Annotated in this window: 54 protein-coding genes and 1 pseudogene (1 of these 55 running past the window's edge); 30 read left to right on the top strand and 25 right to left on the bottom strand. The window is 60.6% G+C overall.

What is annotated here, in order from left to right:
- Window positions 1–1,042: pseudogene (locus FGE05_RS17885) on the top strand (DEAD/DEAH box helicase); it begins 666 nt to the left of the window's first position.
- A 197-nt stretch (window positions 1,043–1,239) separates the two neighbouring features.
- Here the strand turns inward: FGE05_RS17885 and FGE05_RS17880 are convergent.
- Window positions 1,240–2,007, bottom strand: coding sequence for a class III extradiol ring-cleavage dioxygenase (locus FGE05_RS17880; RefSeq protein ID WP_139647005.1), 768 nt, complete (start codon window positions 2,005–2,007; stop codon window positions 1,240–1,242).
- A 103-nt stretch (window positions 2,008–2,110) separates the two neighbouring features.
- Between FGE05_RS17880 and FGE05_RS17875 the strand changes: the two genes are divergently transcribed.
- Window positions 2,111–2,764 (top strand): thiopurine S-methyltransferase, encoded by a 654-nt coding sequence (locus tag FGE05_RS17875; protein ID WP_139647003.1) that lies wholly within the window; start codon window positions 2,111–2,113, stop codon window positions 2,762–2,764.
- A gap of 157 nt (window positions 2,765–2,921) precedes the next feature.
- Here the strand turns inward: FGE05_RS17875 and htpX are convergent, their stop codons facing one another.
- Both htpX and FGE05_RS17865 read right to left on the bottom strand, forming a co-directional pair.
- Window positions 2,922–3,809, bottom strand: coding sequence for a protease HtpX (gene htpX, locus FGE05_RS17870; RefSeq protein WP_139647001.1), 888 nt, complete (start codon window positions 3,807–3,809; stop codon window positions 2,922–2,924).
- Window positions 3,810–4,108: 299 nt separating this feature from the next.
- Complete coding sequence (locus tag FGE05_RS17865; protein ID WP_053155200.1) at window positions 4,109–5,320, bottom strand: pyridoxal phosphate-dependent aminotransferase; 1,212 nt, start codon at window positions 5,318–5,320, stop codon at window positions 4,109–4,111.
- A gap of 218 nt (window positions 5,321–5,538) precedes the next feature.
- On the opposite strand from FGE05_RS17865, the gene msrB reads away from it, so the two are divergent.
- The 3 genes from msrB (at window position 5,539) to FGE05_RS17850 (ending at window position 7,125) form a co-directional block, all read left to right on the top strand.
- Entirely contained in the window at window positions 5,539–5,934 is a 396-nt protein-coding gene (msrB, locus tag FGE05_RS17860; protein WP_047701530.1) for a peptide-methionine (R)-S-oxide reductase MsrB, read from the top strand.
- A 247-nt stretch (window positions 5,935–6,181) separates the two neighbouring features.
- The gene (locus FGE05_RS17855; protein WP_139646999.1) at window positions 6,182–6,667 is read left to right on the top strand and encodes a glutathione peroxidase; all 486 of its coding nucleotides are present in this window, start codon (window positions 6,182–6,184) and stop codon (window positions 6,665–6,667) included.
- Window positions 6,664–7,125: a MarR family winged helix-turn-helix transcriptional regulator gene (locus tag FGE05_RS17850; protein ID WP_139646998.1), complete on the top strand. Its 462-nt coding sequence runs from the start codon at window positions 6,664–6,666 to the stop codon at window positions 7,123–7,125. Before FGE05_RS17855 ends, FGE05_RS17850 begins: the two co-directional genes overlap by 4 nt.
- Here the strand turns inward: FGE05_RS17850 and FGE05_RS17845 are convergent.
- Entirely contained in the window at window positions 7,109–9,430 is a 2,322-nt protein-coding gene (locus FGE05_RS17845; RefSeq protein WP_139646996.1) for a response regulator, read from the bottom strand. The genes FGE05_RS17850 and FGE05_RS17845 overlap by 17 nt on opposite strands.
- A gap of 163 nt (window positions 9,431–9,593) precedes the next feature.
- Here FGE05_RS17845 and FGE05_RS17840 point away from each other — a divergent pair, with 163 nt between their 5' ends.
- Window positions 9,594–10,484 (top strand): ATP-binding protein, encoded by an 891-nt coding sequence (locus tag FGE05_RS17840; RefSeq protein ID WP_139646994.1) that lies wholly within the window; start codon window positions 9,594–9,596, stop codon window positions 10,482–10,484.
- The gene (locus FGE05_RS17835; RefSeq protein ID WP_139646992.1) at window positions 10,481–10,963 is read left to right on the top strand and encodes a GAF domain-containing protein; all 483 of its coding nucleotides are present in this window, start codon (window positions 10,481–10,483) and stop codon (window positions 10,961–10,963) included. The genes FGE05_RS17840 and FGE05_RS17835 overlap by 4 nt, the downstream gene beginning before the upstream one ends.
- A gap of 119 nt (window positions 10,964–11,082) precedes the next feature.
- Here FGE05_RS17835 and FGE05_RS17830 read toward each other — a convergent pair whose 3' ends face one another.
- The 7 genes from FGE05_RS17830 to FGE05_RS17800 form a co-directional block, all read right to left on the bottom strand.
- Window positions 11,083–14,034, bottom strand: coding sequence for an HD domain-containing phosphohydrolase (locus tag FGE05_RS17830; protein WP_139646990.1), 2,952 nt, complete (start codon window positions 14,032–14,034; stop codon window positions 11,083–11,085).
- 141 nt (window positions 14,035–14,175) lie between these two features.
- Window positions 14,176–17,784, bottom strand: a complete 3,609-nt coding sequence (locus FGE05_RS17825) for a transporter substrate-binding domain-containing protein (RefSeq protein WP_373682509.1) — start codon at window positions 17,782–17,784, stop codon at window positions 14,176–14,178.
- A gap of 23 nt (window positions 17,785–17,807) precedes the next feature.
- Entirely contained in the window at window positions 17,808–18,434 is a 627-nt protein-coding gene (locus FGE05_RS17820) for a response regulator transcription factor (protein ID WP_041020693.1), read from the bottom strand.
- Window positions 18,435–18,823: 389 nt separating this feature from the next.
- The gene (locus FGE05_RS17815) at window positions 18,824–20,152 is read right to left on the bottom strand and encodes a deoxyguanosinetriphosphate triphosphohydrolase (RefSeq protein WP_139646986.1); all 1,329 of its coding nucleotides are present in this window, start codon (window positions 20,150–20,152) and stop codon (window positions 18,824–18,826) included.
- Window positions 20,153–20,218: 66 nt separating this feature from the next.
- On the bottom strand, window positions 20,219–20,554 hold the full coding sequence (locus tag FGE05_RS17810; protein WP_139646984.1) for a hypothetical protein: 336 nt from the start codon (window positions 20,552–20,554) through the stop codon (window positions 20,219–20,221).
- On the bottom strand, window positions 20,551–20,940 hold the full coding sequence (locus FGE05_RS17805; RefSeq protein ID WP_139646982.1) for a phage holin family protein: 390 nt from the start codon (window positions 20,938–20,940) through the stop codon (window positions 20,551–20,553). The genes FGE05_RS17810 and FGE05_RS17805 overlap by 4 nt, the downstream gene beginning before the upstream one ends.
- 1 nt (window position 20,941) lies before the next feature.
- The gene (locus tag FGE05_RS17800; protein WP_041020697.1) at window positions 20,942–21,256 is read right to left on the bottom strand and encodes a YqjD family protein; all 315 of its coding nucleotides are present in this window, start codon (window positions 21,254–21,256) and stop codon (window positions 20,942–20,944) included.
- Window positions 21,257–21,604: 348 nt separating this feature from the next.
- Between FGE05_RS17800 and FGE05_RS17795 the strand changes: the two genes are divergently transcribed.
- The gene (locus tag FGE05_RS17795) at window positions 21,605–22,813 is read left to right on the top strand and encodes an ammonium transporter (RefSeq protein WP_139646980.1); all 1,209 of its coding nucleotides are present in this window, start codon (window positions 21,605–21,607) and stop codon (window positions 22,811–22,813) included.
- A gap of 4 nt (window positions 22,814–22,817) precedes the next feature.
- Here FGE05_RS17795 and FGE05_RS17790 read toward each other — a convergent pair whose 3' ends face one another.
- A complete protein-coding gene (locus tag FGE05_RS17790; protein ID WP_139646978.1) occupies window positions 22,818–24,530 on the bottom strand; it encodes a monovalent cation:proton antiporter-2 (CPA2) family protein in 1,713 nt (570 codons plus the stop codon).
- 178 nt (window positions 24,531–24,708) lie between these two features.
- Between FGE05_RS17790 and FGE05_RS17785 the strand changes: the two genes are divergently transcribed.
- From FGE05_RS17785 to FGE05_RS17775, 3 genes are all read left to right on the top strand, one after another.
- Entirely contained in the window at window positions 24,709–24,954 is a 246-nt protein-coding gene (locus tag FGE05_RS17785; protein WP_041020700.1) for a glutaredoxin family protein, read from the top strand.
- Between the two features lie 92 nt (window positions 24,955–25,046).
- Entirely contained in the window at window positions 25,047–25,364 is a 318-nt protein-coding gene (locus FGE05_RS17780; protein ID WP_041020701.1) for a transcriptional regulator, read from the top strand.
- A 71-nt stretch (window positions 25,365–25,435) separates the two neighbouring features.
- On the top strand, window positions 25,436–26,326 hold the full coding sequence (locus FGE05_RS17775) for a pseudouridine synthase (RefSeq protein WP_139646976.1): 891 nt from the start codon (window positions 25,436–25,438) through the stop codon (window positions 26,324–26,326).
- A gap of 79 nt (window positions 26,327–26,405) precedes the next feature.
- Here FGE05_RS17775 and FGE05_RS17770 read toward each other — a convergent pair whose 3' ends face one another.
- Together FGE05_RS17770 and mobA are read right to left on the bottom strand one after the other, a co-directional pair.
- Window positions 26,406–26,627: a YgdI/YgdR family lipoprotein gene (locus FGE05_RS17770; protein ID WP_041020703.1), complete on the bottom strand. Its 222-nt coding sequence runs from the start codon at window positions 26,625–26,627 to the stop codon at window positions 26,406–26,408.
- Window positions 26,628–26,858: 231 nt separating this feature from the next.
- Window positions 26,859–27,455, bottom strand: a complete 597-nt coding sequence (gene mobA / locus FGE05_RS17765) for a molybdenum cofactor guanylyltransferase MobA (RefSeq protein ID WP_139646974.1) — start codon at window positions 27,453–27,455, stop codon at window positions 26,859–26,861.
- 78 nt (window positions 27,456–27,533) lie between these two features.
- Between mobA and moaB the strand changes: the two genes are divergently transcribed.
- Together moaB and glp are read left to right on the top strand one after the other, a co-directional pair.
- The gene (moaB, locus tag FGE05_RS17760) at window positions 27,534–28,073 is read left to right on the top strand and encodes a molybdenum cofactor biosynthesis protein B (RefSeq protein ID WP_047701515.1); all 540 of its coding nucleotides are present in this window, start codon (window positions 27,534–27,536) and stop codon (window positions 28,071–28,073) included.
- A gap of 22 nt (window positions 28,074–28,095) precedes the next feature.
- Complete coding sequence (gene glp, locus FGE05_RS17755; RefSeq protein WP_176563022.1) at window positions 28,096–29,283, top strand: gephyrin-like molybdotransferase Glp; 1,188 nt, start codon at window positions 28,096–28,098, stop codon at window positions 29,281–29,283.
- Between the two features lie 151 nt (window positions 29,284–29,434).
- On the opposite strand, the gene FGE05_RS30130 is transcribed toward glp, so the two are convergent.
- Complete coding sequence (locus tag FGE05_RS30130; RefSeq protein ID WP_231983244.1) at window positions 29,435–29,743, bottom strand: hypothetical protein; 309 nt, start codon at window positions 29,741–29,743, stop codon at window positions 29,435–29,437.
- Window positions 29,744–30,091: 348 nt separating this feature from the next.
- On the opposite strand from FGE05_RS30130, the gene yegS reads away from it, so the two are divergent.
- Window positions 30,092–31,009, top strand: coding sequence for a lipid kinase YegS (gene yegS / locus FGE05_RS17745; RefSeq protein WP_139646970.1), 918 nt, complete (start codon window positions 30,092–30,094; stop codon window positions 31,007–31,009).
- Here yegS and FGE05_RS17740 read toward each other — a convergent pair.
- From FGE05_RS17740 to FGE05_RS17730, 3 genes are all read right to left on the bottom strand, one after another.
- On the bottom strand, window positions 30,993–31,655 hold the full coding sequence (locus FGE05_RS17740; RefSeq protein WP_139646968.1) for a response regulator transcription factor: 663 nt from the start codon (window positions 31,653–31,655) through the stop codon (window positions 30,993–30,995). The genes yegS and FGE05_RS17740 overlap by 17 nt on opposite strands.
- Complete coding sequence (locus tag FGE05_RS17735; RefSeq protein WP_139647308.1) at window positions 31,652–32,545, bottom strand: sensor histidine kinase; 894 nt, start codon at window positions 32,543–32,545, stop codon at window positions 31,652–31,654. Before FGE05_RS17735 ends, FGE05_RS17740 begins: the two co-directional genes overlap by 4 nt.
- A gap of 235 nt (window positions 32,546–32,780) precedes the next feature.
- Window positions 32,781–33,251 carry a hypothetical protein gene (locus FGE05_RS17730; protein WP_139646966.1) on the bottom strand — a complete coding sequence of 157 codons (471 nt, stop codon included), beginning with the start codon at window positions 33,249–33,251 and terminating at the stop codon, window positions 32,781–32,783.
- 482 nt (window positions 33,252–33,733) lie between these two features.
- Between FGE05_RS17730 and FGE05_RS17725 the strand changes: the two genes are divergently transcribed.
- Together FGE05_RS17725 and FGE05_RS17720 are read left to right on the top strand one after the other, a co-directional pair.
- Window positions 33,734–34,657: a chemotaxis protein CheV gene (locus tag FGE05_RS17725; RefSeq protein ID WP_139646964.1), complete on the top strand. Its 924-nt coding sequence runs from the start codon at window positions 33,734–33,736 to the stop codon at window positions 34,655–34,657.
- A gap of 70 nt (window positions 34,658–34,727) precedes the next feature.
- On the top strand, window positions 34,728–35,537 hold the full coding sequence (locus FGE05_RS17720; protein ID WP_139646962.1) for an MOSC domain-containing protein: 810 nt from the start codon (window positions 34,728–34,730) through the stop codon (window positions 35,535–35,537).
- Window positions 35,538–35,653: 116 nt separating this feature from the next.
- Here FGE05_RS17720 and FGE05_RS17715 read toward each other — a convergent pair whose 3' ends face one another.
- The gene (locus FGE05_RS17715) at window positions 35,654–35,938 is read right to left on the bottom strand and encodes a pyrimidine/purine nucleoside phosphorylase (RefSeq protein ID WP_139646959.1); all 285 of its coding nucleotides are present in this window, start codon (window positions 35,936–35,938) and stop codon (window positions 35,654–35,656) included.
- 82 nt (window positions 35,939–36,020) lie between these two features.
- The gene (locus tag FGE05_RS17710) at window positions 36,021–36,563 is read right to left on the bottom strand and encodes an exonuclease domain-containing protein (RefSeq protein WP_139646957.1); all 543 of its coding nucleotides are present in this window, start codon (window positions 36,561–36,563) and stop codon (window positions 36,021–36,023) included.
- Window positions 36,564–36,732: 169 nt separating this feature from the next.
- Between FGE05_RS17710 and FGE05_RS17705 the strand changes: the two genes are divergently transcribed.
- Both FGE05_RS17705 and FGE05_RS17700 read left to right on the top strand, forming a co-directional pair.
- Window positions 36,733–37,359, top strand: a complete 627-nt coding sequence (locus tag FGE05_RS17705; RefSeq protein WP_139646955.1) for a TetR/AcrR family transcriptional regulator — start codon at window positions 36,733–36,735, stop codon at window positions 37,357–37,359.
- A gap of 114 nt (window positions 37,360–37,473) precedes the next feature.
- On the top strand, window positions 37,474–38,250 hold the full coding sequence (locus FGE05_RS17700; protein WP_139646953.1) for an ABC transporter substrate-binding protein: 777 nt from the start codon (window positions 37,474–37,476) through the stop codon (window positions 38,248–38,250).
- 41 nt (window positions 38,251–38,291) lie between these two features.
- On the opposite strand, the gene FGE05_RS17695 is transcribed toward FGE05_RS17700, so the two are convergent.
- Window positions 38,292–38,576, bottom strand: a complete 285-nt coding sequence (locus tag FGE05_RS17695) for a hypothetical protein (protein ID WP_139646951.1) — start codon at window positions 38,574–38,576, stop codon at window positions 38,292–38,294.
- Between the two features lie 175 nt (window positions 38,577–38,751).
- Here FGE05_RS17695 and FGE05_RS17690 point away from each other — a divergent pair, with 175 nt between their 5' ends.
- The gene (locus FGE05_RS17690; RefSeq protein ID WP_139646949.1) at window positions 38,752–39,558 is read left to right on the top strand and encodes an alpha/beta fold hydrolase; all 807 of its coding nucleotides are present in this window, start codon (window positions 38,752–38,754) and stop codon (window positions 39,556–39,558) included.
- A 99-nt stretch (window positions 39,559–39,657) separates the two neighbouring features.
- Here FGE05_RS17690 and dsbG read toward each other — a convergent pair whose 3' ends face one another.
- From dsbG to dsbD, 3 genes are read right to left on the bottom strand one after another with little or no spacing between them, the layout of a single operon-like run.
- Entirely contained in the window at window positions 39,658–40,425 is a 768-nt protein-coding gene (dsbG, locus tag FGE05_RS17685; protein WP_139646947.1) for a thiol:disulfide interchange protein DsbG, read from the bottom strand.
- Window positions 40,401–41,270, bottom strand: a complete 870-nt coding sequence (locus tag FGE05_RS17680) for a TlpA disulfide reductase family protein (protein ID WP_139646945.1) — start codon at window positions 41,268–41,270, stop codon at window positions 40,401–40,403. Before FGE05_RS17680 ends, dsbG begins: the two co-directional genes overlap by 25 nt.
- Entirely contained in the window at window positions 41,270–42,997 is a 1,728-nt protein-coding gene (gene dsbD, locus FGE05_RS17675) for a protein-disulfide reductase DsbD (RefSeq protein WP_139646943.1), read from the bottom strand. The genes FGE05_RS17680 and dsbD overlap by 1 nt, the downstream gene beginning before the upstream one ends.
- A gap of 174 nt (window positions 42,998–43,171) precedes the next feature.
- Between dsbD and FGE05_RS17670 the strand changes: the two genes are divergently transcribed.
- From FGE05_RS17670 to FGE05_RS17660, 3 genes are all read left to right on the top strand, one after another.
- A complete protein-coding gene (locus FGE05_RS17670; protein WP_047701500.1) occupies window positions 43,172–43,852 on the top strand; it encodes a response regulator in 681 nt (226 codons plus the stop codon).
- Window positions 43,849–45,174: a sensor histidine kinase gene (locus tag FGE05_RS17665; protein ID WP_139646941.1), complete on the top strand. Its 1,326-nt coding sequence runs from the start codon at window positions 43,849–43,851 to the stop codon at window positions 45,172–45,174. The genes FGE05_RS17670 and FGE05_RS17665 overlap by 4 nt, the downstream gene beginning before the upstream one ends.
- A 117-nt stretch (window positions 45,175–45,291) precedes the next feature.
- A complete protein-coding gene (locus FGE05_RS17660) occupies window positions 45,292–45,768 on the top strand; it encodes a GNAT family N-acetyltransferase (protein WP_139646939.1) in 477 nt (158 codons plus the stop codon).
- A 172-nt stretch (window positions 45,769–45,940) separates the two neighbouring features.
- Here the strand turns inward: FGE05_RS17660 and FGE05_RS17655 are convergent, their stop codons facing one another.
- Window positions 45,941–46,759 (bottom strand): pyruvate, water dikinase regulatory protein, encoded by an 819-nt coding sequence (locus FGE05_RS17655; protein WP_024776743.1) that lies wholly within the window; start codon window positions 46,757–46,759, stop codon window positions 45,941–45,943.
- A 176-nt stretch (window positions 46,760–46,935) separates the two neighbouring features.
- On the opposite strand from FGE05_RS17655, the gene ppsA reads away from it, so the two are divergent.
- From ppsA to FGE05_RS17615, 8 genes are all read left to right on the top strand, one after another.
- On the top strand, window positions 46,936–49,311 hold the full coding sequence (ppsA, locus tag FGE05_RS17650; protein ID WP_139646937.1) for a phosphoenolpyruvate synthase: 2,376 nt from the start codon (window positions 46,936–46,938) through the stop codon (window positions 49,309–49,311).
- 215 nt (window positions 49,312–49,526) lie between these two features.
- Entirely contained in the window at window positions 49,527–50,516 is a 990-nt protein-coding gene (locus FGE05_RS17645; RefSeq protein ID WP_139646935.1) for an alpha/beta fold hydrolase, read from the top strand.
- Between the two features lie 115 nt (window positions 50,517–50,631).
- Window positions 50,632–51,123, top strand: a complete 492-nt coding sequence (gene rraA, locus FGE05_RS17640) for a ribonuclease E activity regulator RraA (protein WP_139646933.1) — start codon at window positions 50,632–50,634, stop codon at window positions 51,121–51,123.
- A gap of 25 nt (window positions 51,124–51,148) precedes the next feature.
- Window positions 51,149–52,144: a zinc transporter ZntB gene (locus FGE05_RS17635; RefSeq protein WP_024776747.1), complete on the top strand. Its 996-nt coding sequence runs from the start codon at window positions 51,149–51,151 to the stop codon at window positions 52,142–52,144.
- Window positions 52,145–52,206: 62 nt separating this feature from the next.
- Window positions 52,207–52,452 (top strand): hypothetical protein, encoded by a 246-nt coding sequence (locus tag FGE05_RS17630; RefSeq protein ID WP_014337331.1) that lies wholly within the window; start codon window positions 52,207–52,209, stop codon window positions 52,450–52,452.
- Between the two features lie 2 nt (window positions 52,453–52,454).
- Window positions 52,455–53,279, top strand: a complete 825-nt coding sequence (locus tag FGE05_RS17625; protein WP_139646931.1) for a mechanosensitive ion channel domain-containing protein — start codon at window positions 52,455–52,457, stop codon at window positions 53,277–53,279.
- A gap of 91 nt (window positions 53,280–53,370) precedes the next feature.
- Window positions 53,371–53,961, top strand: a complete 591-nt coding sequence (gene sigX, locus FGE05_RS17620) for an RNA polymerase sigma factor SigX (RefSeq protein ID WP_025212681.1) — start codon at window positions 53,371–53,373, stop codon at window positions 53,959–53,961.
- A 107-nt stretch (window positions 53,962–54,068) separates the two neighbouring features.
- On the top strand, window positions 54,069–55,103 hold the full coding sequence (locus FGE05_RS17615; RefSeq protein ID WP_139646929.1) for an OmpA family protein: 1,035 nt from the start codon (window positions 54,069–54,071) through the stop codon (window positions 55,101–55,103).
- Window positions 55,104–55,424: the final 321 nt, after the last annotated feature.

Here is a 55,424-nt window from a genome sequence, read left to right as displayed (position 1 = left end):
GAGCAAGACCCAGACCGTCACCGCGATCGAACAGGCCCACCTGTTGGTTCACGCCGACCAGAAGACCTCCGCAGTCCTCAGCTTGCTGGAAGTGGAAGACTTCGACGCCCTGATCATGTTCGTGCGCACCAAGCAAGCGACCCTGGACCTGGCCAGCGCCCTGGAAGCCAAAGGCTACAAAGCCGCTGCGCTGAACGGTGACATTGCCCAGAACCAGCGTGAGCGCGTGATCGACTCCCTCAAGGATGGCCGCCTGGACATCGTTGTGGCGACCGACGTGGCTGCCCGTGGCCTGGACGTTCCGCGCATCACCCACGTGTTCAACGTGGACATGCCGTACGATCCTGAATCCTACGTTCACCGTATCGGCCGTACCGGTCGTGCTGGTCGCGAAGGTCGTGCGCTGCTGCTGGTGACTCCGCGTGAGCGCCGCATGCTGCAGGTCATCGAGCGTGTTACCGGGCAGAAGGTGGCTGAAGTTCGCCTGCCGGACGCCCAGGCCGTTCTCGATGCTCGCATCAAGAAGCTGACCAACAGCCTGTCGCCGCTGGTGGCTGACGCCGAATCGACCCACGGTGATCTGCTCGATCGCCTGACTGCCGACATCGGTTGCAGCCCACGTGCCCTGGCCGCCGCCCTGTTGCGCAAGGCCACCAATGGTCAGGCACTAAACCTGGCTGCAATCGAGAAGGAACGTCCTTTGGTGCCGAACAGCGCACCACGTGGCGATCGTCCCGAGCGTAGCGGGGACCGTCCGGACCGTGGCGACCGTGAGCGTCGTGCACCGATCCCGCTGGCCGAAGGCCGTGCCCGTTGCCGTACCGCCCTGGGTGCCCGTGACGGCATCGCCGCCAAGAACCTGCTGGGCGCGATCCTCAATGAAGGTGGCCTGGCCCGTGAAGCCATCGGTCGCATCCAGGTGCGTGACAGCTTCAGCCTGGTGGAACTGCCGGAAGATGGTCTGGAGAAGTTGCTGACCAAGCTCAAGGACACTCGCGTAGCCGGCAAGCAACTCAAGCTGCGTCGTTATCGCGAAGACTGATCGACCCTTGGGTTGATTGATCGAGCATGAAAAATCCCCGACTGGTTCGGGGATTTTTTATGCCTGTCGTTTAGTGTTCCGTCGGTTGATAATGTTGCCCCTTTCGCGAGCAGGCTCGCTCCCACATGGGATCTCTGCCGCCATCCCAAACCCTGTGGGAGCGGGCTTGCTCGCGAAGGAGCGACCCGGTTCGCCTGTCAATCGAACCGGTAGATGTCCATCCCCAGTGTTCCCATCGTGAATCCCTCATGGACCAGGCTGAATCTTGCGCCAGCACCTCGGGCGAAATACAGCGGCAACAGGTGCTCGTCGCTGGGGTGGCTGCGCACGGCATTGGGGGCTTGGCGGCGGTAATCATGCAGGGCGGCCTCGTCGCCGGCTGCCAGCTTCTCCACGATCCAGTCGCGAAAGTCCTTTGCCCAGGGCTCGACGCTCTCGGGGCCGGCGTTCCAGTCCAGGTCACGCAGGTTGTGGGTGATACTGCCGGAGCCAATCAACAGGATGCCCTGCTGACGCAGGCTCGCAAGCGCCTGGCCGACCCGGGTCTGCAGCACAGGCCCCTGGTCGCTGGGCAGGGAGACTTGCACCACCGGGATGTCGGCCTGGGGGTACATCAAGGACAACGGTACCCAGACACCGTGGTCGGACGGCCGCTGGGCATCGAGACGTGCCGGCAGGTGCGCGGCGTTGAGCAGGTCCGCTACCCGGGCTGCCAGTTCTGGCTCTCCCGGCGCGGGGTACTGCACCTGGTACAGGGCCGGCGGGAAGCCGCCGAAGTCGTGCCAGGTGCGCGGTTGTGGATTGGCGCTGACCAGCAATTCGCTGCTTTCCCAATGGGCGGACACAATGACGATGGCCGTAGGCCTGGGCAGTTGCGCCGCCAGGCGAGCCAGCGCCGGGCCGCTGTCGCCGGGCTCGAGGGCGAGCATCGGTGAGCCGTGGGAGATAAACAGGCTGGGCAGCATGGACGAGCTCCTGAGCGTTAAGATGCGATTATCTTCTGCCAGGTCAATGATCTAAATCTAATATAAGTTTTAACCTGTTTTGATCGAATTTTTGGAGCGAATCATGGATCCCGAGTTTTGGCATAAGCGTTGGTCAACGAATCAGATCGGTTTTCATTCGTTGGAGGTGAACTCCTACCTGCAACGTTTCTGGCCGCCAATGGGTTTGGAGCAGGGCAGTCGGGTGCTGGTGCCATTGTGTGGCAAGACCCTGGATTTGCTGTGGCTTGCCGATCAAGGGCATTCGGTATTGGGGGTGGAGTTGTCGGAAAAAGCCATCACCGATTTCTTCGATGAGCATCAGTTGACGCCGAGCGTGAGCGAGGAGGGAGCTTTCAAGGTGTTCCGTGCCGGGCGCATCGAGATCCGCTGCGGTGATTTTTTTGCCTTGAGCCCGGAAGATCTGGTCGGTTGCGCCGCGCTTTACGATCGCGCGGCGTTGATAGCCTTGCCTGCGCAAATGCGTGAGCGGTACACGGCGCACCTGCAAAGTCTGCTGCCTGGCTGCGCCGGATTGCTGATCACCCTTGAATACAACCAGGCTGAAATGCCCGGGCCGCCATTTTCCGTGAGTGATGATGAAGTGCAGCGGCTGCTGGGGAACCGCTGGCAGCTGGAGATCTTGCAGGAACAGGATGTGTTGGAGGAAAGCTGGAAGTTCATTCAGGCTGGGGTGACCAGGCTGGATGAACGGGTTTATCGGATTTCCAATCGCTGAGTAGCGGGTGATCGTTCCCATGCTCTGCGTGGGAATGCAGCCTGGGACGCTCTGCGTTCCTAAAGGCCGAACGCGGAGCGTCCGTTGAGGCGTTCCCACGCAGAGCGTGGGAACGATCATCGTATCGTTGCGGGCTTCCTCTTTGCGCTCGAACCGATCAGCCGCGGCGACGCAGTGCGTCGATACGCTCTTCCAGTGGCGGGTGGCTCATGAACAGGCGAGCCAGGCCCTGCTTGACGCCACCGTTGATACCAAAGGCATTCAGGGTGTCGGGCATGTGTACTGGCAAACCTTGCTCGGCACGCAGGCGTTGCAGGGCGCCGATCATGGCGCTGGTGCCGGCCAGGCGTGCGCCGGCATCGTCGGCGCGGAATTCGCGTTTGCGCGAGAACCACATGACGATAGCGCTGGCGAGGATGCCCAGTACCAGTTCGGCGAAGATGGTCGCCACGTAGTAGGCGATGCCTTGGCCTTCTTCGTTCTTGAAGATCACCTTGTCGACGAAGTTGCCGATGATGCGGGCAAAGAACATCACGAAGGTGTTCACCACGCCCTGGATCAAGGCCAGGGTCACCATGTCGCCGTTGGCAACGTGGCCGATCTCGTGGGCCAGCACCGCCTTGACTTCATCGGGGGAAAACCGTTCGAGCAGGCCCTGGCTGACAGCAACCAGTGCGTCGTTCTTGTTCCAACCCGTGGCGAAGGCGTTGGCCTCATAGGCCGGGAAAATCCCGACTTCCGGCATCTTGATGCCGGCTTCGCGGGACAGCTGCTCGACGGTTTGCAGCAGCCATTGCTCGTGACGAGTGCGCGGCTGGCTGATGATCTGCGTGCTGGTGCTCATCTTCGCCATCCACTTGGAGATGAACAGCGAGAACAGGGAACCGGCGAAGCCGAACACCGCACAGAAGATCAGCAGCTGATTGAGGTTGAGGTCAACCCCGTTGGCCGCCATGAACCCGTTGAAGCCGAAAAGGCTCAGGGTGATGCTGGCAATCAGCACGACCGCCAGGTTAGTGGCCAAGAACAGCAGGATGCGCATCATGGTGGTAGCAATCTCCTCATGCTAAAGATGTAGCGTTATGCGGGGTATATAAGGTGCCGCCGCAGGCTATTCAACTCAGCGACTATTTCAAACTGTGTCCTACAGACGTCCTAAATCAATGAAAGACTTTTCTGAAAGTCACTGAGGAAAAGCCGGATGCCGCCCTTGCCCCGTGAACGTTGGGCCGCGTCGCCCGTCCGCTGCTGAGGATTCAGTGTAGAAGCCCTGCCGGGGCCAGCGGAACGGATATGTTGCTGAATCAAACAGCGCGCGAGGCGGGGTGCCTCGCGCGCTACGGCTTACTGTCGGTAGGACTTGAGGAAATTGCCGATCCGGCCGATGGCTTGCTCCAGATCGTCGACCCGTGGCAGGGTCACGACGCGGAAATGGTCCGGCCACGGCCAGTTGAACGCCGTACCCTGGACGATCAGCAGTTTTTCCGACAGCAGCAGGTCGAGCACGAATTTTTCATCGTTGTGGATCGGGCAGACCTTCGGGTCGATCCGCGGGAAGGCATACAGCGCGCCCATCGGCTTGACGCAACTGACGCCGGGAATGTCGTTGAGCAGTTCCCAGGTGCGATTGCGCTGTTCCAGCAACCGGCCTGGTGGCAGGACCAGGTCATTGATGCTCTGGTAGCCTCCCAGTGCCGTCTGGATCGCGTGCTGGCTGGGTACGTTGGCGCACAGGCGCATGTTGGCCAGCATGTCGATGCCTTCGATGTAGCTCTGGGCATGATGCTTGGGGCCGGAGATGGCAATCCAGCCGGAGCGGAAACCCGCCACCCGGTAGGATTTGGACAAGCCGTTGAAGGTCAGGCACAGCAGGTCCGGCGCCAGGGACGCGGTGCAGATGTGCACGGCATCGTCGTACAGGATCTTGTCGTAGATCTCGTCGGAAAACACCACGAGGTTGTGCTGGCGGGCCAGTTCGAGCATGCCCAGCAGCACTTCCCTGGAGTACACCGCACCGGTCGGGTTGTTCGGGTTGATGATGACCAGCGCCTTGGTGTTCGGCGTAATCTTGGCCTTGATATCCGCGAGGTCCGGGAACCAGTTGGCCTGCTCGTCGCACAGGTAATGCACCGGGTTGCCGCCGGACAGGCTCACGGCGGCGGTCCAGAGCGGGTAGTCCGGTGCCGGTACCAGCACTTCGTCGCCGTTGTTGAGCAGGGCCTGCATGGACATCACGATCAGCTCGGACACCCCATTGCCCAGGTAGATGTCTTCGATACCGACGCCTTCGACCTGCTTCTGCTGGTAGTACTGCATCACGGCCTTGCGCGCGCTGAACAGGCCCTTGGAATCGCTGTAGCCTTGGGCGGTCGGCAGGTTGCGGATGACGTCCTGGAGGATTTCATCGGGCGCTTCGAAACCAAAGGGTGCCGGGTTGCCGATGTTCAGCTTGAGGATGCGATGGCCTTCCTCTTCCAGGCGTTTGGCGTGCTTGAGCACCGGGCCGCGAATGTCGTAGCAGACGTTGGCGAGCTTGTTCGATTTGCTGACCTGCATGGCGATGTGTTCCCGAAGATGAACGATCCAGGCGGCGTGTGAACGGCCGTGCTGGTGATCCTGCGTCTGTGGCGAGCCTGACATGGCATGGACGTCACAATCCGTTTGAATCCCCATGGCGCGACTGCCAGACTGGCGCTGACGAGGCGCAATCATACGTGCCGCCCGACCCGCGGAAAAGCGTCGGATCGGGCTTTTTCAATTGCCGAGGTGGGACGATGGAAAAGTTGGAGAAAACCCTTGAGGAATGGCGCGCCATGCTCGACCCGGAGCAATACAACGTCTGTCGGTTGAAGGGCACCGAACGGCCGTTCTCGGGTAAATACAACGGCACCAAGACCGACGGTGTGTACCACTGCATCTGCTGCAACGAGCCGCTTTTCGATTCGCAGACCAAATTCGATTCCGGTTGCGGCTGGCCGAGTTTCTACGCGCCCATCGAGGGCAGCGCGGTGGTGGAGGTGCGGGATGTCAGTCACGGCATGATCCGCACCGAAGTGGTCTGCGCCAAGTGTGATGCCCACCTGGGTCATGTATTTCCCGACGGCCCGCCGCCCACGGGCTTGCGGTATTGCATCAACTCGGTGTGCCTGGATCTCGTTCCACGAGAGTAGATCTGTGGCGAGGGGATTTAGCGAAACGTCGCACCGCCCCGCTGGGCTGCGTAGCAGCTCCAATAGGCGTCTACCTGAAAGATCAGGCCGATGCATCCCTCCTTGGGCTGCTGCGCAGCCCAGCGGGGATAAATCCCCTCGCCACAGGTTTGTGTCAGGGCCTATGGAGGTGGCTGGATAATTAAATTGCACACAATTGAATTGCTCGCTATCTTGCACGCCAGTCCCATTACCAAGGAGCCTTGCCATGAGCGACAATCTGCTGAGTATTCCCTGCACCACCATCAAGGGTGAGCAAAAGACCCTGGCCGATTTCGCCGGCAAGGCCGTGCTGGTGGTCAACACCGCCAGTCAGTGCGGTTTCACCCCGCAGTACAAGGGGCTTGAGCAGTTGTGGCAGACCTACAAGGATCAGGGCCTGGTGGTGTTGGGCTTTCCCTGCAACCAGTTCGGCAAACAGGAACCGGGCAATGAAGGGGCGATTTCCGAGTTCTGCGAGCTGAATTTTGGCGTGAGTTTTCCGCTGTTCAAGAAAATCGAGGTCAACGGTGCCAACGCCCATCCGCTGTTTGTCCAGCTCAAGCAGCGGGCGCCCGGCGTGCTGGGGTCCAAGGGCATCAAGTGGAATTTCACCAAGTTCCTGGTCGGCAAGGACGGTCAGGTGGTCAAGCGTTTCGCCCCGACTACCAAACCCCAGGACCTGACCCAAGAGATCGAAGCCCTGCTCAAATGAACGACGTGCCCGTCGATTCGCTGAAGCTCGACAGCCAGTTGTGCTTCAAGTTATACGCCGCTTCACGGGCGGTGATCCGGGGTTACAAGCCGATGCTCGACCAGCTCGGCCTGACCTACCCGCAATACCTGGCGATGCTGGTGTTGTGGGAGTGGCAGGACGCTGCGCCGGAACAACCCACGGTCAAGGCCCTGGGTGAACGGCTGCTGCTGGATTCCGGCACCTTGACGCCGCTGCTCAAGCGCTTGGAGCAACTCGGCCTGGTCCTGCGCCAGCGTTCGGCCCGGGACGAGCGGGAGGTGCACCTGAGCCTGCTGCCGGCGGGTCTGGCGTTGCGCGAGCAGGTTGGTCCCCTCAAGGCTCGTCTGCTGTGCGACAGCGGGATTGATCTCGATCGCCTGGGGGAACTGCGTAACGGTCTCGATCATCTGCTGGGGCAGATCAAAGCGCTGACGTAGTCGGCACCCATTGATCCAGCATCGCCGCCAGTTCTTCGCGGCGGAATGGCTTGGACAGGTAATCGGTCATGCCGGCACCCCGGCAGCGTTCCCGCTCTTCTGGCATGGCGTTGGCCGTCAGCGCGACAATCGGCAAGTCCGGCCAGCGACCGCTGCGACGAATTTGCCGACTGGCTTCGTAGCCGTCCATCACCGGCATGTTGCAGTCCATCAGCACCAGGTCGAAGGTGTTTTGTTCGAGTTGATCCAAGGCCTCGGCGCCATGGGCGGCGACAATCACTTCGCAGCCGAGCTTGACCAGCATGCCTTTGGCGACCAGTTGATTAACCGGATTGTCTTCCACCAGCAGCACCCGTGCGCGCCTGGACGGCGGTAGGGCCTCGATCTGCGTGTCATTGATGATGGTCGTCTCGCTTTGCAGGGCACGACGCAGGATCTGATACAGCGCATGACGCGCCAGTGGCCGGGCCTGTTGGAGCAGGGGGGCCAGGGCGACGGCCTGTTCGCTGGGCATGAAGCTGCCGTAGGCGGTGACGAGCAGGATCGGTGCGTTGAAGGTTGGCCGCAAGTTGAACAGGCATTCAGGGCAGTCGGTAATCAGGACATCAGGCTTGAGGCCCAGCAAATTGTCATCCACGGAGCGTCTCAGGTAGTCCAACCCCCAGGTAGGCAGCAGCATGTCCAGCAACTCGGCCAGTCCGCTGCTGTTGGCGGTAATGGCGACGATATTGCCACGCAAGGGTTCGACCGGCGCCGCCGGGGTATGGCAGGGCAGGGGCAGGTCGGCGCAGAACTGGCTGCCGAAACCGGCTTCGGAGCTGATCGTCAAGCGGCCCTGCATGGCTTCGCAGAGGTTGTTGGTCAGCGCCAGGCCCAGCCCGGTGCCCCCGAACTGACGGGTAATGCCGGCGCCAGCCTGGGTGAATGGCTGGAAGATTCTCGCCTGGGCATCCTGGGGAATGCCGATGCCAGTATCGCAGACCTCGATCCGCACTCCGTCTTCATAAGCGCTCAATCGCACATCGACCCGGCCGAAGCGGGTGAATTTGAGGGCATTGGACAGCAGGTTGCTGACGATCTGGCGCACCCGGGTCGGGTCGCCGAGCACCTGCGCCGGGAACTGCGGTTCAATCAGGCAGGCCAGCTCGACGCTGGGGGCGGCATTCTGTGAAAGCAGGTTGGCCGTGTCTTCGATCAGGGAGCCGAGATCGAACGGAATGCGTTCGAGTTCCAGTTGGCCGGCGTCGAATTTCGACAGGTCGAGAATGTCGTTCAGCAGCTCGACCAACACTTTGCCGGAGTCATGGGCGATCGAGAGCTGTTGCTGTTGTTCGGCGGTCAAGGGGCCGTCAAGGGACAGGGCGATCATGCCCAGCAAGCCATTCAGCGGTGTGCGAATCTCATGGCTCATGCTGGCCAGGAACGCGGAGCGTGCTTCGGCCATGTCCAGGGCGGTACGCCTGGCCACTTCCAGCTCTTCGTTGGACTGGCTGAGGCGGGCGTTGATGGCCTTGAGTTCGGCGGTGCGGGCCGAGACGATGTTTTCCAACTGTGCCAGGTATTCGGTCAGGCGATTTTCCGCCATGCGCCGCTGCTGGATTTCGGTGGAAATGTTTTCGAACTGCTGGTTGGCGACCGACACCAGTACGCCGATTTCATCGTATTGGTGGCCGGTAGGGCATTCCAGGCTGCTCTGTTCGTTGCTGCCCGGGTCGCGGCTGCTCAGTTCGCGGATGACCCGTACCAGGGGCTTGGTCAGCATCACGTAGAACAGGGCCAGTAGCAGGCCGGTCAGGATCAGGCTGCGAGCGAACCCGTTGAGCAATGTGACCTCGGCCCGACGCAGGAAGCGACTGCCGAAAGCATAGGTGTCGACGTCCAGTCGCAGCACGCCCAGGGATTCGTTGGGCAGATGATCCAGGTAGAGGCGGTCTTCGAACCGGCGCTGGGCGCCAAACAGAAAGTCGCTGATGAAACGGTAACTGTTCTGCAGCTCGGGTCGTTTGACGTCGGCCAGCACGGTATTGTTGTTGTCGACCAGCTCGGCGCCGATGATGGCGGGCGAGCGCAACAAGCCCAGGGCCAGCTCCTGGGCCAGTTCGGCGTCGATGTTGTAGGCGATGCGCGAGGCCGGGTTGTGGCTGATTTCCAGTAACGACAGGATCTCGCGGTTGATCGACGCGTCTTCGCTGGCATAATCGATGCCTATCTGCACCAGGCTGAGCAAAGTGCCCAGCACGAAGCCCACCAGGACGGTCAGTCGGGCCTGCTTGTATGACAGCCGTTGGGTGAATCTGATGTCCATGGAATGGTGAACCACTTACGTTTCCCTTCGCCGGTCAAGCATAGCTGATCATCTCTGGAGACCGGCGCGGCCGGTGTGTGCTGGATGGGATGAAACGCTCTTTGAAAACGGCGTTTCGGCGCGGCAGCGCCATCATTACTGTGAATTTGTCCGAGGAGAAGACGTGGACGCCCGATTGAATGCTTTTCTTGAGCGCGCCGATGCCGTTCTGGCCCGCATCGAGCCCCTGTTGCCCGCTCCCCGGCCCGCCATCGACTGGACGGTGACCTTGGCTGCCCGCTGGCAGCGCGACGGACGCAGCGGCTATCTGCTGCCGCTGCAGGTCAGCCTCGACATGCGCCTGTCGGACCTTATCGGCGTCGACCGCCAGGTCGAGCAACTGGGCCGCAACACCCGGCAGTTCATCGACGGCATGCCGGCCAACCATGCGTTGCTCTGGGGCTCGCGGGGAACGGGCAAGTCGTCCCTGGTGCGTGCCTTGCTGGCCGAGCATGCCGGAGATGGCCTGCGGTTGATCGAGATCGAGCGCGATCACCTGGCCGACTTGCCCCGAGTGGTCGAGCAGATCGCCAGGTTGCCCCAGCGCTTCGTGTTGTTCTGCGATGACCTGTCGTTCGAATCCGGTGAGGGTGATTACCGCGTGCTTAAAAGTGTGCTGGACGGTTCCCTCGAACAGGCGCCGGACAACGTGTTGTTGTACGCCACGTCGAACCGCCGTCACCTGGTGCCGGAGAAGGAAAGCGACAACGAGAACTGGAAACGGGTCGACGGCGAACTTCATCCCAGTGAAGCCGTGGAGGACAAGATCGCGTTGTCCGACCGTTTCGGGTTGTGGCTGTCGTTCTATCCGTTTACCCAGGAGCATTTCCTCAACGTGGTGGAACACTGGATCGGCGAGCTGGCGGCGAAGGCCGGGCTGGCCTGGCAGCGTGACGAGGCGCTGGACGTGCTGGCGGTACGCTGGGCCACCGGACGCGGCAACCGCAACGGCCGTTGCGCCTATCAGTTTGCCCGTTATTGGGTGGGCCTGAAACTTCTGGAGCACAAGGCATGATCGATTTGAAGAGCACGGGCCTAGGCCTCGACGGCTACGGCTTGTTATCGGCACAACTGGAGTCCCTGCTGGCGGATGAGCGCGATTTCATCGCCAACGCCGCGCAGTTTTCGGCTTTCCTGTTCAGTCAGCTGGACGATTTGAACTGGGCCGGTTTTTACCTCAATCGCAACGAGGAACTGGTGCTGGGTCCGTTCCAGGGCCAGATCGCCTGTGTGCGGATTCCTTTCGGGCGGGGTGTTTGCGGCGCTGCAGCCGCGAGCGGCCAGACCCAACGTGTCGAGGATGTCCATGCTTTTCCCGGCCACATTGCCTGCGACAGCGCGTCGAACAGCGAGTTGGTGGTACCGCTGATCAAGGACGGGCGACTGATTGGCGTGCTCGACCTGGACAGCCCGAAGCTGGCGCGCTTCAGCGAACGTGACCAGGCGGGCATCGAGCAATTGGCGGAGATTTTCCTGCGTTTGACCGATTGCTGAATGGGCAGGAACTTCAGTGGGAGCAAGGCTTCCCCGCGATGGCGGCGGCATGGTCGACATCGTTTTCAACTGAGCCACCGATCGCGAGCAGGCTCGCTCCCACAGGGATTGCGGCATGATCAGCATGACCGCAATCCCGCCTGGGCCAACAGGCTGTCCGCGTCGACGTCATCGATCTGCTGCGGATCGAGAAACTGGTTGGCGTAGCTCAGGTAGATCTGTTCATCGATGAACAGCCCGAACAGCTCGGGGTCGATGTGGGCCTCACGGCACATGGTGGCCATGATGCCCAGGGCTTCGCTCAGTTTCTTGGCTTTCTTGTAGGGGCGGTCGGCCGCGGTCAGTGCTTCGAAAATGTCCGCAATCGCCATCATGCGTGCCGGCAGGCTCATCTGCTCGCGCTTGAGCCGCTTGGGGTAGCCGGTACCGTCCATTTTCTCATGATGCCCCCCGGCGATTTCCGCGACATTTTCCAGATGGCTGGGGAAGGGCAACTGGCTGAGCATCAGGATCGTTTGCACCATGTGGTGATTGATCACGTAACGCTCTTCACGGGTCAGTGTGCCCCGCCTGATGCTGAGGTTGTAGAGTTCGCCACGGTTGTATTTCCATGGCGGGACGTCCAGCTGGAAGCCCCACGGGTTGTCTGCCGGGATCAATTCGGCATCGTGGTGCTCGAACAGATGCTCGGGTTTGTCGGCCAGCAACGGTTCCGAGACCGGAAGCGTTGGCTTGGGCGAGCGCGCCTGGCGTCGGTTTTCTTCCCAGGAAACCCCCAGGCGATCATCGAGGGTCCGGGTCCACGGACGTTGGGCAATGCGTTGCAGGCGTTGCAGGTCGGCGTCGGCCATGGCTTCAGCGCCCAGGTTGCAGTGGGCGACGAAGGCAAAGTCGTCGTCGAGGCTGGCCAGCGCCGCATCCCGTGACTGCGCCAGGGAGGACGGCTCGCCACCCATTGCCAGGGCCTGCCAGTAATCGATCCAGGCGTCGCGTTTCAGCACTTCGAAACGGGTGCGGATTTCGTGGATGCGGTCGTTCAGGGTTTCCAGTTTGGTGGCTTTGTCCACCACGTACTCGGGAGTGGTGACTTTTCCGCAATCATGCAGCCAGGCAGCGATGTGCAGGGCTTCCCACTCATCTTCCGTCGGTCGGTAGGCCTTGAACGCCGGTGTCTGGCTGGTGGCGGCGGCCTGGGCGAGCATCAGCGTCAGGACTGGCACTCGCTGGCAATGGCCACCGGTGTAAGGGCTCTTGGCATCGATGGCACCGGCCAGCAGTTGAATGAACGAATCCAGCAATTGTTTTTGCCTGGCCTGCAGGCGCTGGCTTTCGATGCTCACGGTAGCGGCACCGGACACGGCCTGCAGGAACGCGATGCGGTCCGGTTGCAGTTTTTCCAGGTCGGCCTCGGTGCCGCTGTCGTTGATCAACAGCACCAGGATACCCACGGTTTCCTGATGACGATTGCGCAGACGGATGCCGATCAGGTGCACGCGTGGAGCGTCCAATGCCCGCAGGACGCCTTGCAGGTCACCCGCCTGCTCGAAACCCAGGGAAGTGACGAGGTTATCCGAGACAGCCAGTTGCTGGAGCCATGGAGGGCTGTCGTTGCTGCTCAGCGCATGGCGCTGCAACTGGAAAGCGCCCAGGTCCTGTGGGGTCTGCTCGATCACCAACCCATAGGGTTTCATCTGATCGCTGTCGTTCTCGCGCAGGTAGATCAGGCCGGCTTGGGCCTGACCGATGTTCACGGTCTCGAACAGCACCCGCTCCAGCAGCGGGGCGAAGCGGGTTTCGGCGCGCAGGCTGGCGGTAATTTCGAAGAAGCTTGCCAGGGTCTCTTTCATCCGGGCCATCGAGAGGCTCAGCTGATCGACCTCCAGCACCAGGGAGCGGCGGGCCATCGGGTAATGGAAATCGAAGCTGCGAATGGCATCGGCCTCTTGCACCAGCGCGTCCAGAGGCTTGACCAGTATCCTGGAGGTCAGCCAGCCCAGGGGCAGGCACAGCAGCAGGGTGGCGAGGGTAATCAGCGCGCCTTGCCAGCGCATGCGATAGGCGTCGACCAGCAGTTCATCTTCCGGGACCAGCAACGCCAGTTCCAGGCCCTGGGGACCGCCTTCCTCCATATGGCTGCGGGAAACGATCCATCGACGTCCAGCCACCTCCAGGCGTGAGGCATCACTGCGCGCGTCCAGCACGGCGGCGATGGCCGGATTGAGGTCGCGGGCCTTGATCAGGCGTGCCGAGTGGGTATCGGTGAGTAAGCGGTTGCTGTCGGGGTAGCCCACCGCATTGCCAAGAGGGTCGAGCAGCACGATCTCGGTGTCGGTGGTGACCTTGTGCTTGGCAAGGGTCTGGGAAAGAGCCGCCAGGGTCAGGTCGGCACCGATGACCGCCTGGTCGCCGCTACGTCGGGCGAGGGTGGTACCGATGTCGTGGGTGGAGAAGAACACGTAGGGCTCGGTGGTGATCTGGCCGGCCGTTTCCAGCGCGCTGCGAAACCAGCTTCGGCGGCGTGGATCGAAGGTGTCACCGGGGTTGTCCTGGCGACCGATGAGCACCAGCGCCTGGTCGTAGAACAATGACTGGGAGCGGATCGGGCCTTCAGGGTTTGCGCGTTCCACGGTCCAGACCTGATAAAACGCGTTGGCAGGCGCTTTCAAGGCGGTCTTCAGTGCCTCGGTGCGTAGCGGCCGGACCATCAGGAAGTCACCGTTGCTATCGCCCAGATACAACGAAGCCAGGTTCGGGTTGTCTCGCAGCGCCTGGCTGAAGGGCCCTAACAGGGCCAGGCGTTGGTCCACGTTGGATGCCTGTGTCGCGGGATAGTCGGCCAGCAGGCTCAACACGTGGCGGATCGGTTCGTAGGTGTCGTACAGGTCCAGGCGCACGTCCTGTTCAATTCGGTTGAACAGCTTTTCACTGCTGGACAGGATGATCTGCGTCGTCTGCCGGTAGTTGAAGACCCCCAGTACCACACCAGTCAGCAACAGAAGCAGAGTGAACATCACGCTGATGTGGACGTGCAGGGGGAACCGACGTTGTTCCGGACGCGGCGCGCTGGGCATTGCAGTCCCTCCAGGAGTCAGGCGTTCTCAATGGTTTTGCACCGCGTTGCATTGACGCGAGCCAGGCAAGGCGCGGAGGGGAACACCATTGAGAACGCCCCTGGTGCGCACTGCCGAGCGAACAGCATAGTAAACCCCTGTTTATTTTGCCTTGGCGATCTCTGTTTCCAGGACCCGTTCCAGCTCGGTCATGGCGTGTTCGAGGGCTCCGGTGCATTCCTCGATCCGGTAACGTGCCAGTGCTTCATGGCAGGCCTGCTCCAGCGCCTCGCATCGCTGGATCAGCAAGGGCGACTGCACGATTCGGGCGGCACCTTTTATCTTGTGCGCCGCTTCGGTCAGTGCCTGCCGGTTCCCGCTTCGGGCGATAGCGAGTAGTTCCTGGCGATCCGATCTGTTGCTGTTGAGCAATTCTTCCAACAGGCGCTGGGTGTACAGGGGATTGCCGCCGGTGAGCGCGTGCAGGTTCTGTACATTGAAAACGTTTGAGCGACTGATGGGTTTGATGGCCTTCATCCATTGGCTGAGTTCGCTCAGGCTGATCGGTTTGAACAGGCAGTCGTCCATTCCTGCGGCTTGGCAGCGTTGTTTTTCCTCAGGCTGTGCATTGGCGGTGAACCCCAGAATGGTGCAGGGTGGCAATCGTTGTTCGGCTTCGTGCTTGCGAATCGCTCCGGCCAGTTCGTAGCCGCTCATGACGGGCATGTTGCAATCGGCAATGACCAGGTCGAAGTCCCCTTCAAGCCAGGTCTTGAGCGCTTCGGCACCCTCATGGGCGACCTGGTAGCGATGGCCGAGATATTCCAGTTGTTGCGACATCAGCAAGCGATTGGCCGAATGGTCGTCCACCACCAGAACGTTCAGGGCGGCCGTGGCGGTTTCTATTACCGGTTCAGGCTGTGTGCCCGTCGTGGTCGGGGGCAGAACGGTCAGCTTCAGGCAGACCCTGACCTGGGTACCGGTGCCTGGCTGGCTGTTCAAGTGCAGGCTACCGCCCATCATCCGGCACAGGTTGCGACTGATCACCAGCCCCAGCCCGGCACCCTTGCGGGCCATCCGGCCGGCATTGTCGGCCTGGGCAAAGGGTTCGAACAGCCGTTGCAGGTCGGTGGGGCTGATGCCGATGCCGCTGTCGCTGACTTCAAGTTGCATGTGCAGGGTATCGTCCTGGGCGGATCGAGTCAGTCTGACCTCGACCCTCACCCAGCCGTGTTCGGTGAATTTGAGTGCATTGCTGATCAGGTTCGAAAGCACCTGTTTGAACCGCAGAGGATCCACCAGCACATCAGGATTATCGTCCGCTGGTTCGAACCGCAATGACAGCACGAGATTTTTCTGCCGCGCCACGCCTTCGAACACTCGTGTCACCGATTGCAGCATCGCCCTGAGACTGACCCGTTCGGGTGCCAGGCTCAGGTGACCCGATTCGATGCGCGCGATATCCAGGATGTCGCCAATCAGCTCCAGCATGCCGGAGGCCGATTCGTAGGCCACTGCGATTGTCGAGCGATCCACGTGCCCTTTATCGGCGTGCATCAACGCCAGTTCAAGCATGCCGATCACAGCGTTCATGGGGGTGCGGATTTCATGGCTCATGGTTGCCAGGAAGGTGCTTTTGGCCCGGTTCGCGTCATCGGCCCGCTCCTTGGCGGCTCGCAACTCATCGAAAAGCTGTCGTCGTTCACTGATGTCGATCCAACCACCGATAATGCCCTGTACCTGGGCAGCGGAGTTTCGATAAGGGAGGATCCAGTGATAGATCGTCAGCTTTCTGTCCCCAATGTGCAGCGGCCGGTCCACGATCAGGGCAGTGCCTTCGGCCATGACGCGTTGATAGTCCGCCTGGTATTCCTGCGCTTCGAAGGCGTTGCTCATCGATCCGGGCATCACGTCCTTGCCGATGACGTCTTCACGTTTTGCACCGAACACTTCCAGGTAGCTGTCATTGCAACTTTGCAGGACGCCGTTGCGATCCCTTACGTAAATGGGGTGAGGGGTGCCGTTGACCAGTGAGCGCATGAATTCGAGCTGGTCGTTCAACGCCAGTTCGGCCCTTTGCCGTTGGCGGATCTGTCTCTGCATGTAGGCGTTCCAGGCCAATGAGATCAGCAATAGCAGGCCAACGCCGGCAACGATCTGGAAGAACAGGCGGTTATAGGTTCGCCAGGTGTGTTCCGATGCCGAAACGTAGCCTCGCCAACGGTTGTTGATCACGCCCAGTTCGTCGGGGTCGATGCTGGTCAAGGCTTTGTCGAGAATGGTGTTCAACTCGGTGGCGTTCTTGGCTGTGGCCAGGGAAAACAGGGCCTGCTGGGTGCCAACGGTGCTGCTGATTTGCAGCGTGTCCCGGAATGCGTGCGACGAGAGAAAATAATTGGCCATGACCAGGGCATTCACACTGCCGTCGGCCTGGCCTTGGGCGAGCAGTTCAATGGCGTGCGAGGGGGTTTCGGTCTCGACGATCCTGATGTCTGGATACTGCTTGTGCAACCACTCGATGACCGGGTTGCCCTTGGCGATCGCCAGGGTCCTGGTCCCTAACTGGTCGAGTGTGGCAGGCGTGTCGGACTGCTTTCGAGTCAACAGGACGAACGAACTGTCGACGTAGGGGCGGCTGAATTTCACCTGTTGCTGCCGTTCGCTGCTGGGTACGAGTGCCGCAATCAGGTCGGCCTGGCCGTTCAGCAGCGCGGTAATCGCGTCGCTGTCGTTGCGCTTGTGCTGGATCTCCAGGCGCAGGCCTGTACGCAGCCGGATCAGCTCCAGCAGATCGGCACTGATCCCGCGAAAATCGCCGTCCGAATCAAAAAAAGTGAACGGGGCGAACGTTTCGTTCACGGCGACCCGAACTACCGGATGCCCGGCCAACCAGCGTCGCTCCCGATCGGTCAGTTGTATCCTGTGCTCCGTGAGGTAGAGGTCGGCGCCGGCACTCCAGCGTTTGGAGATCGCGGCTTGCTCGGCGATCGGGATCTGGTTCAGTGTGGTATTGATGATTTCCAGCAGCCGGGTGTCGTGACGTCTTAGCGCAAAACCGAATCCGTAGGATTCATGTTTGCCGAAGCTGGCCATGCGGATGTTGCTCAGGTAGCCCTTGCTGATCATGTAATGAGTGGAAATGGTATCGCCGAGGAATACGTCGGCCTGGCCGAAGGCAACGGCATTTATGGCGTTCTGATAGGACGGGTAGGTGGTGAGGTGCGCCTTTGGGTAGAGTTTTTCGATGTCCTGCAAGGGCAGGTAGTGATAGACCATGCTCAGCCGCAGTCCCTCGAGGTCCTCGTTCAGGGATCGGTTTTCATTGGTTCGGGTGACGAGAACGGGCTGGTCCACGGCATAAGGGGTCGACAGGATAAGGTCGGGGTCGCGGGCTTCGAAACCGTTGGCGCTACCCAGAAGGTCGATTTGTCCGTGCTTGAGCGCCGCGATCGCTGCCTCACGGGAACCGAATCGCAGGACTTTCATCGGCAGGCCGGTTGCGTCGGCGATGAGCCCGGCGTAATCGGCGGTCATGCCTTCGTAGTCGCGTCCGCTGGTGGACAGATCGAAGGGCGGGTAATCCGGCGCGGAGGTTCCCAGGACCAACTCCTTTCGCCCCAGCAGCCATGCACGCTGGGCCTCATCCAGGTTGACCTTGGGAGAAGCCGCCGTCGAGCGACCCAGAAGTGTGTAGGGCTCGGGCGCACCCGGCGCCGCGGCGAGAAATCCTGCATATAACCCTGCCATCAATAGCAGGAGGCATCCTTTCATGCATCTGAACATCCTGTTTATTCTCACACCAGTGCGTTTCGTTTCGCCATTTCAATCAGTTCTACCAGGGACTTGACCTTGAGTTTCTGCATCAACCGTTTCTTGTAGGTGCTAACGGTTTTATTGCTTAGAAACATACCTTTGGCTATTTCCTTGTTGGTGCGACCCTGGGCAAAAAGTTGCAATACCATCAATTCCCGATCATTGACGTTCTTGAACAGATCCAACTCTATACTGCGCGGATCGTCAGGGCGCATCGGATTCAGTGCCTGGCTGGGAAAATAGTTGTAGCCGGATAATACGGCCTTGATTGCGCTGACAAGTTCGCTGAGGTCCTCCTGTTTACAAACGTAACCGGAGGCTCCGGACTGCATGCACCGGATGCCAAACAGAGTCGGTGACTGTGCCGTGAGCACCAGCGTTTTGAGCGGGGTCGTCATGGCATTGAAGCGCGAGAGGATTTCCAGCCCGTCCAGCTTGGGGATGCTAATGTCCAGGATAACCAGATCCGGCATGCACTCGCGCACCATTTGCATCGCATCGACGCCATTGTCGGTTTCTCCTACGACTTTATAACCTTCGTGCTCCAGAAGCATGCGAACGGCGAGGCGAATGACCGGATGATCGTCGACAATGAAAACGGAGTTCATGAATAAAGTCCCTTGCGAGCTTAAATAAAGCGCGCACCTTAGCCCAGTTAAAGCCGTGGTCGTATGAGGAGACGGGTGTACATATTCAATTTCAGAAGTTTCCTACAAAAAAAGAAGCGGGGTACTACGAGGTAATTAGGTTTTTAGTAGGTAATGGGAATGAGGAGGCCGCGTTTTTATGAGCGGACTAAAGATCGGGAGAGGGTTTTAGAGCGTCACTTTTACAAGCAGGGCGAAAGTATGTTGTCAATACTGTGCAACTTACGTTGCGAATCCGTTGTGGGAGTGGGCCGGCTTCCGAAGCAGAGTGTCAGTCGCCATGAAGGCAAACTGATCGGACGCTATCGTCGGATCGCCGTCCGGAGCAGGCTCGCTCCCACAGGGCAATGTCACTGGCGGGTACGACCGGTCATCTCCTGGGCCATTTCGCTGGCATAGCTGTCTGTCATCCCGGCGATGAAATCGATCATCCGCAGGAACGCAGTATGCAAAGGACCATTGGGATCAGGGGCATTGTTCCCCAGCAGGTCGAGAATACGGCGATTCTTGAAGGAGGGTAGGCGGCCTCCATGCTGTTCCAAGGCTGCACCGCAAAAGCCGTTGAGCAGGATTTCAAGCGTGGTGTATGCACCGATTTCATTCAAGGTCTTGCGTTTGTCCTGGAATATTTTCTTGCGCGCCATGTCCTTGGCATTCAACACGCATCGCTTGGCCGGGCCGTGCATATGCTCTACCAGATCACCCGGCAACGTGCCGGCCAGTAACGCTTCCTGTTGCTCGACGAACGCCCGGGCGGCGGCGTTGGTCAGGTGTTCGATGGCCTTGCCCCGCAGGATCGCCAGTTTGCGTCGCCGGGAATCCAGTGGCCCTAGCTGGCGATAGGTGTCCGGAATATCGTCGCCCACCAGATCCAGGAGCAGCGACTCCACCTGGGAATAGTCCAGCAGTTCCATTTCCACGCCATCTTCCAGGTCGATCAGCGCGTAGCAGATGTCATCGGCGGCTTCCATCAGGTACACCAGCGGATGCCGTGCCCAGCGCTGGTCTTCAAGTTGTGGCAGGCCGAGCTTGTGGGCAATCTGCTCCAGCAACGGCAACTCGCTCTGGTAGCAGCCAAACTTGTGCTTCTTGTAGCCCAGGGAGTCGGCATGGCGGGCGGTCCAGGGATATTTCAGGTAGGTGCCGAGGGTGGCATAGGTCAGTCGGGTACCTCCATCGAACTGATGGTATTCAAGTTGCGTGAGGACCCGGAACCCTTGGGCGTTGCCTTCGAAGTTGAGAAAATCGCTGCGCTCGGCCTCGCTCATGGCGTCGAGCCAGCCGCGGCCAGCCGCCTGCTGGAACCAATAGCGGATAGCGTCTTCGCCGGAATGACCGAAGGGCGGGTTGCCGATATCGTGTGCCAGGCAGGCGGATTGCACCACCATCCCCAGGTCGCTCGGTTCGCACCAGTCAGGCAGGGCGCTACGGATGGTTTCCCCCACGCGCATGCCCAGGGAGCGCCCGACGCAACTGACCTCCAGCGAATGGGTCAGGCGCGTGTGGATATGGTCGTTGCTGGACACCGGGTGTACCTGCGTCTTGCGTCCCAGGCGGCGGAAGGCTCCGGAAAAGATGATGCGGTCATGGTCCTTGTGAAAAGGACTGCGGCCCAGCTCTTCCGGGCTGTGCACAGGTTTTCCGAGACGTTCGCGAGTCAGCAGGGTATGCCAATCCAAGGCCGGTTGCTCCGTTGAGATAGAAATGCCCTAGCTTCCCGGTTCGTGAAGCGTCCCGCAAGCCCGTCAGGGCTTGCGTACGTTGCGGGCCAGTTTGATCAGCGGCACCAGGGTCGTTGCCAGTCGGATCAGGCGAATCAGGCCGCCGCTGCGTCCGCTGCGGGTCCGCTTGCCACCGATGAAGCCGAGCAAGGACACGGCTGCCATACCCCAGAGTGGCGCATGCTTGATGCCGAAGCCTTCGTGCCAGCTCTGGCCAAGGCCACGCATCCGCTGCAGCGGTTGCAACAGCTGGCGCGTTTCCTGACGGATTTCCTGGCGATGCATTTCCATGCGCAGGCGCACCAGTGCCTTGCGCATTTCCTGGCGGGTCCGGGCTTGAGGGATGTCGGGAAGGCTCATGGCAGCAGGCGCTCCCGGTCGTTGTTCAGTTCTTCGAGTGTGGCGTGGAAGGGTGTCGATTCATCGTAGATCGCTGCCCTGAGTCGAAGGCCGCAGAACAATGCCGCCAACAGATAGAACAGGCACAGGCCGATGATGCCCGCGAGGCGATAGGTGTCCCACACCAGGATCAGCACCAGGGTCGAGAGCCCTACCAGGAGCAGCAAGGCAAACACCAGCGCCAGGCCGGCGAACAACAGGAGGCTGACAGTCCGGGCTTTCTGTTCCTGCAGTTCCATGCCGAACAGTTCAACGTGGCTGTGCAGCAGCCCGAGAAACGCCGCGCCAAGGCGGCGCGCTGAAGAGGCTGTGCCCGATTCGGACGAGCCGGAGTCGTTGATATCCATATCAGCGCCGTGTCGCCAGCAGGCCGATCAGAAAGCCCACCCCAGCGGCGATGCCGACGGACTGCCAAGGATTGGCCTGTACGTATTCCTCGGTAGCGATGACTGCGGCCTGGCCGCGTTCGCGCATGGAATCTTCGGTCAGCTTGAGGGTGTCGCGGGCGCGCAGGAGCGTTTCGTGGATCTGGCTGCGCAGCTCATCGGCCTGGTCGCCCGCCAGTGTCGCGGTGTGGTCCAGTAGCCGTTCGGTGTCGCTGACCAGCGTCTGAAAGTCTTCCATAAGGATTTCTTGAGCAGTCTTTGCCTGGGTTCTGGCCATGGGTGAGTCTCCGTAAATGACGTCTGAAGCGTTCGAGTATGAGCCTTGCCGGAAGGTTCAGTGAAAGTGACTGGTACAACTTTTGCTCGGTTTTGGCCCAAGGTTCTGCCATGTACTGGTGCGTCGTCCCGCGCTACTGCGCTGAAGCTGGGCGCAGCCCGCAAAACCTTAACCCAAATAATCAAAACCCGCGAAGCACCCCGCAGCGGAACGTCGCATTGCCATTTTTAACGCACCAAAGCGGTTCGTTGGCCTCCGGCCAGTAAGCGAACTGTTTCAACTTGGTGCGTTGACAGGTGGGGCGAACCGCTTCGGTGCTTCTTCAACTTTTTCAGGTCTGCCAACACCATGGAAAATATGCAAAGTGCCGTGGACAATCTGGTCCACAGCTCCAACACCCTGTTCATCCTGCTCGGTGCGGTCATGGTCCTGGCCATGCATGCCGGCTTTGCGTTCCTGGAAGTTGGAACTGTCCGGCAAAAAAACCAGGTCAACGCGCTGTCGAAAATCCTCAGCGATTTTGCCGTCTCGACCCTGGCCTATTTCTTCATAGGTTACTGGATTTCCTACGGCGTGACGTTCCTGCAGCCGGCCGCAGTGCTGAGCACCGATCATGGCTACAGCCTGGTGAAGTTCTTTTTCCTGCTGACCTTCGCTGCCGCCATCCCGGCGATCATCTCCGGCGGTATTGCCGAACGTGCACGTTTTGCGCCGCAGCTGTGCGCCACGGTGTTGATCGTGGCATTCGTGTACCCCTTCTTCGAAGGCGTGGTCTGGAATGGTAATTTCGGCCTGCAAGCCTGGTTGCAGACTCGCTTTGGTGCCGGTTTCCACGATTTTGCCGGCTCCGTGGTGGTACATGCCATGGGTGGCTGGCTGGCGCTGGCGGCCGTGCTTCTGCTCGGGCCTCGTAACGGCCGTTACCGGGAGGGGCGCCTGGTAGCGTTCGCGCCATCGAGCATTCCATTCCTGGCCTTGGGTTCGTGGATCCTGATTGTCGGCTGGTTCGGTTTCAACGTGATGAGCGCCCAGACCCTGCCAGGGGTGAGCGGATTGGTGGCGGTCAATTCGTTGATGGCCATGGTCGGCGGTACCGTGGCGGCATTGCTCGTTGGACGCAACGACCCAGGCTTCCTGCACAACGGTCCGCTGGCCGGGCTGGTGGCGGTCTGTGCCGGTTCCGACCTGATGCACCCGGTAGGCGCGCTGGCGACCGGTGCCATTGCGGGCGCCTTGTTCGTCTGGTGTTTCACCGCGGCCCAGGGTAAGTGGAAAATCGACGACGTGCTCGGTGTCTGGCCCTTGCATGGCTTGTGTGGCGTCTGGGGTGGCATTGCTTGCGGCATCTTTGGCCAGGACGCCCTGGGCGGCCTGGGTGGGGTCAGCCTGGTCAGCCAACTGATCGGCACTGCCCTGGGCATTGTCATCGCATTGGCCGGCGGGTTCGCGGTCTACGGCGTGATCAAGGGGCTGTTGGGGCTGCGCTTGTCTCAGGAAGAAGAGTATTACGGCGCTGACCTGTCGATTCACAAGATCGGTGCGGTCAGCCAGGACTGAGTCGTCACGCGTCCTTGTCCTGGTTACCGGGATAAAAACCATGTAACAGGCGATAGCGATCGTGACGGACCTGATCCACGTGCTGTCGGACCTCTTGTTCCGGCAGCCCGAGCATGATCAGGGCGTGGGAGGCCAGCATCAGGCTCGACTCCAGCAGTTCCGGGACCACTTCGCTGGCCCCGGCGGCCTGCAACTCGGCCAGTTGACTGTCGTCGCGGGTGCGCACCAGGATCGGGACCTGCGGGTTGACCCGCCGGGCCGCCCTGAGCACGGTCAAGGCGATGTCGGTCTTGTCGACCGCGATCACCAGTAATCGTGCGCGGCTCAGCCCCACGGCGGCCAGCAGGTCTCCTCGTCTCGAATCCCCGTAATGCACACTGCTTTCCCCGACGGTGGCTTCCTGGATGATGACCGGGTCATCGTCCAGGGCGACGAAAGCCTGGCCTTCCCGACGCAGAAACCGTCCGATGGACTGGCCGACGCGTCCGTATCCACAAATGACGACGTGATCCGAGAGGCCCGCGTTCAGCGCGTTGATCTGGTCCAGTTGCGCTGCTTCGTTGGGTTTGCGATGCAGGCGTGCGGCTATGGTGGGTGCGGCCCGCAGCAAGAGTGGCGTGAGCAGCATTGAACAGAACGTCGCCGCCAGCAGCAGGCCACCGATGTCGGCGGGCATGAGGCGGTTCTGTTGCATCAGTGCCATCAAGGCAAAACAGAATTCGCCGCCCTGGGCCAGGGCCAGGCCGCTGCGCCAGGCGGTTTCACCGTCGCTGCCGTGCCATTTCACCAGGATGGCGACCACGCAGCCCTTGATGAGCATCAGTCCCAGGGTCAACCCGAGGATCAGCAAGCCGTCATCGACGAACAGTTGCAGGTCGATCAGCATGCCGATGCTGACGAAGAACAACCCCAGCAGGATGTCGCGGAACGGGCGGATATCGGCTTCGATCTGGTGGCGGTAATGACTTTCCCCCAGCAGCATGCCCGCCAGGAATGCCCCCAGGGCCGGTGAGAGGCCCAGTAGATGGGTCAGCCAGGCGGTCAGCAACACGATCACCAAGGCCAGCAGCACGAACAATTCGGCGGAGCGAGAGGCGGCGACTTCATGGAACAGGCGTGGCAGCAGCAGGCGGCTGGCCAGCAGCAACCCACCGAACAGGACCAGCGTCTTGCCCAGTGTCAGGGGCAAGGCCCAATACCACGCCTGCGAACTGCCGCCGGCGAACACCGGTACCAGGGTCAGCAACAGCACCGCGACAACGTCCTGGAACAGCAGCACGCCAATGGCGTTCTGCCCGTGGCTGCTGAAGATTTCCCCAAGGCTGGTCAGCTCCTTGCTGACAATGGCAGTCGACGACAGCGCCAGTCCGGCCCCGAGCAGCAACGCGGCCAATACCGGCGCGCCGCAGAGTACCAGCAGCACGCCCAGGAGCGCTCCCGAACACACCACCTGGAGGCTGCCGAGGCCGAACACCACCCGGCGCAGGTCGAGCATCCTGGACAGGGAGAATTCCAGCCCCAACGAAAACAACAGGAACACCACCCCGAGCTCGGCCAGGTCCGGCAGTTCTTCGCTGTCATTCACCCAGTCCAGGGCGGTAGGGCCTATGGCCAACCCGACGCACAGGTAGCCCAACACCGGTGGCAGGTGCAATCGCCTGAACAGGGCGATGACCACCAGTGACGAGGCGAGAATGATCAGCAGGTTGGCAAACAAGGGACACTCCGTTTCAAGGCTTGGTACACAGCGTAGAAGGGGAAAGCTGACCAGGGTTGTCGAAAAGGCATTTGTGTTCAGTGATTTGCATCAGCGTTTTGCTGATGCGGAGACCCGACTCGACGGTTTTCGAGGGCGCGCCTAGAATGACCGTCTATCTCTTATGGGTCTACCAGCCATGCTTCCTGAATGCCAACTGTTCGGTACCGTGGGTTGTCATCTCTGTGAGATCGCTGAGGGTGTGCTGATGCCTTTCGTTGACCATGGCTTGCTCGTAGAGCTGGTGGATATCGGTGATGGTCCGGAGAGCGAGGCGTTGATCGACACCTATGGACTGCGCATCCCGGTGCTGCGCCGGGTCGATACCGGTGTCGAACTTGACTGGCCTTTTGACGCCGATCAGGTAGTCGCCTTCCTGCGCTGACACCCTTCCGTTCATCGTGTCCCCACGTCGCCATTGGCGAAAAGGCTGCATTCGGTTACTGTATGTTCATACAGCTATCTGGAGTGCACCCCTTGGTCAATGTCGAACAATTGAAGAACAGCGTGAACAGGATGTCCGTAGACGTTGTCCGCGAAGCCGTCCTGGAACTGCGCCTGGACGGGTTGGTGACCGAAGGCAAGACACCCTTCAACAAATTGCATTTCAACACCTGTTTCGCTGAGATCGAAGCGCTGTTCCAGCGTGCCGGCTATCACAAGCAACTGGATGTGGTGGGTTATCAGGGGCTGTTGTATGCGTTGTACGACCCAGGTCGCTGGGAGGCGGTGGAGGTGCTGCGTTGGTTGAAGGAGTTCACCGAGGCGGCAGCAGTGGCCTCTGTTCCGGCGTGAGGTAATCATTGCTGGGCTGGCTGGTGCGACTGTCGGATAATGTGGCCCCGCAAAATGTTCAAGAGTGTCCGATGTCCGGTTCATCGTTTACCGCTGCACACCATCAGGCCAGCACGTTGTACCTGCCCCCCGGTTCCTGGCAGACCGTGCTGGAATGCCTGTGCGAGCATTTCAGCGCCATCAGCCGCGAGCAGTGGCTGGATCGGATTGCCCGGGGCCGGGTTCTGGATGCTGAGGGCAAGGCGATTCCTGTCGATTTGCCGTACCGTGAAGGCTTGCGCATTCATTATTTTCGCGAAGTACCCGACGAGAAGCCGATCCCGGTCGTGGAGTCGATCCTGTACGCGGACGAGCATCTGGTGGTGGCGGACAAACCGCATTTCCTGCCTGTCACTCCGGCGGGGGAATATGTCGAGCAAACCCTGTTGCGACGGCTGATCCGGCGGCTGGACAATCCTCATCTGGTGCCCTTGCACCGGATTGACCGGCACACGGCCGGTCTGGTGCTGTTTTCGGCCAACCCCCAGAGCCGATCGGCTTACCAGTCATTGTTTCCAACGCGACAGATAGAGAAACGCTACCAGGCCATTGCCCGTGCGTTGCCTCAGCTGACCTTTCCGCGAGTGCATAGAAGCCGGATGATCGATGGCGACCCGTTCTTCAGGATGCAGGAAGGACCGGGCGAACCGAATACCGAAACGGCCATCGAAATCCTGGAAAGGAATGGCGAGCTATGGCGCTACGGCCTGTCTCCGGTCACCGGCAAGAAGCATCAGTTACGGGTTCATATGAATGCCCTGGGGGCGGGAATCTGCAACGACCCGTTCTACCCTGGCGTGCTCAGGGATGCAGAGGATGATTACGCCAATCCCCTTAAACTGCTGGCTCAGGGGTTGCGTTTCATTGATCCGGTCACGGGTGAGGAGCGCATGTTCGAGAGCGGTATTACGCTGCAGTGGTAATTTCGGCTTTCCAGCCGCCAACAAAAAGCCCGCAATGTTGCATTGCGGGCTTTTCTGTATCGGGTTGCGGCGTCAGAGCTTACAGATCTTTAACGGTGCGAACCTGATCCTTGTTCACGCGGGTATGTTTGCCGTCCAGTTGTTCGAACTCGTAGAAGCCAGTGTCTTCATCGTACTTTGGGGTGTCGACGGCCTGGATTTCGCGACCGTCATTCAAGGTAATCACTGTAGGCGATGCGCACCCGGCAAGAGTGGCGAGGCCCAGTGCGAGCATGAAAGTGGCGAGGGTCCGTTGTGTCATGGTGTTTCTCCGAAAATGAATTCTTCAGGTTACTGACCTTCAGACGTATACATTGCACGCAAGTTCCTGGCTAGTGGCCTGTACGGTTAATTCGAGTACTCGAATTCGAGTGCCAGGGCTTGCCGGGCAAGGCGCTATGACGAGTCGTAGCCCCGCTACGGCGAGGAATGGCAACGCAGGCTGGCAAGTCCTGGCGCCGAAGTTGAGTAAACGAATTAGCCACACAGGCCACTAGTGGCCTTTATGTCGCGTCAACAGTTCCGGCGTGTTCAGGTTCGCCAAGCGGGGATCGTCGGCCGGGCATTGCAGTGCGACGGCCTGCAGCGTGCGCATGATGCGGCCGGGGCTGCGTTCGCCTTCGCTCCAGGCCTTTTCGAAAGCCGTTGCCAACGCCAGTGGAATGATGCACAGCAGCGGCTCCCAATGTTCGCCGTGGCGCACCATCAGCGGTACATGGGGATGCTGGCTGGCCATCGTGCGCATGCTGTCGAGCAGGCTGGCATCGATCTGCGGTACATCGCATGGCAGCACCAGCAAATACGGATGCCTTGCCGCCTTGAGGCCGGCCCGGATGCCTGCCAGGGGGCCGGGATAATCACCTTCATCGTCATGCACCAAACGATCGGCATACCGTGCGTAACGTTCAGGGTTGCGGTTGCAGGAGATGATCAGGTCATCGCTCAATGCGCGGGTCTTGCGATGAAGATGGGCGATCAGCGGCTCGCCCTGCCATTCCACCAAACCCTTGTCCTGCCCACCCATGCGTTGTCCACGGCCACCGGCCAGCAGCAGGATGGAGCAAGATGGCAGGGCAGTATTCGAGGTCATGGTGTGTCTCCGCACAGGCGAAAAAATGAAGCGCTGTGATATAACACCGGGCTGTTTCCCCTACAACTGGACGAGCCTATGAAAGCCAAGGCTGATGTACCTTTCGTGCCGCTCAATATCGCGGTGCTGACTGTCAGTGATACCCGTACCCTGGAAACCGACACATCCGGACAGGTCTTCGTCGATCGACTCGGCGCGGCCGGGCATAACCTGGCGGCGCGGGTCCTGCTCAAAGATGATCTGTACAAGATTCGGGCACAAGTGGCGACCTGGATTGCCGATGAGGTGGTGCAGGTGGTGCTGATCACCGGTGGCACCGGCTTTACCGGGCGTGACAGCACCCCGGAAGCGGTCGCGTGCCTGCTGGACAAGCAGGTCGACGGTTTCGGTGAGTTGTTCCGGCAGATTTCCGTGGCGGACATCGGCACCTCCACCGTTCAGTCTCGAGCACTGGCGGGCCTGGCCAACGGCACGCTGGTGTGCTGTTTGCCGGGGTCTACCAACGCAGTGCGCACCGGCTGGGACGGGATTCTCGCTGAGCAGCTGGATGCGCGGCACCGCCCCTGTAACTTCGTGGCCCATTTGAAACAGGCGGCTCCTTGTGAATCCCGTGGGTAAACCTGGCAAGACCGGCGCCCTGATGGCTGTGGAAGTTGCATTGGAGCAACTGCTCGCCATGGCGGCAGCCACGCCGGTGACCCAGCGTGAGCGCCTGCCGCTGGCTGAGGCACAGGGGCGGGTGCTGGCGCAGGATCTGGTGTCGACCCTGGATCTGCCACCGTGGCCCAACAGCGCCATGGACGGTTATGCGTTGCGGCTGGCTGACTGGAAGGGTGAACCGCTGGTGGTCAGCCAGCGGATCTTTGCCGGACAGGCTCCGCAACCGCTGGCTGCTGGGACCTGCGCGCGGATTTTCACGGGAGCACCCGTTCCCGCTGGGGCCGACTGCGTGGAAATGCAGGAAAACGTCCTGGTTGAAAGCGACCAGCGAGTGCGGTTTACCGAGCCCTTGGCCAGTGGACAGAACATCCGTCCTCAAGGACAGGAAACCACCGTTGGCGAACAGGTGCTGGCTGCCGGCACTCGCTTGGGACCGATCGAACTGGGCCTGGCCGCATCCCTGGGTTGTGCATCCCTGGACGTGATTCGCAAGGTCCGGGTTGCGGTCCTGTCCACGGGGGATGAACTGGTGGAGCCTGGCCAGCCGCTGGGCCCCGGCCAGATCTATAACAGCAACCGTGTGCTGCTCTGCGGTTGGCTGCAGCGCCTGGGTTGTGAAGTGCTCGACGCAGGTATCCTGCCGGACGACTTGCCGACTACCCGGGCCCGCTTGGCCCAGCTGTCGGATGTTGATCTGATCCTGTCCACCGGTGGTGTATCGGTCGGGGAAGCCGACTTCCTGGGCGTCGTGCTGCGCGAGGAGGGTGAGCTGACACTCTGGAAGCTCGCCATCAAACCCGGGAAGCCGCTAACGGTTGGGCACTTCCGCGGCGTGCCGGTCATAGGCTTGCCTGGTAATCCTGCCTCGACACTGGTGACTTTTGCGTTGCTGGCCAGGCCCTACCTGTTGCGACGCCAAGGCGTTCAATCGGTGGCGCCGCTCAGGTTCAAGGTGCCGGCGGGGTTTGTCTGGGCCAAGCCTGGCAGTCGGCGAGAATACCTGCGAGGTCGCATGGAAAACGGCCGGGCAATCATCTACCGGAATCAGAGCTCCGGTGTGCTGCGCAGTGCGGCGTGGGCCGAAGGGCTGGTCGAAGTGCTCGAAGGGCAGACGCTGGTCGAGGGCGACGAAATCAGCTTCATCCCCTTGAGCGAGCTCCTGGATTAGTGGTCTGTCTCGCAGATACAGGTTTTTCTGACGGCCGTTTTCACGGCAACGAACGTCATCAGAAATAAACAGTATTTGTGAGACGGAACACCACCTCTGCAGGCGCTGTACTCCAACCCAAGTCGATGTTCGAGTGTGGTGTCCATCGCCTTTATCGCGACAGCAGCATCACCAGTTGATCGAAACGGCTGTTCGCGATCCAGCCCAGGAGGCCGACGATCACCGCCGCCGCACCGGCCGAATAGGCCAGTCTGTGTCGGATCACCTTCACATCGGTGCGGATTTCATCCATGTCTCGACGGATGTACTTAAGGTGGGTTTCCAGTTCAACGACGCGCGGTTCCAAATCAATTCCTCCAACGGGATTACTGCAACTTTTGCATTCGTTCTGAGCATCGGTCCGCTCGCCTCCGATAGGTGCGAATTGACGAGGCGACAGCTTGTATTCATGGCTATGCATGGGACGCTTCATCCCTTTGGCCATAACTGTTCGAACCACTGATCCGTCCCTTGCGGGCCGTGACGTATCCATCCATGGGTTAGCACTTCCTTGTGTAATAAGTGTTTTTATCGGTCCAGCACAACAGAATGCCAAGGTGTCTCAATACTGCTGGAGGGTCAATTGAGCTGATTCGCCAAGTCTTGTAAGAAAACTCTTTGAGTGCAGCGGCATCGCTCCGATGGGGCGCTGGCCGTTTATCCGTGGACCGGGTAGCGGCTTTTCTTGTGAAAAAATTGACGCGGCAAGGGCTTTTTCAGCCGAATGCGCGGTCCCAATCCCTGGAACCTTCCAATGACGGAGATCGGGATGAGCAAAGGCAAGGCGCTATTGATTCTGCATGGCAAGCAAGCGCTCAACGAAGAGGTTCGCGCCGCAGTGATGCTCAGGCGCAAGCAGGGTTGGGACCTGGCGGTACGACTGACCTGGGAGGCGGGCGATGCCCGACGGTGTGTCGAAGAGGCGCTGGAGGCCGGTTATACGCGACTGATCGCCGGTGGCGGTGACGGAACCTTGCGTGATATCGCCGAAGCGATGGCCCTCGACTCCAGCGATGCCAGTCTGGTGTTGCTGCCCCTGGGAACTGCCAATGATTTTGCCCGGGCGGTCGGGGTCCCGCTGGAACCGGATCGAGCCCTGGATCTGCTGGACGTTGAGCCGCACCCCATCGATCTGGGAGAGGTCGGCGGACGGATCTTCCTCAACATGGCCACGGGCGGCTTCGGCAGCCAGGTCACTGCGAATACCTCTGAAGAGCTTAAAAAGGTGTTGGGGGGAGCCGCTTACCTGTTCACCGGACTCACGCGCTTCAGTGAGCTGAGTGCGGCCTATGGCGAGTTGCAGGGGCCGGGGTTCAGTTGGCGGGGCGATCTCCTGGCGTTGGGCATTGGTAATGGCCGGCAGGCCGGAGGAGGCCATGAGTTGTGTCCCCAGGCATTGGTCGATGACGGATTGCTGGACATCAGTATCCTGCCCGCCCCCCAGGAGGTGGTCAGTACGCTAAAGGACTTGCTGGCTGGTGGCCTGGGCATCGACAACATGTTCGTGCGGGCACGCTTGCCATGGGTGGAAATCAAGGTTGCCCAGGGCCTGGACATCAATCTGGATGGCGAACCCTTGCAGGTCGACAGCCTGCGGTTTACGGTGCGTCCGAAGGCGCTGCGTGTCCATTTGCCGCCCGATTCGCCTTTGCTGGCGGCCTCGGCGGCGCTCAATCGTCCAGGCTGATGATCTGCTCTCGCACCGCGAAAAGCACTAGTCCGGCCACGTCATGGATCTGCAGGCGCTTCATGATCTGGGCCCGGTGGGTTTCCACGGTCTTGATGCTCAGGCTCAGGCCGTTGGCAATTTCGCGGGTGGATTTGCCACGCACGATCAGCCGCAGGATTTCCAGCTGGCGTGCCGTCAGATTGTGGGTCTGGGCCGGAGAAGGTTGGTGCTTCTGCTGGGTACGGGTCAGGGCCTGGTTGATCACCGTATGGGCGATGGCGGGGCTCAAGTAATGCTCGTCGTTGCGTAATGCGTTCAGGGCGTGTTCCAGCTCGGTGGCTGTCGTGTCCTTGAGCAGATACCCATGGGCACCGGATTCCAGCGCCTGCATGATCAGCGCCGGATCGGTGTGCATCGACAGGATCAGCACCTTGCTGCGTGGCCGTACCTGCTTGAGCTCGCGCAGGGCATCCAGGCCGCTGGTGTTCTTCATGGAAATATCCAGCAGCACGATATCGGGATCCAGCCGTTCGACCAGCGCCGGTAGCTGCGCGCCGTCGCTGGCTTCACCGATGACGGCATAGCCGGGTAGGTCCATGATCAGTGCGCGCACGCCAGCGCGGATCAGTGAGTGGTCGTCTACCAGAAGCAAATTACAAGTCAATGGAGAACCTTATTTTTACTGGCCCGTGCCAGGGCGCGAGGTGCCCAGGGGAAACGGGCTTCGATGTGCGTGCCTTTGCCGGCTTCACTGATGACTTTCAGCGTGCCGCCCAACTGCTCGACTCGCTCCGACATGCCGGCCATGCCGCGTTGTCCTTCGCGGGCGGGGTGGGGCGCGGGGACAAATCCATGACCGTCATCGTGGATCAGCAAGAGCAAGCCCTCGGGCAGGCGTTGCAGGCGCACCAGCAGATTATTCGCTTGGGCATGGCGCAAGACGTTGGTGACCGCTTCCTGGGTGATTCGAAAGGCGGCGACTGACATTTCCTCCGGGATGCCCGTCATGCGCTGCTGGCAGTCGAGGCTCCATTTTATCGAGGTATTGGCCAATGTCTTGAGCAGGTGCGCACGCAGGCTGGCTTCAAGCCCGAGGCTGGTCAACTGCCTCGGGTTGAGAATGGCCGAAACGTCGCGGACTTTATCGAGGGTTTCGTCCAGGGTTTCGCAGAGGATCGAGCACTGCGCTTGCAATTCGTCCGGCACCCGGCGCTTGAGCCATTCGCTCTGCAGTTTCGCCGCCGTCAGAAGCTGGCCAATGTCGTCATGCAATTCGCGACTGAGTCGATGGCGTTCGTTTTCCTGAACTTCGAGCAACCGGTCGGCCAACTCCTCGGGTTGGAACTTGATGGACTTTCGCGACAGCTGGTACCGGACCCAGACACAGGCCAGGGCCGCGATGTTCAACATCAGCAAGCTCAATGGCAACGCACGGGCAAACAGATAGGTCAGCAGGCAGCCGAGGGTCGAGCAGGTGCACAGAAACAGTGTGAACCGGCGGGCGTTTTCTCGGGAAGGTGGCCAGGTGATGAATGACTTGAGGCTGGCGTACATGACGGATGGAGCCAATGAATGTTCGCTGCGGGCGAGCCGGTCAGCACATGGGACGGCCCGGGTCGGTAAATGGTTCAGGTCGAGGTTGGCTTCAGATCGACGGCATTTCTTGCCGCTGTTTTGAAGCGTCTGACGCGAGACATAGTACCACTTCATCCATGGTTGGTCGCGCTCGGCATGGCGTATTGAAAGCGCCGTGGAGCAGGCGCGTCGAGCTGGGCCGGCATCGTCGGTATCACGCTTGTTTCTGTGAATAGGTAAGCAGGCTCAGCGGAGGTGCTGCGGTCAATATCTCGCAGGGATTCTGGCCCACCTGGAGTGCAAATGCTTCGATCAACGAGGTCTGCTCGCTGTTGTCCAGGCCGAGCTGGCCGGTGGTAGGGTCGACCAGTTCAAGTTGCCATGCCATCAGCGTGAAGCAATCCTTCAACGCCTCCAGGGCTTGATCATGCAATTCCATGTGGTGTTGTGCATGGCTGAGCAGGCCATGGATATGCAGCGAAAACTCCGAAACGGTTTCCAGCGCCAAGGCATTGGCCTTGTTTGCCAACTTCAGCAGGGTGCTGAGCATGCAATCGATCGCGTCCTTGTCGTTGTTGATCAACTGCAGGTGGCTCAGGCATTCCTCCGACTTGGCCAACAGTGTCTCGGCTTCGGTCAGGAACTCGGGAAAGCGCTGGAGCCAATTCTTACGATCGTTTGGCATGCTTATCTCCACAACATCATGTCAGGCGAAAGGAGACCGCTTGAGGCGAACGACGGAACCGAGCGGTCGGCAACGAACGAACCTGCGTCGTTGCGCCCTTGCCTTGGGTAAGGACGAGCCTGCAAGCAATTGCACTGGCGGGATCGGCCGAAAGGCTGGAAGTCCGATGTCCTGCGGTCGCGCACAAAGGCCTGACTCCGTTCAGCAATGAGAATGGCGTCACATTAATGGCTATTGGATAGCGGGAATATCAGGTTGGACCTGATTGTGCCTAGGGGAATCCCTTAGGCAGGGGAACTTTGTGCGCAAAACGAGGTCGCGCAGCGGAGCAAACCGGTGGAATTAGGAGGTGAACGCAGTAAAGCATGATGTTAAGGTGATATCAATCCTTCGCGCAGGTATTTCTGGCAGGGGTCAAGATCCGGTCTGGGCGGCCGATAGCTGTTCTATTGGATTCATCCGAACAATCCCAGGAGTCATCGATGGCCAGCATTCTCGACACAGTAGATCAACGAACCCAGCTAGTGGGTGAGAATCGCCTGGAAATTCTAATGTTTCGCCTGGCGGGCCGGCAATTGTTCGCCATTAACGTGTTTAAGGTCCAGGAGGTGTTGCAACTGCCCAAGTTGACCCTGATGCCGCAGCGTCATCCATTTGTCTGTGGCGTGGTCAACCTGCGGGGCCAGACGTTGCCGGTGATCGATCTGTCCCAGGCTATCGGCATGCGTCCATTGGTGCCGGGGGCCAATAGCACCATTATCGTGACTGAATACAATCGCTCGGTTCAGGCGTTCTTGGTGGGTGGTGTGGACCGCATCGTCAACATGAACTGGGAAGCGATCATGCCACCCCCGGGCAGTGCTGGCCGTGAACACTACCTGACCGCCATCAGCAAGGTGGACGATCAGTTGGTGGAAATCATCGACGTGGAAAAAGTCCTTGCCGAAATCGTGCCTTACAACGCCAAGGTTTCCCGGGACAAGCTCGAGGATCCGGTGCTGGAACGTGCCCGTGGGCGCGAAGTGCTGCTGGTGGACGACTCCAAAGTCGCGCTCTCGCAACTGCGCGACACACTCGGGCAGTTGGGCATAAAGATGCACGTTGCCGGTGACGGCTTGAAGGCCCTGAACATGCTCAAGGCCTGGGCCGACAGTGGTGAGGTGATGACCGACAAATTGCTGATGATCTTCACCGACGCGGAAATGCCGGAAATGGACGGCTACCGCCTGACCACCGAAATCCGCAACGACCCGCGTTTGCGTGGGCTCTACGTGGTATTGCACACCTCGCTGTCCGGCAGCTTCAACGACTCGATGGTCAAGAAGGTCGGTTGTGACAACTTCCTCTCCAAATTCCAGCCGGACAAACTGGTCGATGTGGTGCGCCAGCGACTGATGCTCGACTGAAACTGATCGTGGTTTGCTTCGATGGCTGGCTCGTATATGGTGGCGTTTTTCCATCGTCCGGGAGCTGACCATGTTGCGTCTGAGCGCGCTGTACCGTTATCCGTTGAAGTCCGGCAAGGGCCAGTCTTTGCAGGAGATTGGCCTGGACAAGCTCGGCTTGGACGGTGACCGGCGCTGGATGCTGGTGGATGAAGCCAGTGGGCGATTCCTGACCCAGCGGGCCGTGGCGAAGATGAGCCAGCTCTCGGCACTGTGGAACGAGGCGGGTGGCCTGACCCTCAGCGCGCCGGGCTACGGCAGCATCGATGTGCCGCTGCCCTCTGCCCAAGAAGAGCAACGCCGTGGGGTGATCATCTGGCGCGATACCCTGCGTGTGCCGGATGCCGGTGACGAGGCGGGGGCCTGGGTCAGCGAATTCATCGGCAATGCCACCCGCCTGGTACATGTGCCGGTGGAGCTGGCGCGCACCACGGCAGCCGGTTATGGCAAGGACGACGACAAGGTTGCTTTCGCCGACGGATTCCCGTTGCTACTGATTGGCCAGGCCTCGTTGCAGGATCTGTCGAGTCGGGTCGGTCGCCCGATGGAGATGTTGCGCTTTCGTCCCAACCTGGTGGTCGAAGGCAGCCAGGCGTTTGCCGAGGATGGGTGGAAGCGCATCCGTATCGGCGATGTGGAGTTCCGGGTGGTCAAACCCTGCTCGCGTTGCATCATGACCACGGTGGACCCGCAGACTGGCGAGCGCGATCCGAGCCGCGAGCCTTTCGCCACTTTGCAGCAGTATCGTTCGACACCGGACGGTCCGATGTTCGGTCAGAACCTGGTCAATGACAGCAATGGCCAGCTTGAAGTCGGCATGCCGGTTGAAGTGCTCGAGTAAATCCTGCGCAGCCCTCTGTAGGAGCTGCCGAAGGCTGCGATCTTTTGATTATCGGTCTTTCGCTAAAGACTCAACTGCCTGGGACAAGATCGCAGCCTCGTTGCACTCGACAGCTCCTACGCGCGGTATTCACACAGGTAGGCCGTGTCCACCGCCACCTTGAGCTGGAACTTGCTGTCGGCCGGTACATTGAACCGGCTGCCGGCCGCGAAGGTTTCCCATTCGGTGCTGCCGGGCAGTTTCACGGTCAGGGCGCCGGACACAACGTGCATGATTTCCCGCTGGGCCGTGCCGAATTCGTATTCGCCCGGCGCCATGACGCCGATGGTCGCAGGGCCTTCAGCCGTGCCGAAAGCGATCGACTTGACGGTGCCGTCGAAGTACTCGTTGACTTTGAACATGGGCGATTCCTCGAAAAAAGGGCTGAAAAAGGCCGGCCAGTATGCACAAGGCTTCAACACTCGTCATCTGTGGCGGGACAGATCAGTCCGCCAGCACCAGGGGCAATAACCTTGCCGTGTTGCGCGCATCTTCCAGGGCGCGGTGCTGTTGACCGGAAAACTGCAGGCCGGCCAGTTGCAGCGCCCCGTTAAGCCCCAGCGGCCGCTCGAGTCGACGGGCCTTGGCAAAGCGTTGCTTGAGGTTCATGTGGGGCACGCGGGCGAGAACACTGTGTAACTGTTGCTGCTGCCATTCCTGGAGCAACTGCTTGCGGTCGTAGTCACCCCAACTGACCCAGCCACCCAGGTTCGCGTGGTAGGGCGCCAGCCAGTGTTCGAATGCAGGCCAGACCTCCGAGATGGGCGCTGCGCTGTCGATATTGGCTTGGGTAATGTGCGTCAGCTCGCGGCAAAAGGGCGTGAGCAGCGGGCGTCTCAGGGGGCGTACGAAACGCTGGAAGTGATCCAGCTCGCGCCCGTCACGGTTCACCAGCGTGGCACCGATCTCGATAATTTCCATTTCGGCTACCGGCCAGCCACCTTCATCGGTGGTGGCCTCCAGATCAATTACCAGCCATTGAGGCATCGCGGGCTTCCCGGTATCGGCGTGCAGATGGCTTTGAGCGTAGTCAAACGCGTTACGTTCGCCTAGGGGGGGTGGACTGATTCGTGCACGTAACTTCTGCCCGAGCGCTTGCTTGGGTGGCCGGCTCAGCTTAAATTGCCGACGCCACGACGATTGCGGGAGAGAATGGGTGGACGAGCGAAAAGCCCTGACGGTGATGCATGAGCTGGTTGGTCTCGGACAATTGACCGACCCGGACAGTGCTCGCGGCAAACTGCTCCAGACCGCCGCCCACCTGTTCCGCAACAAAGGCTTCGAACGCACCACGGTGCGCGACTTGGCAAGCGCCGTGGGTATTCAATCCGGCAGCATTTTCCACCACTTCAAAAGCAAGGACGAGATCCTGCGGGCGGTGATGGAAGAAACCATCCGCTACAACACCGCCTTGATGCGCGCGGCGCTGGCCGAGGCGGGCGACGTGCGTGAACGGGTGCTCGCGCTGATCCGCTGCGAATTGCAGTCGATCATGGGGGGCACCGGCGAGGCGATGGCGGTACTGGTCTACGAGTGGCGCTCGCTGTCCCAGGAGGGGCAACGGCAAGTATTGGCCTTGCGGGATATTTACGAAGACTTGTGGCTCGAGGTATTGGGCCAGGCCAAGGAGGCCGGGTATATTCGCGGGGACGTGTTCATTACCCGGCGTTTTCTCACTGGCGCGTTGTCCTGGACCACCACCTGGTTTCGTGCCGAGGGCAGCCTGAGCCTCGACCAGTTGGCCGAGCAAGCGCTGATCCTGGTGCTGGAAGAAAAACAATAATCGTACGGCTTCTTTAAGTGGTCGTGGAGCTGGCTAAGTGGCTGAAACCGCCTAGCTTGAATGTATGGATGGACTTTTGGGGGAGTGGTGGCCTTGATGTTTTCGCCGAAGGGTATGAGCTTGCGTGTTTTGCTCGCTGCACTGGCTGTCTTTCTGATGATGCCGGTCTCGGCGGCGCAACTGGTCAGGATCGGAGCCGCGCATTTCCCGCCTTATACCGTGCGCCCCGAGAACGGCGCCGACACCGGCCTGCTGCCGCAGTTGGTCGAAGCCCTGAATCACTCCCAGACCGATTATCAGTTCGAACTGGTACCCACGTCGATTCCACGCCGTTTCAATGATTTCAAACAAGGCCGGGTCGATATGGCGATCTTCGAGAACCCCGACTGGGGCTGGAAGGATGTACCTCATACCGCAGTGGACATGGGGCTTGAGGATGCGGAAGTCTTCGTCACCCAGCGCCAGCCGGATCGCCAGCAGAGCTATTTCGCCGACCTCAGGGGCAAGCGCCTGGCCCTGTTCAGCGGCTACCACTACGCCTTTGCCGAGTTCAACGCCGACCCCAAGTTCCTGGTTGGGCAGTACAACGCCACGCTGACGTACTCCCACGACAGCAACCTGTTGATGGTATTGCGGGGGCGTGCGGACATCGCCCTGGTGACCCGTTCGTACCTGAACGATTACATACTGCGCAATCCTGAGGTCGGCCCCCAGTTGTTGGTGTCCGAGCGTATCGATCAGGTTTACCACCACTATGCCCTGATTCGGCCGCAGGCGCCGATCACCAGTGAAGTGTTTGGACAGTTGCTGCAGAAGCTTCGGGATAACGGTCAACTGCTGGCGATTTTCAAGCCTTACCAGATCGCGCTGGTGCCATCACACGTTCATTGACCGCAGTCTCAGGGGCTCCTTGCTCACGCCTGGCGATGGCTTCAGGCCGGCGAATCGGCGCGATAAAGCGAGCAGCATTTTTCAGGCTGATTGAAAAAGACATCACCGGGTGCAAACGCGCCGATTTTCTGGAAGGTGTCATTGACCGCATCCATCAAGCCGAACTGTTCCTGTGTCTGCGTGTGGCTACACGCAGCCAGTAGCGCTTCAAAAAAGAGCAGCTTTGCTTTGGCTCTTTGTCCGGACGCCCGGTCTGTGTTGACAGCTTTCGGTCTCAGGAGGTCGATCTGCTCCTGAGCAAAAGCTTCGAGCTCGACTTTTGTCATGGTTGGGTCTCCACCGATTGTTGTGAAACCTCACGCTATCGCCGGCAACCGAGTCGGTCTACTGTCAGACCTTACAGGTGCCTGTCGCAAATCCGATGGCCTCGGCGATTGACGGCTTGGCTTACAGCACGTCAGTCTGGCCAGGTTTTTTCACGCGCAAACAAGGAGGTCATCGATGCCCTTTGCAACTCTTGACGGACAACCTCTTCATTATCTGGACCAGGGCCACGGCCCGGTGGTGATACTGGGCAGCAGCTATTTGTGGGACCACGGCATGTGGGCGCCGCAGATCGAGGCATTGTCGCGGCATTACCGGGTGATCGCCCCGGACCTGTGGGGCCATGGTCAATCCGGACGTTTGCCCGAGGGCATGAGTTCCTTGGACGACCTGGCTCGCCAGGTCCTGGGGTTGATGGATCATCTGGACATCGATCGCTTCAGTCTGGTGGGGCTTTCGGTGGGCGGGATGTGGGGCGCGCGGCTGGCGTTGACGGCGCCGAAACGGCTCCAGGCGCTGGTGTTGATGGACACTTATGTGGGCGTCGAACCGGAGCCAACGCGGCTGTATTACTTCTCGTTGTTCGACAAGATCGAAGCCAGCGGCAGCATTCCCGAACCGTTGCTGGATATTGTCGTGCCGATCTTCTTCCGGCCTGGCATCGATCCGCAGTCGCCGCTGTACCGGCAATTTCGCGCGACACTGGCCGCGCTGCCGGCCGATCGTCTGCGCGACAGCATCGTGCCGTTGGGACGGATCATTTTTGGCCGGGACGATATCCTGCCGCGCCTGGGTGAGCTGGATGCCAGCAGCACCTGGGTGATGTGCGGTGACCAGGACAAGCCGCGGCCACCCTCCGAGTCTCTGGAAATGGCCGAGTTGATCGGTTGTCCCCATGTGCTGATTCCGGAGGCGGGGCACATTTCCAATCTGGAGAATCCGGGGTTCGTTACCGAGGCATTGCTTGAGTTTTTGCGTAGCTGACCCTGCGCAATCGCGAGCAGGCTCGCTCCCACAGAGGTCCGGTTTCAGCAGGCCAATGTGGGAGCGAGCCTGCTCGCGAAGGGGGCGGCTCGATCCACATCACTTCGGTCCGAGAATCTTCACCAGCTTGTCCGGTGATGGGGCGCCTTGCTGCTGTTGCAGCTCGCCTTTGTCATCCAGGTAGAAAATCGCCGGGGTGGCGGACAGCTCCAGTTCGTCCATCAACTGCTGGTTGGCGTCGAGCTTGGCCTGAACGGCGGGCGGTATGTCCTTGAGGGGCTTGAGCGTACTGCCCTTGCCGGATTTCTCATGGTCTTCCAGGGCTTTTTGCGGGTCCTTGGCCGCCAGCAGCGCGGCGGATTTCCCGGGACTGTCTTCGCGGATGATGCCCACCATGATGTGACGCAACTGCACCTTGCCGGCCTTGACCCATGGCCGGGCCTGTTCCCAGAACATGTTGCAGTACGGGCAGTTGGGGTCACTGAACAGGTACACGGTGCGCGGTGCGTCCTTGTTGCCGTCGGCGATCCAGTTGCTCGCCTCCATTTTTGCCCAGATTTCCTTCGCCATTGGTGCATAGACCAGTTTTTGCAGCGGCTCGGCGCTCAGGTCCTTGCCGTCGGCGTCATACAGGTTGCCGAGCAGGACATGCTGGCCGTCCGGGGTCAGGTACAGCGCCATGCCGCGGTTCTGGTATTGCGCCGCGTAGCCGCGTAGCCCATCCGGTGCCTCGAAGGTGCCGACGATCTTCGCGCCCTTGGCTTCGATTTTCTGGATGGCTGCCGGCAGTTCTTCGGCCTGTAGCAGCGGCGCTTGCAACAGCGCCGTGGCGACGGCCAGGGTCAGCAGGTGGCGGAGGCGAGGCATGGCTGTTTCCTTGTGGCGGGGTGGGATGCCGTGGTTGAACCCGGCGTTTCGAAGTTTTCCAGGGCTCGGGCCAGGCTTGCCTCCGACAGTTCACCCAGATGACTGCCCAGCAGACGGCCGTCGGCGCTATAGAACAGCGTCGTCGGCAGCGCCATGGAACCCACGGCCTGGCCGAGGCTACCGCTGCCGTCGAACAAGATGTTGTCCAGGCTCAGGCCCTGGGTAGCGAGGTAGGTGCTGACGCTCTGCATGCTTTCGGCCTGGTTGACGAACAGGAAGGTCAGGTCCGGACGCTGTTGTTGGGCTTCTTCCAGCACCGGCATTTCACGCCGGCAGGGCGGGCACCAGGTGGCCCAGAGATTGATTACCAGGGGGCCGCCCTGATAATCGGTGAGTTTCACGGTCTGTCCGTTGGCGTCGCGCAGGTCGATGTCCGGCAATCGGGTGCCCTGTTCATAGATCGTCAGCGCCATCGTCGCCACCAGCCAGAACAGCAGGCCGCTGCCGACGCCAAAACCCAATGGCCGGCGCAGGGCCGGTCGACGTCGGGCCCACAGCAATGTCCCGATTACCAATGCCACAACGCCTGGCCAGGCCAGGAAGCCGCCGTCGCGCAAGTCGACGATCTGCCATGGATCGTTCTGGTAATGGCTCCAATAGGCGACGACAAAGCTGATCCGCGCGGCCAGGAGCCCCAGCAGGAACAGCATGAACAGCACCGACTCAGGGTTCTCGCCACCGCGCTTGGCCACCCGCCAGCCCACGAAGGTCGCCAGCGCCAGGGCACTGATCAGCAGCAGGTGGTTAAGGGCAATGGCAAAGGTGCCCAGGGTGAGCGTCAGCATCAGTTCGCGTCCCGGGTGCTGTTCCAGCGCTCCAGGAAGCCCTTGGCATCGATTTCCCCGGTGATGCGCTGGCTGCGGCGCTCTTCACCGTCGGCGCCGATCCACAGCAGGCTCGGCGGCCCGGGTACCTGATAGCGGCTCAGCAGTTCGCGGCTGGCGGCGTTGTCAGCGGTCACGTCGAGGCGCAGCAGGCGGACGTCCGCCAAGGCGTTCAGCACTTCGGCGCGGCCGAACACCTGTTTTTCCATGATTTTGCAGGACACGCACCAGTCGGCGTAATAGTCCACGAGCACCCACTGCCCATGGGCCTTGGCCGCATCCAGTTCCCGTTGCAGGACGGCAGGCTCGCTGATCGTGATGAAGGCGTCGTGGGCGCTGACGCTCGCGCTGCCCTGGGCACCGGTGTAGATCTTCAGGGGCTGGAGGAAATCGTCGCTGCCACCGGCAGCACCCACCAGCAGCGCGCTGCCCCACAGGCCAAACAGCAGTGACGCGCTGCCGCAGGCATAGGCCATGCGGCCGAACCCTTCGGTCTGGCGCCAGGCGCTGTAGGCGGCGATCAACAACAGCACACCCCACAGTGCGATCCACAGCGAGCCGTCGATGACTGGACGAATCATCAGCAGCGCGGTGCCCAGGAACAGGAAGCCGAACATACCCTTGACCAGGTCCATCCAGGCGCCGGGTTTGGGCAGGAAGCGGTTGCCCACGGTTACCAGCAACAACAGTGGCAGGCCGATGCCAATGCCCATCGCAAACAGGATAAGGCCGCCGTGCAGCGCGTTACCGCTCTGGGCGATGTACAGCAACGCGCCAGCCAGCGGGGCGGTCATGCAGGGACCTACCAGCAGGCCGGACAGTGCGCCGAGAACTCCGGCGCCCACCAGGCTGCCGCCGCGGCGCTGACGCCCGGCATTCTCCAGGCGGTCGCGCAAGGTGGGCGGCAGTTGCAATTCGAAGAAACCGAACATGGGCAGCGCCAGCACCACGAACACCGCGGCGAAGGTGCCCAGCAGCCATGGCTGTTGCAGCAAGGCCTGCAGGTTGGCGCCCAGCAGTGCGGCAAGCACGCCCATGGCGGCGTATACCAGGGCCATGCTGATCACGTAGCTGCCCGCCAAAGCCAGGCCGCGTCGAGGCCCGGCACCGCTGCCGACGACCAGCCCGGCAAGGATCGGCAGCATCGGCAGGGAACACGGCGTGAACGCCAGCAGCAGACCCAGGCCGAAGAACACCAGCAGGCTCCAGCCCAACGCCCGTTGTTGCAGGCCGCTGGCCAGGGCCTGGTCCGGCGCTTCGCCTTTGGCCACCGCAGGGGAACCACCGCCCAGGTCGACCACCTGGGTCTGGGGTGGGTAGCACAGTCCTGCGTCGGCACAGCCTTGGAAGCCCACTTTGATCTTGCCGGTGGCGCCCGCCGGAATTTTCAACTCCAGTGCTTGGCGATAGACCTGTTGGTCGCCGAAAAACTCATCGCTGTGGGCTTCTCCCGCCGGGAGCTTCGGTTTCTGCGCGTCGGCAAGGCCATCGAATTTGAGTCGCTTCTGATAGAGATAGTACCCATCGGCGATCTGCCAGAAGAGCTGGGTCTCACCGGAATCCAGGCGTTCGGACGTAAACACGAAGGCCTTTTCCACCGGCAGGAAATCGGGTTTGGTTTCGAAGGGATTGGCGGCCTGGGCCAGGCCCGAAATCAACAGCAGCCACAGCAAAAGCAATCGACGCATGGATAAAGCCTTAGAACGAAGCAAGTGGATAGCACGATGGCGGCTGGCGATTAACCGTCGATTAAACGGCGAGGGCCGGTCTGCAGCAATGATCGCCCATGTTTGCCACTCTCGTCGCATAATGTCGGCTTAATCGGCCGGCGGCCTAATGTACCTTTTTCCACGAGGCTTACCATGCGTGTACTGGTTTGCGAAGACGATGAACTGATCGCCAGCGGGATCGTCGCCGGTCTTACGGCCCAGGGCCTGACCGTCGAGCACGTGGGGTCGGCCTCGGCGGCGCGGGCGATGATCGGCGTGGCCGAGTTCGATGTCATGGTGCTGGACCTGGGGCTGCCCGATGAGGATGGCCTTAAACTGCTCAAGCAATTGCGCCAGCAAGGGCTGGAGATTCCGGTGCTGATCCTCACTGCGCGGGATTCGGTGACCGATCGGGTGGACGGTTTGCAAGCCGGCGCCGATGACTATCTGCTCAAGCCTTTCGACCTGCGGGAGCTGGCGGCGCGCCTGCACACGTTGTTGCGCCGCGTGGCGGGTCGTAGCGTCAACCTGATCGAGCACGGTCGCCTGACTTACGATCCCAGCAGCCGCGAAACCCTCCTGGATGGCCAGCCGGTGGATCTATCCAGGCGTGAGCAGTCACTGTTGCAGGCGCTGTTGCACAGCCGTGGCCGGGTGTTGTCCACCGAGCAGCTCAAGGACAGCGTGTACGGCTTCAATGACGAACTGGAAAGCAACGCCCTCAACGTCCACATCCATCACCTGCGGCGCAAGCTCGGCAACGGGATTGTCGAGACGGTACGCGGGCTGGGTTATCGCCTGGGACCGGCCGATGGTGGAGAACCTTCCAAGTGATGAGCTTGCGATTGCGCCTGAGCCTGACCCTGGGCGCGGCCTTCATTCTGATCTGGGCCCTGGCGGCGGCGTGGATGCTCAGCGATCTGCGCAACCAGATGATGTTTTCCCTTGATCAGCGGCTGGTGGCGTCGGCGCGGATGGTCGCAGGACTGTTGGAGCAATTGCCGCCGCTGCCGAGCAAGGGCGAGGGCACGCATTTCAGCGCCGAGCAGTTGAGCATCCCCGGGGGCATGGCCTGCCAGGTCAGCTCCTTGCGGGGCGAAATCCTGGCCCGCAGCCATGGTACGCCGGAGCAGGTCCTGGAAGCCGAGAAAATGGGGTTCCACGACCAGATGATCGACGGCGCGCCCTGGCGCAGCTTCACCCTGGCCCGGGGCGATGTGCGCATTACCACCGCCGACCGCCAGACCGAACGGGAAGCCCTGAACCTGTCGATTCTGTTGGCAGCCTCGGTGCCGGTGGGAGTGGCGTTGCTCGGCTGCCTGTGCCTGCTGTGGCTGGGCATTGGCCAGGGCCTGGCGCCGCTTAACCGTATGCGCGACGCGCTGATGCGCCGCAATGCCGACTCCCTGGAACCTCTCCAGATCCATCCATTGCCCAGTGAGCTGCGCCCCCTGCTGGAAACCCAGAATCAGCTGTTCCAGCGTATCGGCAAGACCATCGAGCGCGAGCGCAGGCTGACCGGCGATGCGGCCCATGAACTGCGCAGCCCTTTGACGGCCATCAAGACTCACCTGCAAGTGGCGCGCATGACCGAAGGGGTCGCACGTGACCAGTCCCTGGCTCGGGCCGAGGAGGGCGCTGACCGATTGCATCGCACACTCGAGCAGTTGCTGTTGCTGGCTCGGGTGGAGGGCAGCCTGTCCTTCGACGATGGGGTGCAATGCAACGCCGAACAGGTCGCGCGGCTGGCGATCCATGACGCGGCCAATGGCGATTCCGGGCGAATCAGTCTGCTGGTCTCTCCCGGGGTGTCCGATGCACCGGTGCAGATGCCGGCGGTGCTTTCCATCGCTGCGTTGCGCAACCTGCTGGATAACGCGCTGCGTCATACCCCGGAGGATACCGTGGTGGAACTCAGTCTGGAGATGATTGGGCAGCGGGTCCGTTTCCGGGTTCGCGACCATGGTCCCGGCATTGCCGCCGATGATATCCAGCACCTGACCCAGCGCTTCTGGCGCAACGGCCAGAGCACCGGTTGCGGCCTGGGGCTCGCGATCGTCCAGGCCATCGTCCAGCGTTGTGGGTGCGGCCTGCATTTCGACAGCCGCCCGGATGGGTTGCGGGTGGAGTTGACGATGCCGGTGCAGGTTTCATAGCGACACGCTGCAAGGACGCTACCTTGTAGTTTCCTGCAATCATTCCCATTGGCGCCCCCGGCTTATCCGGGTCTATGTTTTTTTCAGCTCGACTCAAGGACTGAGGAAAACAGCGTCATGGACACGTTCATCGAAATCAGTACCGCCGCGCCCGGCGATGCCGGCATCGTCAGCCGGATCGCCGAGCGCTCCATCCGGGTCGGTTGTGCCGCAGAACACCGTAACGACCCGCGCATCGTGGCCGCCTGGACCCGCAATAATACCCCCGCGTGTATTCGCCCCTGGGTGGTCGATCCGCGATTGCGCCTGACCCTGGCGCGTCTGCATGGTCGACCGGTGGGCGTCGCGATGGCGTCGGTCAGTGGTCGGATCGCGTTCTGCTATGTGCAGCCGGAGTGGTTTCGGCGCGGGGCCGGGCGGGCGCTGGTGCAGGACATCGAGGCGTGGTTGCGTGGCCGCGGACTCGCCCGGATTCGCCTCAACAGCACAAGCACCAGCTATGGGTTCTATCGCCGCCTGGGGTTTGAGCAAAGCGCCAAGGCGTTTGCCATCGGCGGTGTCGCGGCCATTGCGATGCACAAGTCACTGGGCTAACGGTTGAAGCATTAGGTCAGGGTGCTGGCTGCCCAATGCAGGCTGGTCAAGCCCATCCCCGTGGGAGCAAAGCTTGCTCGCGATAGCGGCGAACCAGCCTAAGCCGTTGTCGACTGACTGGCCTCAATCGCGAGCAAGCTTTGCTCCCACAGGGCTCGCAGGGTGTCCGCGGCTACTTGAACCGCCGCTCGACGCCTTTCTCCACGAGGATCTTCGCCGAAATCTCCTCCACGGAAAAATGCGTGGAGTTGATGTGGGGGATGTTTTCCCGTCGGAACAGGTTTTCCACCTCGCGCACTTCGAATTCACACTGGGCGTAGCTCGAATAGCGACTGTTGGGCTTGCGCTCGTTGCGGATCGCGGTGAGGCGGTCCGGGTCGATGGTCAGGCCGAACAGCTTGTGCTGATGGGCGCGCAGGGCGCTGGGCAGTTGCAGGCGTTCCATGTCTTCTTCGGTCAGCGGATAGTTGGCCGCGCGGATGCCGAACTGCATCGCCATGTACAGACACGTCGGTGTCTTACCACAACGCGACACCCCCACTAGGATCAGGTCGGCCTTGTCGTAATAATGCGTGCGGGCGCCGTCATCGTTGTCCAGCGCGAAGTTGACCGCCTCGATCCGCTCCATGTAATTGGAGTTGTGACCGATGGAGTGGGATTTGCCGACCGAGTAGGAAGAATGCTCGCTCAGCTCCTGCTCCAGGGGGGCCAGGAAGGTAGAAAAAATGTCGATCATGAAACCATTGGACGTTGCGAGAATCTCACGGATGTCTTGATTGACGATGGTATCGAAGATGATCGGGCGAAAGCCGTCGGTTTCGGCGGCTTTATTGATTTGCTGTACCATCGCCCGCGCCTTGTCGACGCTGTCGATGTACGGACGTGTCAGCTTGGCGAAGGTAATGTTTTCGAACTGCGCCAGTAGGCTTTGGCCCAGGGTTTCGGCGGTGATGCCGGTACCATCGGAGATAAAGAAAGCAGATCGTTTCATTTGCACCTTGGGCCTTAAGCTAATAGCGTTTCTTGGATATGATAGGCGCGATTTGCCGGCCGCCAATGGCCAGCATTCTCACTTATTTTCCAGGTCCAGGCCATATCGCCGGCCAACGCTCCCCAGGAGTCGCCGGTGCCTTGAGCTTTTCCAACACAGTTAGTGGAGAGATCACCTTGGTAGAGTACGTAGTTTCCCTCGATAAGCTCGGCGTCCATGATGTGGAGCATGTGGGGGGCAAGAACGCATCCCTGGGCGAGATGATCAGTAACCTCGCCGGTGCCGGCGTATCGGTGCCGGGTGGCTTCGCCACGACAGCTCAGGCTTATCGTGATTTCCTGGAACTGAGCGGCCTGAACAAGCAGATCCACGATGCGCTCGATGCCCTGGATGTCGATGACGTCAATGCCCTGGCCAAGACCGGCGCCCAGATCCGCCAATGGATCATGGAAGCCGAATTCCCCGAGCAACTGAACAGCGAAATCCGTACCGCTTTCGCCAAGCTCTCCGAAGGCAACCCCGACATCGCTGTCGCCGTGCGCTCCTCGGCCACCGCCGAAGACCTGCCAGACGCTTCCTTTGCCGGCCAGCAGGAAACCTTCCTGAACATTCGTGGTGTGGAAAACGTCATCCGCGCCGCCAAGGAAGTCTTCGCTTCCCTTTTCAACGACCGTGCCATTTCCTACCGCGTGCACCAGGGCTTTGACCACAAGCTGGTCGCCCTGTCCGCAGGCGTGCAACGCATGGTCCGTTCCGAAACCGGCACCGCCGGCGTGATGTTCACCCTCGACACCGAGTCGGGCTTCCGTGACGTGGTGTTCATCACCGGCGCCTACGGCCTGGGTGAAACCGTCGTACAGGGCGCGGTCAACCCGGACGAGTTCTATGTCCATAAAGGCACGCTGCAGGCCGGTCGCCCGGCCATCCTGCGCCGTAACCTGGGCAGCAAGGCCATCAAGATGATCTACGGCGACGAAGCCAAGGCCGGTCGTTCGGTGAAAACCGTCGATGTGGACAAGGCCGAGCGCGCCCGTTTCTGCCTGACCGACGCCGAAGTCAGCGAGCTGGCCAAGCAGGCGATGATCATCGAGCAGCACTACAAGTGCCCGATGGACATCGAATGGGCCAAGGACGGTGACGACGGCAAGCTGTACATCGTGCAGGCCCGCCCGGAAACCGTGAAGAGCCGCACCCAGGCCAACGTCATGGAGCGCTACCTGCTCAAGGAAACCGGCACCGTGCTGGTGGAAGGCCGTGCCATCGGCCAGCGCATCGGCGCCGGCAAGGTGCGGATCATCAAGGACGTCTCGGAAATGGACAAGGTCCAGGCCGGCGACGTGCTGGTCTCCGACATGACCGACCCGGACTGGGAGCCGGTGATGAAGCGCGCCAGCGCCATCGTCACCAACCGTGGCGGCCGTACCTGCCACGCGGCGATCATCGCCCGTGAACTGGGTATCCCGGCGGTGGTGGGTTGCGGCAACGCCACCCAGTTGCTCAAGGACGGCCAGGGCGTGACCGTTTCCTGCGCCGAAGGCGATACCGGCTACATCTTCGAAGGTGAGCTGGGCTTCGACATCAAGAAGAACTCCGTGGACGCCATGCCGGAGCTGCCGTTCAAGATCATGATGAACGTCGGCAACCCGGACCGTGCCTTCGACTTCGCGCAGTTGCCGAACGCCGGCGTGGGCCTGGCCCGCCTGGAGTTCATCATCAACCGCATGATCGGCGTGCACCCCAAGGCGTTGCTGAACTACAGCGGCTTGCCGCCAGAGATCAAGGACAGCGTCGACAAGCGCATTGCCGGCTACGACGATCCGGTCGGTTTCTATGTCGAGAAGCTGGTGGAAGGTATCAGCACCCTGGCGGCGGCGTTCTGGCCGAAAAAGGTCATCGTGCGCCTGTCGGACTTCAAGTCCAACGAATACGCCAACCTGATCGGCGGCAAGCTCTACGAGCCGGAAGAAGAAAACCCGATGCTGGGCTTCCGCGGTGCTTCGCGCTATATCAGCGAGACGTTCCGTGACTGCTTCGAACTCGAATGCCGTGCCCTCAAGCGCGTACGCAATGACATGGGCCTGACCAACGTCGAGATCATGGTGCCGTTCGTGCGCACCCTGGGTGAAGCGAGCCAGGTGGTCGACCTGCTGGCGGAAAACGGCCTGGCCCGTGGCGAGAACGGCCTGCGGGTGATCATGATGTGCGAACTGCCCTCCAACGCGATCCTGGCGGAAGAGTTCCTGGAGTTCTTCGACGGTTTCTCCATCGGCTCCAACGACCTGACCCAGTTGACCCTGGGCCTGGACCGCGACTCCGGGATCATTGCGCACCTGTTCGATGAGCGGAACCCGGCGGTCAAGAAGCTGCTGGCCAATGCCATTGCCGCCTGCAACAAGGCTGGCAAGTACATCGGCATCTGCGGCCAGGGCCCTTCGGACCACCCGGACCTGGCCAAGTGGCTGATGGAGCAGGGCATCGAAAGCGTGTCGTTGAATCCGGACTCCGTACTGGAAACCTGGTTCTTCCTGGCCGAGGGCCAGGGCGCGGCCTGAGTGGAGCGGGGCCTCTAACGGCAATGCCGATGAGTTGAGCTGCAAATCTGTGGGAGCGAGCCTGCTCGCGAAAGCGCTGTGTCAGTCGCCATCAATGGGCCTGATCCACTGAATTCGCGAGCAGGCTCGCTCCCACAAGGCTTTGTCGCCAAGCCCCTTTGATTTAAGTAGGGCGGGCTCCTGTCGGAAGCCGCCCTTTTTTGTGCAAGAGTATTATGCAAAGCAGCAGCAACCTTTTTCCTGTCGCCCTGATCAGCGCCGAGCGGCGTGGCGATCTGAGCGAAGATGTCTACCGGCTGAAACCCGGCAACAGCCCGGACCCCAGCGTCGAACTGGCTGTCACCCGCCTGGGCATGGCCGACGCCGGACAGGTCCGCGGCGTCCCGGTGATCCTGTTGCACGGCAGCTTCTCCAACCGGCGCTTCTGGTACTCGCCCAAGGGGCTGGGCCTGGGTGCGTATCTGACGCGGTTGGGATTCGATGTGTGGATTCCCGAGATGCGCGGCCATGGGCTGTCCCAGCGCAACCAGGGTTACCGCAACAATCGCGTGGCCGACTATGCCCGCTATGACTTGCCGGCCATCGGCGCCTTCGTGCGCGAGCAGAGTGGACAAGTGCCGCACTGGCTCGGCCATTCCCTGGGCGGCATCACCCTGGCGGCAGCCTTGGGTGGCCACTATCTGGGCGAGCCGGCCGTGGCGTCAGCGGCGTTCTTCGGCACCCAGGTCAGCCGCACCTACTGGCCGCTGAAAATTCCACCCGTGGAGTGGGGCGGACGGTTCATCCTCAAGCGTTTTGCGCAGTTGTCCGGCTCCCGACTCAAGCGCGGCCCGGAGGACGAACCCATCGGCCTGGCCCTGGAGAGCATGCGTTGGTACGGCTTGTTCGGACGGTTCGGCGATGCCGAGAAGGACTGGTGGGCTGGGCTGGCTGAGGTGCAAGTGCCAGTGCTCGCAGTGAGCGCCGCCGGCGATCATCAGGATCCGACCTGGGCTTGCCGCAAGCTCTTCGAACAGATGGGGGCCGAGCGTAAGCAGTTTGTCTGCCTGGGCCGGGAGCATGGCTTCGGTGACGATTTCGGTCATGTGGAGATGCTGGTCAGCAAGGCTGCCCAGGCCGAGGTCTGGCCTTTGGTGGCGCGTTGGCTGGAGGAGCAGAGCGTCCCTGTGCCGGCAACCCTGCCGGTTCTGGCCGAGGCGGTTTGAGGCGAAGGGCATTTCGCTCTGGTCGGCTTGCGGATAAGATATGACGCGTTAAACGGTTCCGGTCACAAACGGTTGCTCATCCAGTCTGACGTTCCAGCCTTCCAGGAGTTGTTCGATGAACCATTACCTCACGCCCGACCTGTGCGATGCCTACCCGGACCTGGTGCAGGTGTTGGAACCGATGTTCAGCAATTTCGGCGGCCGCGATTCGTTTGGCGGTGAAATCGTGACCATCAAGTGCTTCGAGGACAACTCCCTGGTCAAGGAGCAGGTCGAACTCAAGGGCGACGGTAAGGTACTGGTCGTCGACGGTGGGGGCTCCCTGCGCCGGGCGCTGTTGGGCGACATGCTGGCCGAGAAAGCGGCGAAAAACGGCTGGGAAGGGCTGGTGATCTACGGCTGCATCCGTGACGTGGATGTCATCGCCCAGACCGATCTCGGTGTCCAGGCCCTCGCCAGCCATCCCATGAAAACCGACAAGCGTGGTATCGGTGATCTTAACGTCGCCGTGACCTTTGCCGGCGTGACGTTTCGTCCGGGTGAATATGTCTATGCGGACAATAACGGCGTGATCGTCTCGCCAAGCCCGTTGAAAATGCCTGAATGAAGCGTCAAAGCCGTAAGGGATGAGGATGTTCGAGGAAGAAAACGCGCAGTGGGGGCTGGTGCATGCCCTGGTGCTGGACGGTAAGGGCGGCGCACGTTCGATTGCCCGGACCGAGCTCGACGATCTGCAGTTGCAGGCGCACGAAAGCCTGTGGCTGCATTGGGATCGCAGCCATCCGCAGACCCATACCTGGCTGCGTAAATCCAGCGGACTGAGCGAGTTCAACTGCGATCTGCTGCTTGAAGAAAATACCCGGCCGCGCCTGTTGCCGTTGCCCGAGGCCGAGCTGCTGCTGTTTCTCAGGGGCATCAACCTCAACCCGGGTGCCGAGCCGGAAGACATGGTTTCGGTGCGGATTTTCGCCTCCGCCCAGCGCGTAATCTCCCTGCGTCTTCGTCCTTTGCGCGCCACCGATGAGCTACTGGCGCACCTGGCCGAAGGCAAGGGACCGAAAACCGCGTCGGAACTCATCCTCTATATGGCGCAGTACCTGACCAACAAGGTCCAGGATCTGGTTTCCCAGCTCTCGGAAATCGTCGATGGCGAAGAAGAAATGCTCGATGCCGACGAACGGTATACCCCCGAGCACGACGCCATTTTGCACATTCGTCGTCGGGCCGCCGGACTGAAACGGTTCCTGGCGCCGCAGCGGGACATTTTCGGCCAGATGTCGCGAATCAAACTGCCGTGGTTCGTCGAGGACGACGGCGATTACTGGAATGAATTGAACAACAGCCTGACCCGCTATCTCGAGGAGCTGGAATTGACCCGAGAGCGCGTGGGGCTTGTGCTGGAGGCTGAAGACCGGCGCCTTTCCGTGCGCATGAACCGGACGATGTATCGCTTCGGCATCGTCACCGGGATCTTCCTGCCGATGAGTTTTCTCACGGGCCTGCTGGGCATCAATGTCGGCGGTATCCCATTTTCCCAAAGCCCCTACGGCTTTCTGGTCGCCTGCCTGCTGATGGCCGGCGTGGCCCTGGGACAGTGGTGGCTGTTCCGTCGTCTGCGCTGGGTGTGACAGGTTTCATGTGACCCGACGAAATTTGATCGCGTCTTTCACAGACATCACGAGAGGTGCGTATGCACGATCCGTTTGAACAGTCTTTGCGCGACATGCTCAAGGCTTCGCCGTCCAGCCGGGATGACGATGCATGCTTGGGGCGCGTGCTGAAAACCGCCAACCGCCAGGTCGGCGCCGGTGATCTGTTCAGCCTGCTGGGCCGTTGGCTGCCCGCGCTGATGATCGCCTTGAACAACGGGTCGGCCCATGTCTCGCCGGTTTCCCGTCGTAAACCTGTCACCCGCACCGCTGATAAGGCTGATTGAATATGGAACTGAATCTCTGGACCCAGAGCCTCGTCGCGGCAATGACTGCGTTGTGGACCAAAGTGGCCAATTTCATCCCGAACCTCTTCGGTGCCCTGGTGGTGGTGCTGTTGGGGTTCGTCGTGGCCAAACTGCTGGACACGCTGCTTTCCAAGCTGCTCGCCAAACTGGGTCTGGATCGCCTGATGGGCGGCACGGGCTTGACCAAGTTGCTGTCCCGTGGCGGCATCCAGGTACCGATCTCGACCCTGGTGGGCAAGATTGTCTACTGGTTCGTGCTGCTGATTTTTCTCGTCTCCGCGGCTGAGTCCCTGGGACTGCAGCGGGTTTCGGCAACCCTCGACATGCTTGCGCTGTACCTGCCCAAGGTGTTCGGGGCGGCCCTGGTGTTGCTGGTCGGCGTACTGCTGGCTCAATTGGCCAACGGGCTGGTGCGCGGCGCAGCCGAAGGCGTAGGTCTGGATTACGCCTCGGGCCTGGGGCGAATCGCCCAGGGCCTGGTGATCATCATCAGTATTTCTGTCGCGATCAGCCAGTTGGAGGTCAAGACCGACCTGCTCAACCATGTGATCGTGATCGTATTGATTACCGTTGGTCTGGCGATTGCGCTGGCAATGGGATTGGGAAGCCGGGAAATCGCCGGGCAGATTCTCGCGGGAATCTATGTGCGTGAGCTGTATGAAGTTGGGCAACAAGTGCGGATTGGCGAGGTTGAAGGGCAGATCGAGGAGATCGGCACGGTGAAGACCACATTGCTGACCGAGGAGGGCGAACTGGTGTCGCTCTCCAATCGGATCCTGCTGGAGCAGCATGTGAGTAGCCGCTAACCCGGCAAACTCTGCTAATGTATGCCGCCGCAAAACGCCTGCTACCGCAGGCTGCGGCGCACATTGACCTAGACCGTCGGCCCGACTTGTTTTGAACAAACCCCAATCGCTGTCCACGCGCTATGACCCCCGTGATCTCTCTGATGAGGAGTTGGTCGCGCGCGCACATACGGAGCTGTTCCACGTAACACGTGCTTACGAAGAGTTGATGCGCCGTTACCAGCGAACATTATTTAACGTTTGTGCACGTTATCTGGGGAACGATCGCGACGCTGACGATGTCTGTCAGGAGGTGATGTTGAAGGTGCTGTATGGCCTGAAGAACTTCGAGGGGAAATCGAAGTTCAAGACGTGGCTATATAGCATCACCTACAACGAATGCATCACACAGTATCGCAAGGAACGGCGAAAGCGTCGCTTGATGGACGCTTTGAGCCTTGACCCTCTCGAGGAAGCGTCTGAAGAAAAGGCGCCCAAGCCCGAGGAAAAGGGTGGACTCGATCGCTGGCTGGTTTATGTGAACCCGATTGACCGTGAAATTCTGGTGCTACGATTTGTCGCAGAACTGGAATTCCAAGAGATCGCAGACATAATGCACATGGGTTTGAGCGCGACAAAAATGCGTTACAAGCGCGCTCTCGATAAGCTGCGTGAGAAATTTGCAGGCATTGCCGAAACTTAGTTCGGCGCAAATATCTCTTACGTGTAGGCAAGTTCTGATAGACTTGCCGCCGAGTTGTCCCCCGGTTTGCGGGACTGCTTCACAATCACCAGATGGGGATTTAACGGATGAAACTGAAAAACACCTTGGGCTTTGCCATTGGTTCTCTTATTGCCGCCACTTCGTTCGGCGCTCTGGCACAAGGCCAAGGCGCAGTTGAAATCGAAGGCTTCGCCAAGAAAGAGCAATTCGACAGCGCTCGTAACTTCAAGAACAACGGCAACCTGTTCGGCGGTTCGGTTGGTTACTTCCTGACCGACGACGTTGAACTGCGTCTGGGCTACGATGAAGTTCACAACGTTCGTTCCGACGACGGTCGTAACATCAAGGGCGCCAACACTGCACTGGACGCTCTGTACCACTTCAACAACCCAGGCGACATGCTGCGTCCGTACGTCTCGGCCGGTTTCTCCGACCAGAGCATCGGTCAGAACGGCTCCAGCGGTCGTAACCGTTCGACCTTCGCCAACGTTGGCGGCGGCGCCAAGCTGTACTTCACCGAGAACTTCTACGCTCGTGCCGGCGTTGAAGCTCAATACAACATCGACCAGGGCGACACCGAGTGGGCTCCAAGCGTCGGTATCGGTGTGAACTTCGGTGGCGGCTCCAAGCCTGCTGCTGCTCCAGTTCCAGCTCCTGCTGAAGTCTGCTCCGACAGCGACAACGATGGCGTGTGCGACAACGTCGACAAGTGCCCTGACACCCCAGCCAACGTAACCGTTGACGCTGATGGCTGCCCAGCGGCTGCTGAAACCGTACGTGTTGAGCTGGACGTGAAATTCGACTTCGACAAGTCGGTCGTCAAGCCAAACAGCTACGGCGACATCAAGAACCTGGCTGACTTCATGAAGCAGTACCCAGAAACCACCACCACTGTTGAAGGTCACACTGACTCCGTCGGTCCTGACGCTTACAACCAGAAACTGTCCGAGCGTCGTGCAAACGCCGTTAAGCAAGTTCTGACCAACCAGTACGGTGTTGAAGCGTCCCGCGTTCAGTCCGTTGGCTACGGCGAAACCCGCCCAGTTGCTGACAACGCCACTGAAGCTGGTCGTGCTGTTAACCGTCGCGTAGAAGCGCAGACTGAAACTAAAGCCAAGTAATTAGCTGATAGTTTGGGAAAAGCCCGGCTTATGCCGGGCTTTTCTTTGCCTGCGATTTACCCAATGCGAAGTACAGAACCTGTGGGAGCGAGCCAGCTTGCGATAGCGGTGGGTCAGCTTGCGGCAATGTCGAATGTACCGCCGCATCGCGAGCAGGCTCGCTCCCACAAAGGGGGCTGCGCCGTGCCATAGCTGTGTGGCGGACACAAGACCTGTGGGAGCGAGCCAGCTTGCGATAGCGGTGGGTCAGCTTGCGGCAATGTCGAATGTACCGCCGCATCGCGAGCAGGCTCGCTCCCACAAAGGGGGCTGCGCCGTGCC

The sequence above is a fragment of the Pseudomonas sp. ICMP22404 genome (genome assembly GCF_006227205.1).
Classification (GTDB): Bacteria; Pseudomonadota; Gammaproteobacteria; order Pseudomonadales; family Pseudomonadaceae; genus Aquipseudomonas.
This window is presented reverse-complemented; position numbering and strand designations above follow the sequence as displayed.

Excerpts from the sequence above, each read along its gene's own strand:
- FGE05_RS17880 (WP_139647005.1), bottom strand. The coding sequence starts at position 2,007 with ATGCTGCCCAGCCTGTTTATCTCCCACGGCTCACCGATGCTCGCCCTC.
- FGE05_RS17875 (WP_139647003.1), top strand. The coding sequence starts at position 2,111 with ATGGATCCCGAGTTTTGGCATAAGCGTTGGTCAACGAATCAGATCGGT.
- htpX (WP_139647001.1), bottom strand. The coding sequence starts at position 3,809 with ATGATGCGCATCCTGCTGTTCTTGGCCACTAACCTGGCGGTCGTGCTG.
- FGE05_RS17865 (WP_053155200.1), bottom strand. The coding sequence starts at position 5,320 with ATGCAGGTCAGCAAATCGAACAAGCTCGCCAACGTCTGCTACGACATT.
- msrB (WP_047701530.1), top strand. The coding sequence starts at position 5,539 with ATGGAAAAGTTGGAGAAAACCCTTGAGGAATGGCGCGCCATGCTCGAC.
- FGE05_RS17855 (WP_139646999.1), top strand. The coding sequence starts at position 6,182 with ATGAGCGACAATCTGCTGAGTATTCCCTGCACCACCATCAAGGGTGAG.
- FGE05_RS17850 (WP_139646998.1), top strand. The coding sequence starts at position 6,664 with ATGAACGACGTGCCCGTCGATTCGCTGAAGCTCGACAGCCAGTTGTGC.
- FGE05_RS17845 (WP_139646996.1), bottom strand. The coding sequence starts at position 9,430 with ATGGACATCAGATTCACCCAACGGCTGTCATACAAGCAGGCCCGACTG.
- FGE05_RS17835 (WP_139646992.1), top strand. The coding sequence starts at position 10,481 with ATGATCGATTTGAAGAGCACGGGCCTAGGCCTCGACGGCTACGGCTTG.
- FGE05_RS17830 (WP_139646990.1), bottom strand. The coding sequence starts at position 14,034 with ATGCCCAGCGCGCCGCGTCCGGAACAACGTCGGTTCCCCCTGCACGTC.
- FGE05_RS17825 (WP_373682509.1), bottom strand. The coding sequence starts at position 17,784 with ATGAAAGGATGCCTCCTGCTATTGATGGCAGGGTTATATGCAGGATTT.
- FGE05_RS17820 (WP_041020693.1), bottom strand. The coding sequence starts at position 18,434 with ATGAACTCCGTTTTCATTGTCGACGATCATCCGGTCATTCGCCTCGCC.
- FGE05_RS17810 (WP_139646984.1), bottom strand. The coding sequence starts at position 20,554 with ATGAGCCTTCCCGACATCCCTCAAGCCCGGACCCGCCAGGAAATGCGC.
- FGE05_RS17805 (WP_139646982.1), bottom strand. The coding sequence starts at position 20,940 with ATGGATATCAACGACTCCGGCTCGTCCGAATCGGGCACAGCCTCTTCA.
- FGE05_RS17800 (WP_041020697.1), bottom strand. The coding sequence starts at position 21,256 with ATGGCCAGAACCCAGGCAAAGACTGCTCAAGAAATCCTTATGGAAGAC.
- FGE05_RS17795 (WP_139646980.1), top strand. The coding sequence starts at position 21,605 with ATGGAAAATATGCAAAGTGCCGTGGACAATCTGGTCCACAGCTCCAAC.
- FGE05_RS17785 (WP_041020700.1), top strand. The coding sequence starts at position 24,709 with ATGCTTCCTGAATGCCAACTGTTCGGTACCGTGGGTTGTCATCTCTGT.
- FGE05_RS17775 (WP_139646976.1), top strand. The coding sequence starts at position 25,436 with ATGTCCGGTTCATCGTTTACCGCTGCACACCATCAGGCCAGCACGTTG.
- FGE05_RS17770 (WP_041020703.1), bottom strand. The coding sequence starts at position 26,627 with ATGACACAACGGACCCTCGCCACTTTCATGCTCGCACTGGGCCTCGCC.
- mobA (WP_139646974.1), bottom strand. The coding sequence starts at position 27,455 with ATGACCTCGAATACTGCCCTGCCATCTTGCTCCATCCTGCTGCTGGCC.
- moaB (WP_047701515.1), top strand. The coding sequence starts at position 27,534 with ATGAAAGCCAAGGCTGATGTACCTTTCGTGCCGCTCAATATCGCGGTG.
- glp (WP_176563022.1), top strand. The coding sequence starts at position 28,096 with ATGGCTGTGGAAGTTGCATTGGAGCAACTGCTCGCCATGGCGGCAGCC.
- FGE05_RS30130 (WP_231983244.1), bottom strand. The coding sequence starts at position 29,743 with ATGCATAGCCATGAATACAAGCTGTCGCCTCGTCAATTCGCACCTATC.
- yegS (WP_139646970.1), top strand. The coding sequence starts at position 30,092 with ATGAGCAAAGGCAAGGCGCTATTGATTCTGCATGGCAAGCAAGCGCTC.
- FGE05_RS17735 (WP_139647308.1), bottom strand. The coding sequence starts at position 32,545 with ATGTACGCCAGCCTCAAGTCATTCATCACCTGGCCACCTTCCCGAGAA.
- FGE05_RS17730 (WP_139646966.1), bottom strand. The coding sequence starts at position 33,251 with ATGCCAAACGATCGTAAGAATTGGCTCCAGCGCTTTCCCGAGTTCCTG.
- FGE05_RS17725 (WP_139646964.1), top strand. The coding sequence starts at position 33,734 with ATGGCCAGCATTCTCGACACAGTAGATCAACGAACCCAGCTAGTGGGT.
- FGE05_RS17720 (WP_139646962.1), top strand. The coding sequence starts at position 34,728 with ATGTTGCGTCTGAGCGCGCTGTACCGTTATCCGTTGAAGTCCGGCAAG.
- FGE05_RS17715 (WP_139646959.1), bottom strand. The coding sequence starts at position 35,938 with ATGTTCAAAGTCAACGAGTACTTCGACGGCACCGTCAAGTCGATCGCT.
- FGE05_RS17710 (WP_139646957.1), bottom strand. The coding sequence starts at position 36,563 with ATGCCTCAATGGCTGGTAATTGATCTGGAGGCCACCACCGATGAAGGT.
- FGE05_RS17700 (WP_139646953.1), top strand. The coding sequence starts at position 37,474 with ATGAGCTTGCGTGTTTTGCTCGCTGCACTGGCTGTCTTTCTGATGATG.
- FGE05_RS17695 (WP_139646951.1), bottom strand. The coding sequence starts at position 38,576 with ATGACAAAAGTCGAGCTCGAAGCTTTTGCTCAGGAGCAGATCGACCTC.
- FGE05_RS17690 (WP_139646949.1), top strand. The coding sequence starts at position 38,752 with ATGCCCTTTGCAACTCTTGACGGACAACCTCTTCATTATCTGGACCAG.
- dsbG (WP_139646947.1), bottom strand. The coding sequence starts at position 40,425 with ATGCCTCGCCTCCGCCACCTGCTGACCCTGGCCGTCGCCACGGCGCTG.
- FGE05_RS17680 (WP_139646945.1), bottom strand. The coding sequence starts at position 41,270 with ATGCTGACGCTCACCCTGGGCACCTTTGCCATTGCCCTTAACCACCTG.
- dsbD (WP_139646943.1), bottom strand. The coding sequence starts at position 42,997 with ATGCGTCGATTGCTTTTGCTGTGGCTGCTGTTGATTTCGGGCCTGGCC.
- FGE05_RS17670 (WP_047701500.1), top strand. The coding sequence starts at position 43,172 with ATGCGTGTACTGGTTTGCGAAGACGATGAACTGATCGCCAGCGGGATC.
- FGE05_RS17660 (WP_139646939.1), top strand. The coding sequence starts at position 45,292 with ATGGACACGTTCATCGAAATCAGTACCGCCGCGCCCGGCGATGCCGGC.
- FGE05_RS17655 (WP_024776743.1), bottom strand. The coding sequence starts at position 46,759 with ATGAAACGATCTGCTTTCTTTATCTCCGATGGTACCGGCATCACCGCC.
- FGE05_RS17645 (WP_139646935.1), top strand. The coding sequence starts at position 49,527 with ATGCAAAGCAGCAGCAACCTTTTTCCTGTCGCCCTGATCAGCGCCGAG.
- rraA (WP_139646933.1), top strand. The coding sequence starts at position 50,632 with ATGAACCATTACCTCACGCCCGACCTGTGCGATGCCTACCCGGACCTG.
- FGE05_RS17635 (WP_024776747.1), top strand. The coding sequence starts at position 51,149 with ATGTTCGAGGAAGAAAACGCGCAGTGGGGGCTGGTGCATGCCCTGGTG.
- FGE05_RS17630 (WP_014337331.1), top strand. The coding sequence starts at position 52,207 with ATGCACGATCCGTTTGAACAGTCTTTGCGCGACATGCTCAAGGCTTCG.
- FGE05_RS17625 (WP_139646931.1), top strand. The coding sequence starts at position 52,455 with ATGGAACTGAATCTCTGGACCCAGAGCCTCGTCGCGGCAATGACTGCG.
- FGE05_RS17615 (WP_139646929.1), top strand. The coding sequence starts at position 54,069 with ATGAAACTGAAAAACACCTTGGGCTTTGCCATTGGTTCTCTTATTGCC.